At 73.4% G+C, this 56097-nt stretch carries 50 protein-coding genes, 1 pseudogene and 1 riboswitch; of the genes and pseudogenes, 30 read left to right on the top strand and 21 right to left on the bottom strand.

What is annotated here, in order from left to right; all coding sequences use genetic code 11:
• Positions 1-118: 118 nt before the first annotated feature.
• Positions 119-409, top strand: a complete 291-nt coding sequence (locus AC3EQ1_RS08655) for a DUF2530 domain-containing protein (RefSeq protein WP_432093705.1) — start codon at positions 119-121, stop codon at positions 407-409.
• 92 nt (positions 410-501) lie between these two features.
• Positions 502-2979, top strand: coding sequence for a cation-translocating P-type ATPase (locus AC3EQ1_RS08650; RefSeq protein ID WP_432093704.1), 2478 nt, complete (start codon positions 502-504; stop codon positions 2977-2979).
• Between the two features lie 140 nt (positions 2980-3119).
• Here AC3EQ1_RS08650 and AC3EQ1_RS08645 read toward each other — a convergent pair whose 3' ends face one another.
• Both AC3EQ1_RS08645 and AC3EQ1_RS08640 read right to left on the bottom strand, forming a co-directional pair.
• Positions 3120-6479 (bottom strand): sacsin N-terminal ATP-binding-like domain-containing protein, encoded by a 3360-nt coding sequence (locus tag AC3EQ1_RS08645; RefSeq protein WP_432093812.1) that lies wholly within the window; start codon positions 6477-6479, stop codon positions 3120-3122.
• A 614-nt stretch (positions 6480-7093) separates the two neighbouring features.
• Complete coding sequence (locus tag AC3EQ1_RS08640) at positions 7094-8017, bottom strand: DUF3027 domain-containing protein (RefSeq protein WP_432093811.1); 924 nt, start codon at positions 8015-8017, stop codon at positions 7094-7096.
• A gap of 534 nt (positions 8018-8551) precedes the next feature.
• Between AC3EQ1_RS08640 and AC3EQ1_RS08635 the strand changes: the two genes are divergently transcribed.
• The 4 genes from AC3EQ1_RS08635 to AC3EQ1_RS08620 are packed head-to-tail and all read left to right on the top strand — an operon-like array spanning position 8552 to position 12258.
• Entirely contained in the window at positions 8552-10024 is a 1473-nt protein-coding gene (locus AC3EQ1_RS08635; RefSeq protein WP_432093703.1) for an MFS transporter, read from the top strand.
• A 26-nt stretch (positions 10025-10050) separates the two neighbouring features.
• Entirely contained in the window at positions 10051-10575 is a 525-nt protein-coding gene (locus AC3EQ1_RS08630) for a hypothetical protein (protein WP_432093702.1), read from the top strand.
• Positions 10576-10609: 34 nt separating this feature from the next.
• A complete protein-coding gene (locus AC3EQ1_RS08625) occupies positions 10610-11374 on the top strand; it encodes a futalosine hydrolase (RefSeq protein WP_432093701.1) in 765 nt (254 codons plus the stop codon).
• Positions 11371-12258 carry a 1,4-dihydroxy-6-naphtoate synthase gene (locus tag AC3EQ1_RS08620; protein WP_432093700.1) on the top strand — a complete coding sequence of 296 codons (888 nt, stop codon included), beginning with the start codon at positions 11371-11373 and terminating at the stop codon, positions 12256-12258. The genes AC3EQ1_RS08625 and AC3EQ1_RS08620 overlap by 4 nt, the downstream gene beginning before the upstream one ends.
• 117 nt (positions 12259-12375) lie before the next feature.
• On the opposite strand, the gene AC3EQ1_RS08615 is transcribed toward AC3EQ1_RS08620, so the two are convergent.
• The gene (locus AC3EQ1_RS08615) at positions 12376-12759 is read right to left on the bottom strand and encodes a cold-shock protein (RefSeq protein ID WP_351513270.1); all 384 of its coding nucleotides are present in this window, start codon (positions 12757-12759) and stop codon (positions 12376-12378) included.
• 168 nt (positions 12760-12927) lie between these two features.
• On the opposite strand from AC3EQ1_RS08615, the gene AC3EQ1_RS08610 reads away from it, so the two are divergent.
• Positions 12928-13164, top strand: a complete 237-nt coding sequence (locus AC3EQ1_RS08610) for a hypothetical protein (protein ID WP_432093699.1) — start codon at positions 12928-12930, stop codon at positions 13162-13164.
• Here the strand turns inward: AC3EQ1_RS08610 and AC3EQ1_RS08605 are convergent.
• On the bottom strand, positions 13143-13775 hold the full coding sequence (locus tag AC3EQ1_RS08605) for an HAD family hydrolase (protein WP_432093698.1): 633 nt from the start codon (positions 13773-13775) through the stop codon (positions 13143-13145). The two genes, AC3EQ1_RS08610 and AC3EQ1_RS08605, sit on opposite strands and share 22 nt — an antisense overlap.
• A 96-nt stretch (positions 13776-13871) precedes the next feature.
• On the opposite strand from AC3EQ1_RS08605, the gene AC3EQ1_RS08600 reads away from it, so the two are divergent.
• Genes AC3EQ1_RS08600 through AC3EQ1_RS08585 form a run of 4 tightly spaced genes read left to right on the top strand, consistent with a single transcriptional unit; the run spans position 13872 to position 17728 of the window.
• Complete coding sequence (locus AC3EQ1_RS08600) at positions 13872-14900, top strand: FecCD family ABC transporter permease (protein WP_432093697.1); 1029 nt, start codon at positions 13872-13874, stop codon at positions 14898-14900.
• Entirely contained in the window at positions 14897-15961 is a 1065-nt protein-coding gene (locus AC3EQ1_RS08595) for a FecCD family ABC transporter permease (protein WP_432093696.1), read from the top strand. The genes AC3EQ1_RS08600 and AC3EQ1_RS08595 overlap by 4 nt, the downstream gene beginning before the upstream one ends.
• A complete protein-coding gene (locus AC3EQ1_RS08590) occupies positions 15958-16776 on the top strand; it encodes an ABC transporter ATP-binding protein (protein ID WP_432093695.1) in 819 nt (272 codons plus the stop codon). Before AC3EQ1_RS08595 ends, AC3EQ1_RS08590 begins: the two co-directional genes overlap by 4 nt.
• Before the next feature lie 10 nt (positions 16777-16786).
• The gene (locus AC3EQ1_RS08585; RefSeq protein ID WP_432093694.1) at positions 16787-17728 is read left to right on the top strand and encodes an ABC transporter substrate-binding protein; all 942 of its coding nucleotides are present in this window, start codon (positions 16787-16789) and stop codon (positions 17726-17728) included.
• Here the strand turns inward: AC3EQ1_RS08585 and AC3EQ1_RS08580 are convergent.
• Entirely contained in the window at positions 17725-18645 is a 921-nt protein-coding gene (locus AC3EQ1_RS08580; protein WP_432093810.1) for a hypothetical protein, read from the bottom strand. The two genes, AC3EQ1_RS08585 and AC3EQ1_RS08580, sit on opposite strands and share 4 nt — an antisense overlap.
• Before the next feature lie 782 nt (positions 18646-19427).
• On the opposite strand from AC3EQ1_RS08580, the gene AC3EQ1_RS08575 reads away from it, so the two are divergent.
• Entirely contained in the window at positions 19428-22661 is a 3234-nt protein-coding gene (locus AC3EQ1_RS08575; RefSeq protein ID WP_432093693.1) for a helicase-associated domain-containing protein, read from the top strand.
• A 21-nt stretch (positions 22662-22682) separates the two neighbouring features.
• On the opposite strand, the gene AC3EQ1_RS08570 is transcribed toward AC3EQ1_RS08575, so the two are convergent.
• Together AC3EQ1_RS08570 and AC3EQ1_RS08565 are read right to left on the bottom strand one after the other, a co-directional pair.
• Positions 22683-23357, bottom strand: a complete 675-nt coding sequence (locus AC3EQ1_RS08570; RefSeq protein ID WP_432093809.1) for an RloB family protein — start codon at positions 23355-23357, stop codon at positions 22683-22685.
• Entirely contained in the window at positions 23278-24744 is a 1467-nt protein-coding gene (locus AC3EQ1_RS08565) for an AAA family ATPase (protein ID WP_432093692.1), read from the bottom strand. Before AC3EQ1_RS08565 ends, AC3EQ1_RS08570 begins: the two co-directional genes overlap by 80 nt.
• Before the next feature lie 231 nt (positions 24745-24975).
• Here AC3EQ1_RS08565 and AC3EQ1_RS08560 point away from each other — a divergent pair, with 231 nt between their 5' ends.
• Positions 24976-26625 carry a DNA repair helicase XPB gene (locus AC3EQ1_RS08560; RefSeq protein ID WP_432093691.1) on the top strand — a complete coding sequence of 550 codons (1650 nt, stop codon included), beginning with the start codon at positions 24976-24978 and terminating at the stop codon, positions 26623-26625.
• Positions 26626-26850: 225 nt separating this feature from the next.
• Here AC3EQ1_RS08560 and AC3EQ1_RS08555 read toward each other — a convergent pair whose 3' ends face one another.
• Entirely contained in the window at positions 26851-27048 is a 198-nt protein-coding gene (locus tag AC3EQ1_RS08555; RefSeq protein ID WP_351514964.1) for a hypothetical protein, read from the bottom strand.
• A 414-nt stretch (positions 27049-27462) separates the two neighbouring features.
• On the opposite strand from AC3EQ1_RS08555, the gene AC3EQ1_RS08550 reads away from it, so the two are divergent.
• A complete protein-coding gene (locus AC3EQ1_RS08550; RefSeq protein WP_432093690.1) occupies positions 27463-29757 on the top strand; it encodes a HelD family protein in 2295 nt (764 codons plus the stop codon).
• A 36-nt stretch (positions 29758-29793) separates the two neighbouring features.
• Here the strand turns inward: AC3EQ1_RS08550 and AC3EQ1_RS08545 are convergent, their stop codons facing one another.
• On the bottom strand, positions 29794-30474 hold the full coding sequence (locus AC3EQ1_RS08545) for a copper homeostasis protein CutC (RefSeq protein WP_432093689.1): 681 nt from the start codon (positions 30472-30474) through the stop codon (positions 29794-29796).
• 245 nt (positions 30475-30719) lie between these two features.
• Between AC3EQ1_RS08545 and AC3EQ1_RS08540 the strand changes: the two genes are divergently transcribed.
• The 3 genes from AC3EQ1_RS08540 to AC3EQ1_RS08530 all read left to right on the top strand — a co-directional run bounded on the left by AC3EQ1_RS08540 (position 30720) and on the right by AC3EQ1_RS08530 (position 33514).
• Positions 30720-31373: an HD domain-containing protein gene (locus AC3EQ1_RS08540; protein WP_432093688.1), complete on the top strand. Its 654-nt coding sequence runs from the start codon at positions 30720-30722 to the stop codon at positions 31371-31373.
• Between the two features lie 301 nt (positions 31374-31674).
• Complete coding sequence (locus AC3EQ1_RS08535) at positions 31675-32250, top strand: hypothetical protein (RefSeq protein WP_488187150.1); 576 nt, start codon at positions 31675-31677, stop codon at positions 32248-32250.
• 175 nt (positions 32251-32425) lie between these two features.
• On the top strand, positions 32426-33514 hold the full coding sequence (locus AC3EQ1_RS08530) for a hypothetical protein (protein ID WP_432093686.1): 1089 nt from the start codon (positions 32426-32428) through the stop codon (positions 33512-33514).
• Positions 33515-33589: 75 nt separating this feature from the next.
• Here the strand turns inward: AC3EQ1_RS08530 and AC3EQ1_RS08525 are convergent, their stop codons facing one another.
• Positions 33590-33859, bottom strand: coding sequence for a DUF4031 domain-containing protein (locus AC3EQ1_RS08525; protein WP_432093685.1), 270 nt, complete (start codon positions 33857-33859; stop codon positions 33590-33592).
• Positions 33860-33862: 3 nt separating this feature from the next.
• Positions 33863-34225: a hypothetical protein gene (locus tag AC3EQ1_RS08520; protein WP_432093684.1), complete on the bottom strand. Its 363-nt coding sequence runs from the start codon at positions 34223-34225 to the stop codon at positions 33863-33865.
• 79 nt (positions 34226-34304) lie between these two features.
• On the opposite strand from AC3EQ1_RS08520, the gene AC3EQ1_RS08515 reads away from it, so the two are divergent.
• The 5 genes from AC3EQ1_RS08515 (at position 34305) to AC3EQ1_RS08495 (ending at position 39825) form a co-directional block, all read left to right on the top strand.
• Complete coding sequence (locus AC3EQ1_RS08515) at positions 34305-35369, top strand: MurR/RpiR family transcriptional regulator (RefSeq protein ID WP_432093808.1); 1065 nt, start codon at positions 34305-34307, stop codon at positions 35367-35369.
• Between the two features lie 31 nt (positions 35370-35400).
• Positions 35401-36342: an N-acetylmuramic acid 6-phosphate etherase gene (gene murQ, locus AC3EQ1_RS08510; protein WP_432093683.1), complete on the top strand. Its 942-nt coding sequence runs from the start codon at positions 35401-35403 to the stop codon at positions 36340-36342.
• Positions 36343-36791: 449 nt separating this feature from the next.
• The gene (locus AC3EQ1_RS08505) at positions 36792-38417 is read left to right on the top strand and encodes a PTS transporter subunit EIIC (protein WP_432093682.1); all 1626 of its coding nucleotides are present in this window, start codon (positions 36792-36794) and stop codon (positions 38415-38417) included.
• Positions 38418-38737: 320 nt separating this feature from the next.
• Positions 38738-39085: a PadR family transcriptional regulator gene (locus AC3EQ1_RS08500; protein WP_432093681.1), complete on the top strand. Its 348-nt coding sequence runs from the start codon at positions 38738-38740 to the stop codon at positions 39083-39085.
• Complete coding sequence (locus AC3EQ1_RS08495) at positions 39082-39825, top strand: hypothetical protein (RefSeq protein ID WP_432093680.1); 744 nt, start codon at positions 39082-39084, stop codon at positions 39823-39825. The genes AC3EQ1_RS08500 and AC3EQ1_RS08495 overlap by 4 nt, the downstream gene beginning before the upstream one ends.
• 114 nt (positions 39826-39939) lie before the next feature.
• Here the strand turns inward: AC3EQ1_RS08495 and AC3EQ1_RS08490 are convergent, their stop codons facing one another.
• From AC3EQ1_RS08490 to AC3EQ1_RS08480, 3 genes are read right to left on the bottom strand one after another with little or no spacing between them, the layout of a single operon-like run.
• Positions 39940-40197 carry a DUF7848 domain-containing protein gene (locus tag AC3EQ1_RS08490; RefSeq protein WP_432093679.1) on the bottom strand — a complete coding sequence of 86 codons (258 nt, stop codon included), beginning with the start codon at positions 40195-40197 and terminating at the stop codon, positions 39940-39942.
• The gene (locus AC3EQ1_RS08485; RefSeq protein ID WP_432093678.1) at positions 40194-40403 is read right to left on the bottom strand and encodes a hypothetical protein; all 210 of its coding nucleotides are present in this window, start codon (positions 40401-40403) and stop codon (positions 40194-40196) included. Before AC3EQ1_RS08485 ends, AC3EQ1_RS08490 begins: the two co-directional genes overlap by 4 nt.
• Entirely contained in the window at positions 40400-40630 is a 231-nt protein-coding gene (locus AC3EQ1_RS08480; RefSeq protein WP_432093677.1) for a hypothetical protein, read from the bottom strand. The genes AC3EQ1_RS08485 and AC3EQ1_RS08480 overlap by 4 nt, the downstream gene beginning before the upstream one ends.
• Before the next feature lie 117 nt (positions 40631-40747).
• Here AC3EQ1_RS08480 and AC3EQ1_RS08475 point away from each other — a divergent pair.
• From AC3EQ1_RS08475 to AC3EQ1_RS08455, 5 genes and pseudogenes are all read left to right on the top strand, one after another.
• A pseudogene (locus AC3EQ1_RS08475) lies at positions 40748-41079 on the top strand (helix-turn-helix domain-containing protein); the annotation flags it as partial.
• A gap of 40 nt (positions 41080-41119) precedes the next feature.
• Positions 41120-41185, top strand: coding sequence for a hypothetical protein (locus AC3EQ1_RS08470; protein WP_488187151.1), 66 nt, complete (start codon positions 41120-41122; stop codon positions 41183-41185).
• A gap of 236 nt (positions 41186-41421) precedes the next feature.
• Positions 41422-42597: a MarR family transcriptional regulator gene (locus tag AC3EQ1_RS08465; RefSeq protein WP_432093676.1), complete on the top strand. Its 1176-nt coding sequence runs from the start codon at positions 41422-41424 to the stop codon at positions 42595-42597.
• 55 nt (positions 42598-42652) lie between these two features.
• Positions 42653-43237, top strand: a complete 585-nt coding sequence (locus AC3EQ1_RS08460) for a Uma2 family endonuclease (protein WP_432093675.1) — start codon at positions 42653-42655, stop codon at positions 43235-43237.
• Between the two features lie 171 nt (positions 43238-43408).
• Positions 43409-44191 (top strand): VOC family protein, encoded by a 783-nt coding sequence (locus AC3EQ1_RS08455; protein ID WP_432093674.1) that lies wholly within the window; start codon positions 43409-43411, stop codon positions 44189-44191.
• Between the two features lie 182 nt (positions 44192-44373).
• On the opposite strand, the gene groL is transcribed toward AC3EQ1_RS08455, so the two are convergent.
• From groL to thrC, 4 genes are all read right to left on the bottom strand, one after another.
• Complete coding sequence (groL, locus tag AC3EQ1_RS08450) at positions 44374-45996, bottom strand: chaperonin GroEL (protein ID WP_351514937.1); 1623 nt, start codon at positions 45994-45996, stop codon at positions 44374-44376.
• A 507-nt stretch (positions 45997-46503) separates the two neighbouring features.
• A complete protein-coding gene (locus AC3EQ1_RS08445) occupies positions 46504-46707 on the bottom strand; it encodes a cold-shock protein (protein ID WP_003986833.1) in 204 nt (67 codons plus the stop codon).
• 414 nt (positions 46708-47121) lie between these two features.
• Positions 47122-47400: a MoaD/ThiS family protein gene (locus tag AC3EQ1_RS08440; RefSeq protein WP_351514935.1), complete on the bottom strand. Its 279-nt coding sequence runs from the start codon at positions 47398-47400 to the stop codon at positions 47122-47124.
• Positions 47397-48713: a threonine synthase gene (gene thrC, locus AC3EQ1_RS08435; RefSeq protein WP_432093673.1), complete on the bottom strand. Its 1317-nt coding sequence runs from the start codon at positions 48711-48713 to the stop codon at positions 47397-47399. Before thrC ends, AC3EQ1_RS08440 begins: the two co-directional genes overlap by 4 nt.
• Before the next feature lie 17 nt (positions 48714-48730).
• A riboswitch (SAM riboswitch) is annotated at positions 48731-48872 on the bottom strand.
• Positions 48873-49069: 197 nt separating this feature from the next.
• Between thrC and AC3EQ1_RS08430 the strand changes: the two genes are divergently transcribed.
• Both AC3EQ1_RS08430 and AC3EQ1_RS08425 read left to right on the top strand, forming a co-directional pair.
• Positions 49070-50053 carry a glucosyl-3-phosphoglycerate synthase gene (locus tag AC3EQ1_RS08430; protein ID WP_432093672.1) on the top strand — a complete coding sequence of 328 codons (984 nt, stop codon included), beginning with the start codon at positions 49070-49072 and terminating at the stop codon, positions 50051-50053.
• 204 nt (positions 50054-50257) lie between these two features.
• Positions 50258-51733, top strand: a complete 1476-nt coding sequence (locus AC3EQ1_RS08425; protein ID WP_432093671.1) for an alpha,alpha-trehalose-phosphate synthase (UDP-forming) — start codon at positions 50258-50260, stop codon at positions 51731-51733.
• A gap of 430 nt (positions 51734-52163) precedes the next feature.
• Here AC3EQ1_RS08425 and otsB read toward each other — a convergent pair whose 3' ends face one another.
• From otsB to AC3EQ1_RS08410, 3 genes are read right to left on the bottom strand one after another with little or no spacing between them, the layout of a single operon-like run.
• Positions 52164-53024, bottom strand: coding sequence for a trehalose-phosphatase (gene otsB, locus AC3EQ1_RS08420; protein ID WP_432093670.1), 861 nt, complete (start codon positions 53022-53024; stop codon positions 52164-52166).
• A gap of 35 nt (positions 53025-53059) precedes the next feature.
• Positions 53060-53293, bottom strand: a complete 234-nt coding sequence (locus AC3EQ1_RS08415; RefSeq protein WP_351514928.1) for a DUF3263 domain-containing protein — start codon at positions 53291-53293, stop codon at positions 53060-53062.
• 19 nt (positions 53294-53312) lie between these two features.
• Entirely contained in the window at positions 53313-54536 is a 1224-nt protein-coding gene (locus AC3EQ1_RS08410) for an ABC transporter substrate-binding protein (RefSeq protein ID WP_432093669.1), read from the bottom strand.
• Positions 54537-54787: 251 nt separating this feature from the next.
• Here AC3EQ1_RS08410 and AC3EQ1_RS08405 point away from each other — a divergent pair, with 251 nt between their 5' ends.
• Positions 54788-55714 (top strand): SIS domain-containing protein, encoded by a 927-nt coding sequence (locus tag AC3EQ1_RS08405; RefSeq protein WP_432093668.1) that lies wholly within the window; start codon positions 54788-54790, stop codon positions 55712-55714.
• The last annotated feature ends 383 nt before the right edge of the window (positions 55715-56097 follow it).

The following is a 56097-nucleotide window of genomic DNA, read 5'->3' as shown; positions in this document are numbered from 1 at the left end:
AAGTCGAACCCTGGACCGGGTCAGTATGAATGCATAACCCAAAGATCACCATCTCCGCGCGTAGACCCAAGGGCCACGTGCCGTCGGGGCCCGCGGCAGGGGCCCGTAAGCTGTGCGCATGACGAAGTGGAGACCCAGGCACGAGGCCCCGGAGCCGCTCGAGGGCAACGTCGTCGGGACCGTTCTGGGCGGCACCGTCCTGTGGTTCGTCCTCTTCCTCGTCCAGCTCCCGTTCTACGGCTGGTTCGACGCACACGGGCATCTGTGGTGGCTGTGGACCTGCCTGGCCGGTGCCGGGCTGGGCCTCATCGGCCTCTGGTACGTGCGTCGGCGGGAGGCCGCCATCCAGCGGGCGGAGTCCGAGCGGGCCGGACAGGACCCGGGCCCGGACGGCACCACGACGGCCTGAACCGTTCGCCGGGCCGCGGCCCGGCCCGACGCGGCGCCCCTCCACCGCTCTCCGAAGGGTGAACGGCCCGATCCCCCCGTACGGTCGTAACCATGACCGAGCGGTCGCCGACCGGCAGCGCGCGGCCGGAGCCGTCCGGGGGCCCGGGGACGCGGCAGGCCATCGACGCGGGGCCGGAACTCGACCCCGTCCACCCCGTCTCCCCGCCCGGCCCCGGGCGCCCCGCCGGCTCCGCGCGCGGACTGACCGCCGCCGAGGTCGCCGAACGGGTGGCGCGCGGCGAGGTCAACGACGTCCCGCTGCGTTCCTCCCGGTCCGCCACGGAGATCGTCCGCGCCAATGTGTTCACCCGCTTCAACGCGATCATCGGCACGCTGTTCCTGATCATCCTGGTGGTGGGCCCGATCCAGGACGGCCTCTTCGGCTTCGTCATCGTGGCCAACACGGCGATCGGCATCGTCCAGGAGCTGCGCGCCAAGCGGACCCTGGACCACCTGGCCGTCATCGGCGAGGCCCGGCCCGTCGTCCGCCGGGACGGCGCCTCCACCCCCGTTCCCACCGCGGCCATCGTGCTCGGGGACCTCGTCGAGCTCGGGCCCGGCGACAAGGCGGTCGTCGACGGCGTGGTGGCCGAGGCCGACGGTCTGGAGATCGACGAGTCGCTGCTCACCGGTGAGGCCGACCCCGTGCTCAAGCACCCCGGGGACCGGGTGATGTCGGGCAGTTTCGTGGTCGCGGGCGGCGGGGCGTTCACCGCCACCCGGGTCGGCCGCGAGGCCTACGCCGCGCAGCTCGCCGAGGAGGCGTCCCGCTTCACCCTGGTCTCCTCGGAGCTGCGCAGCGGCATCAACCGGATCCTCACCTACGTCACCTGGATGATGGTGCCGGCCGCGATCGGCCTGATCATCAGCCAGAGCGTCGTCCAGGACCACGACTGGCGGGAGGCCGTGCGCCGGATGGTGGCGGGCATCGTCCCGATGGTCCCGGAGGGTCTGGTGCTGCTCACCTCGGTGGCGTTCGCGATCGGGGTGGTCCGGCTGGGGCGGAAGCAGTGCCTGGTCCAGGAGCTGCCCGCGATCGAGGGGCTGGCCCGGGTCGACGTGGTCTGCCTGGACAAGACCGGCACCCTCACCGAGGGCGGGATGGACGTCGCGGCGCTCCGGCCGCTGGGCGGCGCCGACGAGGGGTACCTGCGGCGGGCGCTCGGCGCGCTCGGAGCCTCCGACCCACGGCCCAACGCCAGCCTCCGGGCCATCGCCGAGGCCTACCCGGACGGGCAGGGCTGGCGGTGCACCGGGGCGCTGCCGTTCTCCTCCGCCCGCAAGTACAGCGCCGCCCGCTTCCGCGAGGAGAACGGGCGGGCCGGCACCTGGCTGCTGGGGGCGCCCGATGTGCTGCTGCCCGCCGGTGACCCGGTGCTCGCCGAGACCGGGCGGCTGGACGCCCAGGGCCTGCGGGTGCTGCTACTGGCCCGCTCCGCGCGGGAGCCGGACGACCCGGAGGCCACCCGGGACGTGGTGCCCGGCGCGCTGGTCGTCCTGGAGCAGCGGCTGCGGCCCGACGCCGGGGACACCCTGCGCTACTTCGCCGAGCAGCGGGTCGACGCGAAGGTGATCTCCGGGGACAACGCGGTGTCGGTCGGCGCGGTGGCCGGGAAGCTGGGCCTGCCCGGTGCCGACGCCCCGGTGGACGCCCGCGAACTGCCCGGGGAGACGGACCGGATGGCCGGGGCGCTCGACGACGGCACCGTCTTCGGCCGGGTCACCCCGCAGCAGAAACGGGACATGGTGGGCGCGCTCCAGTCCCACGGGCACACCGTGGCGATGACCGGCGACGGGGTGAACGACGTGCTGGCCCTGAAGGACGCCGACATCGGGGTGTCCATGGGCTCCGGCTCCGAGGCCACCCGGGCGGTCGCGCAGATCGTGCTGCTGAACAACAGCTTCGCGACCCTGCCGTCGGTGGTGGCCGAGGGCCGCCGGGTGATCGGCAACATCACCCGGGTCGCGACCCTGTTCCTCACCAAGACCGTGTACTCGGTGCTGCTGGCGATCCTGGTGATCTGCTCCCAGGTGCCGTACCCGTTCCTCCCCCGGCACCTGACGCTGCTGTCCACGCTCACCATCGGCGTCCCGGCGTTCTTCCTGGCCCTCGCCCCGAACCGGGAGCGGGCGAAGCCGCACTTCGTCCGGCGGGTGATGCGGTACGCGGTGCCGGCGGGCCTGATCGCCGGGGCGGCCACCTTCGCCACGTATCTGCTGGCCCGGCACTACTACAGCGGCCCGGACACCCTGCCCGCCGAGACCAGCACCGCGACGCTGACCCTGTTCCTGATCGCGCTGTGGGTGCTGGTGATCATCGCCCGGCCGTACACCTGGTGGCGGGTGGTTCTGGTGCTCGCGATGGCGGCGGGCTTCCTGGTCGTCATCATCACGCCGTGGCTGCAGACGTTCTTCCAGCTGAAGCTGGTCGGCACGGCGATGCCCTGGACCGCCGTCGGCATCGCGGCGCTGGCGGCGGTGGCCCTGGAGGCGGCCTGGTGGGAGGTCCGGCGCAAGCTTCCGGAGTGAGCCGGGCGGCGGGCGGCCGTCGCCCGCCACGCCCGCGCGGCTCGGCGCCGCCGGCGACACTCACGCCGCTCACCGTGAGCGCGGTCGCCGCGCCCGCGGCGTGGCGGCCGTCGCTCGCCCCGCCGCCCCCGCGGCCTCGGCTACCGGTCGAACCAGCGGTCCCGCGCCAGTTCCTCCGTCCGCGACGGGTCCTCCAGCAGCGCCGCCACCTCGAACCGGCGCGGCCACTCGCCCGCCGCCCAGGCCAGCCCCGCCGCCACGCCCTCCAGCGTCGCCGCGTGCAGCACCCCGTCCGGGGTGTGCCGCCAGTCCGTCTCCACGCCGTCGACGAGCAGTTCCTCGTGCTCGACGTAGCTCTCGGGAGCCGCCGGGCCGAGCAGGGTGCGCACCGCCTCGGGCACCTCGTGGGTCTCCCCTTCCCCGGAGCCGACCCGGCCCTCGTACGCCTCGCTGAGCCGCGAGACCTGCAACAGCTCCGCCAGGTCCGCCGCCCGGGTCGGCCGGACCGGCACCAGCGCCCGGCCGGCGGCGAGCGGCAGCAGGTCGGGGGCGTCGGCGATCAGCGCGTCGGCCGCGTCCACGACCCGCACCTCTCCGTCCACCACGGCCCGCAGCTCGTCCGGGAGCGTGACCTGCTCCGGGTCGAGGCCGGCGAGCGCGCTGTACAGGGCGTGCAGCCGGGCGGCGGTCACCGGGCGGTCCGGGTCGGCGAGCCGGGCGAGGAGTTCGGCGGCGCCGCCCGGCTCGTCGAGCAGCGCCGCGACGGAGGTGCGGACGCCCAGGGCGCGCAGCACCTGCTCGTCCTCGAAGCCGTGCGCGTCGGCCGCCTCGTAGAGCCCGGCGAGCAGCGGGTCCCCGCCCGCGGCCCGGAGCCCGGCCGGACGGCGGCCGTCCAGCACCGGGTGGCCGCGGAGCCACCAGGCGGTGTACGGGCGGACGGACTCGGTCGTGCCGTCCGGCAGCAGCACCCGCACGGGCGCGGTCAGCGCGTCCCGCAGCGGCGGCTGCGCGAGCAGGGCGAGCGCCTGCGGCCAGGCGTCGTCGTCGACCAGGTCGAGGTCGCGGACGGCGACGATCTCGGTGGCGACCGGCGGCACCGGGGTGTCCGGCAGCCGGTCGAGCACGTCCTCGCACCAGACGTCCACGGAGTCCAGCAGCCCGGCGTCGTCGGGCTCGGCGAAGTCGCCGTCGCGGGGGTCCAGTTCGTCCGGGTCGAGCACCACGTCCGTGGCCCTGACCAGGGCGAAGTTCGCCAGCACCCCGACGGCCGTGAGCGGCTGCTCGCCCCAGCGCTCGGCCAGCTCCGCATCGCAGGCCGCCAGCTCCCCCTCCCGGATGATCTGCTCGAACGGGCTGCCGGGGAGGACGAGTTCACCGGCCGGGGCCGGCTCGCCCTCGTCGTCGGGGAGCGCGAGCGCCGCCAGCCAGGGCTCGTCGCCCGGTTCGAGCCGGGCGTCCCGGACGAGCCCGAGCACGGCCTCGGCCAGCTCCTCGGCGTCCAGGGCGTCCTCGTCCCAGATCTCCCCGCTGTCGAGCGACCCGGCGACGGCGGCCCGCACCTGGGCGGTGGTGAGCACGGCCCGCGGGGTGGCCGGGGTGGCGCCCAGCTTCTCCAGGAGCGGGTGGGCGGCGTCGGGGTGAGCGACCTTCAGGCCGAGCCGGGCGAGGGTGGCCGCGCTGGTCGGCCCGGCGGAGGAGGCGTCGGCCGGGGTGCCGGAGGCGGGGATCCGGGTCGCGCCGACCACCACGTCGGCGAGGTCCGGACGGTGCTGTTCCGCGGCGCTGTCGTCGGCGCCCGGCAGCGGCAGCAGCACCTGCCGGGGGCCGATGGTGGTCCGGCCGTCGGCCAGCGGCACGGGCAGGCCGCTGAGCCGGTCCGGGTCGGTGCCGGCGAGGCTGTCGTAGAGCCGCCGCCACCAGGCGGGGGCGCGCTCGACGCCGGCCAGCCGGTCGATGGCCTCGCCCAGCGGCACCCGGGCGACCCCGAGCGCCCGCAGTTCGGGGCGCCGTTCCAGACCGGCGGGCAGCAGGCTGGGGAACAGCTCGGCGAGGACGCGCACCGTGGCGTCCCCGGCGCCCTCGACGATCTCGGCATCGGTGGCGCGCAGCGCGTGCGCCGCGGCGCGCGGGCCGCCGGGCACCTCCCCGTCCCAGTCGGCGTGCCGGACGCCGCGCTCCTCGGGCCGCAGGTCGGCGGCGTCCCAGGCACCGCCGGGACCGTCCTCCTCCGCGTCCGCGGCGGGCGGCGCCGCGCTGGGCAGGAACGGGACACTCGGCAGCAGCCGCAGCACCGAGTCGCGGAGCCGGCTGTCGAGCTCGCCGCGGCCGAGCGGGCCCGGCACCAGGTCGATGGTGCCGGTGCCGACGGGGTGCCAGTCCCGCAGCAGTTCCGCGTACGCCTCGGCGGCCCGCTCCACCAGGAAGTCGGTGAGCGGTCCGGGCGCGGCGTGCCGGCGGGTCGGCTCCAGCGGCAGGGAGGCGATCAGCAGGGCGGGCAGGCCGAGGGGCTCGTCGGTGGGGGTGGGCGCGTGCACCACGGGGGCGGTGCCGGGCCGGGCCGGTGCGCCGTCCGCCGCGTCGTCGACCGGCACCGCCCAGGTCACGGACCAGGCGGGGCGCAGTCGTTCCTCCAGGGGCCGGTCGGCGAGGAGCTTCTCGTCCAGCCGGCCGCCGGCGGCGGCGGTGCGCCACCGCGTGGTCCGCGCGGCCCCGGAACCGGAGCTGTCCTCGATCACCACGTACGGGCCGTCCCGACGGCTCGTCAGTGTCCGTACCCCGTCGGGGGTTTCCGTGACGATCTCGGACAGGCCGGGCAGGGTGAGCAGGGTCGCGTCGTCGATCCCGGCGAGCAGCCGGGCCGCGAGGTCGGCGGCGGCGCCGTCGCGCAGCGGCAGGACCACGGCCGTGTCGTAGCCGACGGGCGCGCTCCCCTCCGCGGGCATCGGCAGCCGCAGCAGCGGCACATGGCCGTCGCGGCGGCGCAGTTCGTCGCCGAGGCCGGGCCCGGCGGCCGCGGCCCGCGCCGCGAATTCCCGCGCCTCGGCGAGGGACCAGCGCACGCCTCCGGTCCGGCCGACGACGGCCGGCTCGTCGCTGACCGCGAGCACCGCCGAGAAGCCGACGCCGAACCGGCCGACGGAGCGCGCCGGGTCGTCCGTGTCCCGCTTGGCCGAGGCCCGCAGGGTGGACAGCGACTCCACGCCGGCGGCGTCGAGCGGTGCGCCGGTGTTGGCGGCGGCGAGCACGGCGGGCGCGTCGCCCTCGGCGGGGCGGAGCGTCAGCCGGAGCCGGCCGGACACCCCGGCGCGGGCGGCGGCGTCGGCGGCGTTCTGGGCCAGTTCGACGACCAGCCGGTCGCGGTAGCCGCCGAGGACCAGGTCCTCCTCGGCATTGGCGTCCTCCCGGAACCGGGCGGGCGAGGCGGCCCACGCGTCCAGCACACCGCGTCGCAGCCGCGCCGTCCCGAACGGGTCCGCCCCGTCGTCCGTCGCCTGCACCATCGCCGTGCCGCCCACGTGTCGCTCCCTCTCCCGGACCACCGACTGTCAGCGCCGAACGTACCGCTATCCGGGCCGGAAGGGCGTCCGCGCCCCCTGCCGGTCATCCCGGACGCGCCACGGCGGCCGGAAGCGGCGGCTCGGGGTGGTGGCCGTACGGCCGGGGGCGGCACGGCCGTGGTGGCATGGCCGGTGGTGGGCTCGACCGCTGGTGGCACGGGTCGGTGCCCCGGCCTGGGCGCACCAGCGAGCGACCGATGGCGGACGTGACCGACGGCACAGTGTCCGGGGCGCGCCGGGCAGCCCGGGAGCAGCCGCGGAAGGGGCCGGTCACCGGCCCTGAATGGATTGCGGAGGCGGCCGCAGGGAACCGGCCGGGCCACCCCGACCAGCCTCCGGGGCCTCTGGAGACGAAGACAACCTGCCGGACCTCCGGGAGGGAACCCACCACTCGGGAGGCAACCCACCACTCGGGAGACAACCTGCCACTCAGGAGGCGACCCACCGGACGTCAGGAGGAACCACCGGCCCTCAGGGCAACCCGCCGGACCTCACCAGCCGGCCGCCCGCCCCTCAGGACACGACCCACCGGTCCTCGGAAGAACCCCCCGCGCCCCTCAGGAGTGGCCGAGTTCTTCCTCCGGAGTGGTCTCCTCCACCGAGCCGCCCGCCTGTCCCGGATGCAGCGGCATCGGGTCGACCTTCGTCTCGTCGATCACCGGCGCCGCGGGGCGCGACGGCTGCGGCATCACCGCGGCCTCCGAGTGGGCGCCGCAGCCGTACGAGAGGGAGACCACCCGGCCGTCGGCGGGCGCGAACTCGTTGGCGCACACCCCGAACGCCTGCCGCAGCGAACCGGCGAGCGGCACCAGGAACGCGCAGGTCGAACAGGAGGCGGGCGCGGCCTGCGCCATGGGCGTCCGGGCGCCGTACGCCTCGTCCCAGCGGTCCGCCGCGGTGTGCAGCCCGTAGCGGGAGAGGACCCGTGCCCGCCGCATACCGAGCTCCTCGGCGACGGCCGAGATGCTGCCCCGGGCGGGCGGGACGGCCGGCGGCGCCGCGGTGGCCGCCGCCTCGTCGGCCGCGGCCGCTTCCGGTGCGGCGGGCTCGGCCGCCTCGCGCGCCTGCTCCTCGGAGACCACGGAGTTGGGCGGCGGGGCGTCCTCGCCGGAGAAGCCGGGCTCCAGCCGCAGATCCTCCGCCTCGGTCGGCAGCAGGTCGCCGGGGCCCAGGTCGCCGGGCCGGAGCCGCTCGCTCCACGGCACCCACTCGGGTGCCAGCAGGGCGTCGGAGCCGGGCAGCAGCACCGTTTCGTCGAGCGTGACGGACTTGGCGCGCGAGGCGCGGGCGACCGTCACCGCCCAGCGCCAGCCCCGGTACGCCCGTTCCCGGCAGGCGAAGAAGTGCGTGACCACGCGGTCGCCGTCCGCGACGACACCGAGGTGCTCGCCCACGGAGTCCTCTCCGGCGGCCTCCACGGCCGCGGCAAGGGCGAGGTCGACCGCCTCGGCGCACAGGCGGTCTGGGGTACGGCTTCGCATCGTCGCAGCACTCACAAGAATCGATTCTCTCCTACGCCGTCTGACGAGTGCGCCGGACGGACCGGCCGCGGAACCGAGGGGCACGGGCGGAGCGGACCGGAGGACCGCGTCGACGTCCGCGCCCGATCGGCCTGGGCGCACCTGTTCTCCCCATTCTGCGGGATCGCGGACAGGCGCGCGGCCAAGAACGACCGCCGTTGGCGCGCTGATGCTGTGACCGGGAAGGTCTACCGGGATCTCACGGCGTCCGGGCACCTCCCGGCCCGGAGGCCGGGGAGTACCGGGGCGAACCCCCTCGTACCGGGCGAAGCGAGCGACGCCGGGACGCGGTCAGGTGTCGTAGCGGACGCCGCGAGCCGGTGAACCTTCCCGGTCACAGCACTGCGCACGCTACCCCCATCGGGCGCTCCGGTCCCACCCTCCCCCGGCTTCGTCTCCCGAGGAGTCCGCGTCCGCGCCGCCGTCCGGCGGAAAGACCCGGCGGTGTCCGGGCACCGGCGGTCTGGGAACGCCGACTCGGGGCAGTATGACGGAGTGGCAGCCGACTGGTCGTCCGACGGCAGGGGTCCGCTCCGCCGCGTGGGCGCGGCGGTCGGCCGGGCCCTGCATCTGCCGTTCACGGCCACGGCCCGCGGCATCCGGCGCGCCACCCATGCGCACGGCGCGGGCGAGTCGGGCCTCGGCAAGCTGATCGAACTGCACGCGGTGAACGCCGCCGGGGACATGATGATCACCGTCGCCCTGGCGTCCACCGTCTTCTTCTCGGTCCCCACCGACGAGGCGCGGGGGCGGGTCGCGCTCTATCTCGCCGTCACCATGGCCCCGTTCGTGCTGCTGGCCCCGGTCGTCGGCCCGCTGCTCGACCGGCTGCCGCACGGCCGCCGCGCCGCGATGGCCGGCTCGATGCTGACCCGGGCGGTGCTCGCGCTCACCATGTCCGGCGCCGTCGCGACCGGCGGCCTGGAGCTGTATCCGGCGGCGCTCGGGGTGCTGGTGGCGTCCAAGGCGTACGGCGTGGTGCGCAGCGCCGTGGTGCCGCGGCTGCTGCCGCCCCGGTTCGCGCTGGTCAAGGCGAACTCCCGGGTCACGCTGGCGGGCCTGCTGGCCACCGGGGTCGCGGCGCCCATCGGCGCCGGGCTCCAGGCGATCGGCCCCACCTGGCCGTTGTACGGGGCCTGCGCGGTGTTCTCGCTGGGCGCCTTCCTGGCGTTCACGCTGCCGCACAAGGTGGACTCGGCGAAGGGCGAGGCGAAGGCCCAATTCCTCACCCACGCCCACGGGCGCGCCCCGGGCGCCGTCGAGGACCACGAGCCGGGGGTGGTGGGCGCGGGGGCGACCCGGGTCCGCCACGGCCCGCTCGCTCTGGCCCGGCTGCGCCGCGGCCGGGGTGCCGAGCCGAGGCCCCGGCGACCGGGACTGCGCACCGTCGGGCCGTCCGTGCTGCACGGTCTGCAGGCGAACGCCACCCACCGGGCGCTCTCCGGGTTCCTGATCTTCTTCCTGGCGTTCCTGCTCCGCGAGCACCCGCTGGGCGGACTGAGCGCCGCCTTCTCGCTGGGGCTGGTGGGCGTCGCGGCGGGCACCGGAAACGCCCTGGGCACCGCCGTCGGTGCGTGGCTCAAGGCCCGCGGACCGGAAGTGATCATCGCGACGGTGCTGGGGCTGGCGCTGGGCGCCACCGTCACCGCCGCCGTGTTCTTCAACCCCGTGACGCTGGCCGTGGTCACCGCGACGGCGGGCTTCACCCAGGCGCTGTCCAAGCTGTCGCTGGACGCGCTGATCCAGCGGGACGTGCCGGAGGAGGTGCGGACCTCGGCGTTCGCCCGCTCCGAGACGCTGCTCCAGATGTCCTGGGTGGTGGGCGGCGCGATCGGCATCTCGTTGCCGCTGAACGGCGTGTTCGGGATGGCCGTGGCGTCCGCGATGGTCGCCGCGGGGGTGATCGTCGCCGTCCGGGGGCTGCTCGCGGCCGCGCGGCGCGGCACGCCGCACCCCCGCGTGGCGTGAGGAGAGCGGCCCGATAGCCTTCGCGCATGAGCATTGCCACGCGGCGGAGCCGCCTTTCGATGCAGACCACGGGCCGGACCGTGCGCACCGTCGCCGCCGTCGGCGCCGCGGCCTTCGGGCTCGTGGCCCTCTCCGCCTGCGAGAAGCCGACCCCGCTCGCCACCGTCACGGTGGGCTCGGAGTCGGTGCACAGCGAAGCCGCCTGCTACAACGACGGCAAGGCGCTCTCCCCGAAGGACCTGCGCCACTGCATCAGCGCCAAGTCCGACAAGAAGCTCACGGTCGGCGAGGGCCAGCGGATCAGCGTCGGTGTCGACCCGGACGTCGCCGAGTCCGGCTGGGCCATGGTGGTCAACGGCCAGGGCACGATGTCCGAGGCCAGCAAGGACACCTACCGGAGCTTCGACTTCGACCAGATCTTCGCCCCGCAGCAGAGCCCCACGGGCGCCGCGGCGGCTCCGAAGACCGCGCAGGTCGCGATCATCGAGGTGGGCAAGGGCGGCAAGGCCAAGGGCGCCTGGCAGTTCACCCTGAACCGGAAGTCCTCCTGACGGACGCTCCTCCCCGGCCGAAGGGCACAGCCTGATGCGCGTCCTCGTCGTCACCGCCGTACCGGCGGAGTCCGAGGCCGTCACGGCCGGCCTCCGCGCGGCGCACCCCGCGCCGGACAGCTCCGGCGCCCCCGAGTCGGTGCCGCTGCCGGGCCGCGCCCTGCTGCGGGTGCCGTGCCCGGCGTCGGACGGCAGCGCTCCGGCACTCGTGGTGGACGTCCTCGCGGGCGGGGTCGGCCCGGGCGCGTCCGCCGCCGCGACGGCCGGCGCCGTCATGGCCGGTGCGCTGCACCGCCGCCCCTACGACCTGGTGGTCTCCGCCGGGATCGGGGGCGGATTCGCCGGTACCGCGCCCGTCGGCTCGGTGGTGGTGGCCGACACGATCGTCGCCGCCGACCTCGGGGCCGAGACCCCGGAGGGCTTCCTGCCCGTCACCGAGCTGGGCTTCGGCACCGGCGCCCACCGGCCGCCCGCCGCGCTCTCCCGCGCCCTGGCCGCCGCGGCGTCCGCCGCGTCCGGCCCGGTGCTGACCGTGTCGACCGTCACCGGCAGCGCCGCGCGCGCCGCCGAGCTGGCCGCCCGGCATCCCGGTGCCGCGGCGGAGGCGATGGAGGGCTTCGGGGTCGCCGAGGCCGCCGCCGCGCAGGGCCTGCCGGTCCTGGAGCTCCGGGCCGTCTCCAACCCGGTGGGTCCGCGGGACCGCGCCGCCTGGCGGATCGGCCCGGCGCTGAGCGCGCTCTCCGGCGCCTGCGGCGCCCTCGTGTCCGTACTCCACGCCTGGGAGGGGCCCGTCTCATGAGCGAAGCACTGCGGATCGCGTACTCGCCGTGCCCGAACGACACCTTCGTCTTCCACGCCTGGGCCCACGGCCTCGTCCCCGGGGCGCCCGAGCTGGACGTGACCTTCGCCGACATCGACATCACCAACGGCATGGCCGAGCGCGGCGAACTGGACGTGCTCAAGGTGTCGTACGCGGTCCTGCCGTGGATCCTCGACGACTACGCGCTGCTGCCGTGCGGCGGCGCGCTCGGCCGGGGCTGCGGACCGCTGGTGCTGACCCGGGCCCCGGACGGCGAAGACGGGGGCGCGGTCGGGCCGGCGGCGCTCGCGGGCCGGACGGTCGCCGTGCCGAGCGAGCGGTCCACCGCCTATCTGCTGTTCCGGCTGTGGGCGGCAACGGAGGTGCCCGGCGGGGTCGGTGACGTCGTCGTCCTGCCGTTCCACGAGATCATGCCCGCCGTGCGGGACGGCAAGGTCGACGCCGGACTCGTCATCCACGAGGCGCGTTTCACCTACCCCGACTACGGGCTGCACCGGCTCGCCGACATGGGCGAGCACTGGGAGGCCACGACCGGGCTGCCGATCCCGCTCGGCGCCATCGTCGCCAGGCGGTCGCTGGGCGAGGAGCGGCTGCGCGAACTGGCCGAGGCCGCGCGGGCCTCGGTACGGATGGCGTGGGCCGATCCGGAGGCCTCCCGCGGTTACGTCCTGGAGCACGCCCAGGAGATGGACCCGTCCGTGGCCGACCGGCACATCGGGCTGTACGTCAACGAGTTCACCGCCGGTCTCGGCGAGGACGGCTACGCCGCCGTGCGCGGGCTGCTCACCCGCGCGGCGGCCGAGGGGCTGGTGCCGCCGCTCGGCCCGGACGCGCTGGCCTTCGCCCGCCCGTCCGCCGGCTGACCCCCTCCCGGCAGCCGGGCAGCCGCCGGGCGACGACGCCGGGAAAGACGGCCGGAGAGCGCAGTGGACCGGCCCCCACGGGACCGGTCCACGCACATCACGTCGTCGTCGGGGCGCTCAGACGTCCAGCTGATCGGCGACCGCCCGGAGCATGCCGGCGATCTTGTTGCCGTGCGCCTTGTCCGGGTAGCGGCCCCGCTCCAGCTGCTGGGAGACGCTCTCCAGCAGGGTGGTCAGATCCTGGACGATCGAGGCAAGTTCGTCCGGTTTGCGGCGCTGTGCGGCGGCGATGGAGGGCGCCGGGTCGAGCACGCTCACCGACAGCGCCTGATCCCCGCGGTTGCCCGCCACCACGCCGAACTCGACGCGCTGTCCCGGCTTGAGGGTGTCCACACCGGGCGGGAGCACGGAGGAGTGCACGAAGACGTCGCCGCCGTCGTCGCGGGAGAGAAAGCCGAAGCCCTTCTCACTGTTGAACCACTTGACCTTGCCGGTAGGCACGTCCGTCCTCGTCCTCGTACTCGTCGGGGAAACACACAAAAACAGCTCTGGATAGCACTAGAGCGGGCCGTGAGACCCGCCACGTCCAAGGCTAATGGTCCCGTGCCTGGTGACAAGATGTCGCCGGGTGGTTCCTCAGCGCTCCTGACGCCGATCTACCCTGGTCCCATGAGCGGTACTCCTTCCTCCGCGGGTGACCGGCTGGTCCGGGTCGGCGCGATCGTGTTCCTCGTCGGCGCCCTCGCCACCGTCGCCACCATGGCTCCGCTGTTCCTGGGCGCGGATCCGCTGCCCGCGCCCGCGTACTTCGTGTGCATGCTGATGGGCGCCGGCTTCGTGATCGCCGGCGCCGGGGTGCTGCGGTCGATCGCCGCCGGGCGCCGTCAGGCGCGCTCGGCCCGGTAGCCCTCCAGCCACGCCGGGAACGCGGTGAGGTCCGGCAGGACCACGTCCGCGCCGGCGGCGCGGAGTTCGTCCTCCCCGAACGGGCCGGTGGCGACGGCCACGGACAGCGCGCCCGCGGCCCGGGCGCCCCGGATGTCGCCGGTGTGGTCCCCGACGTAGACGGCCGCGCCGTGCTCGCGCAGCGCCTCCGCCTTGGCCTCCGCCCACAGCCACCCGATGACCGCGTCGGCACCGATGCCGAGGTGCTTCAGGTGCAGTTCGGCGTTGGGCTGGTGCTTGGCGGTGACCACGATCGCCCGGCCGCCCCCGCCGCGCACGGCGGCTATCGCGTCCCCCGCGCCGGACAGCGCGAGGGTCGGGGCGATCGCGTGGTCCGGGTAGATCTCGCGGTACCGGACCGCCATGGCCGGGATCCGGTCGTCCGGGAACCAGTTCGCCAGCTCCTCCTCCAGCGGCGGACCGAGCCGGGTGATCGCGAGGTCGGCGTCGATGTGCGTCCCGGTCTCGGCGGCCAGCGCGAGGTAGGCGGCCTTGATACCGGGGCGGGAGTCGATGAGGGTCATGTCGAGGTCGAAGCCGACCGTCAAGGGATGCGTGGGCATGGCAGCCATTGTGCCGTCACCCTTGCGGAGCACCCCCTAGACTTAGGCTCCCCTAACCTGACAGGCGGTCCGCCGCGCCGGGCCCGCCGGATCCGAGAGGAACCGATGCCCGCCGCCCCGCCCGGTCAGCCCGGACGCACCCCGGCCGGACGCCGTATCGGGTGGCTGGCCGCGGCCACGGCCGCCCTGCTGCTGTCGGTCCTGCTCAGCCTGTCCGTCGGCGCCCGGCCCCTCGCCCCGTCGGCCGTCCTGGACGCGCTGCTGCACGGCGGCTCCGGCGACGCCGCCGAGGTCGTACGGTCCCTGCGATTACCGCGCACCGTCACCGGGGTGCTGGTCGGCGCGGCGCTCGCCCTCGCCGGCACGGTGCTCCAGGGCCTCACCCGCAATCCGATCGCCGACCCGGGCATCCTCGGCATCAGCCAGGGCGCCTCCGCGAGCGTGGTGCTGGCCATCGCGTTCGCCGGAGTGCACGGCCCGAGCGGCTACGTGGGGTACGCGTTCCTGGGGGCGGGGCTGGCGGCCGTCGCGATGTACGCGGTCGCGGCCGGCGGACGCGGCGGGGCTACTCCGGTGAAACTCGCCCTGGCCGGGGCGGCGGTGAACGCCCTGCTGGTCTCCGTCATCCACGCGGTGCTGACCACCGACGCCGCCACCCTCGACGAGTACCGGTTCTGGCAGGTCGGTTCGCTCTCCGGCCGCGGCGCCGACGTGATCGGCCAGGTCTGGCCCTTCCTGGTGCTCGGCGTGGTGCTGGTGCTCTCCGTCGCCCGCGGGCTGGACGCCCTCGCCCTCGGCGAGGACCTGGCCCGCGGCCTGGGGCAGAACGTCGCCGCCCTGCGGATCGTCGGCGGGCTCGGCGCGACCGTCCTCACCGGGGTGGGCGTCGCGGCGGCCGGACCGATCGCCTTCATCGGCCTCGCCGTACCGCACCTGGCCCGCGCCGCCGTCGGCACCGCCCACCGCTGGGTGCTGCCGATGGCCGCGCTGACCGGCCCGGTGCTGCTGCTGGTCCCGGACGTCCTCGGCCGGCTGGTCTTCCCGCCCTCCGAGGTCCCCGCCGGGGTGATGACGGCCCTGGCCGGGGTCCCGTTCCTGGTCGTCCTGGTGCGCCGCCGGACGGTGACCGCATGACCGGCACCGCTCATCGCCCGCGCGTCCTCCCGGCCGGTCACACCCTGGTCCGCGCCGGGGCGGCCTCCTTCCTGGTGCACCGGCGGGCGGCCCGCACCGCGGGCGCCCTCACCGTGCTGCTGGCCGCCGTCTGTCTCGCCTCCCTCTGCCTCGGCGAGACGACCGCCACCCCGCTCGGCGCCATGAGAGTGCTGGCCGGGCTGCCCTCCCCGGACGCCTTCGTCGTCGGCACCCTGCGGCTGCCGCGCCTGGTCACCGGGCTGCTCGTCGGCGTCGCGTTCGGCCTCGCCGGGGCGCTCGTCCAGACCGTGGCGCGCAACCCGCTGGCCAGCCCGGACATCATCGGCGTCAGCCAGGGCGCGGGTGCGCTGACGGTCGGCGCGCTGACCTTCGGGGTCACGTCCACCGTCGCCCTGCCCGCCCTGTCGGTGGCGGGCGGCCTCGCCACCGCGGCCCTCGTGTACGCCCTCACCTGGCGCCGCGGACTGCACGCGGGCCGCTTCGTCCTCATCGGCATCGGCTTCGCCATCGCCCTGCGCTCGGTCACCCAGCTCTTCCTCACCAAGGGCGAACCGCTGGTCGCCCAGCAGGCGCAGGTGTGGATGACCGGCTCGCTGGACGGGCGCGGCCGGCCCGAAGCGGCACCGCTGGGCTGCGTCCTGCTGCTCCTGCTGCCCGCGGTGCTGTGGGCGGGGCGCGCCCAGCGGGCGGTGGCCCTGGACGACGACACGGCGACCGCGCTCGGCACCCACCTGGGCCGCACCCGGCTCGGACTGGCCGCGCTCGGCGTCGTCCTCGCCTCCGTCGCCACGGCCGCCGCCGGGCCGGTGGACTTCGTGGCACTGCTCGCCCCGCAGATCGCCCGCCGCGCGGCCCGGACGGACCGGATCCCGCTGGTGTGCGCGGCGCTGACCGGCGCGGTGATCGTGGTCGCGGCCGACCTGGCGGCCCGGACCCTGCTGTCGCCCACCGAACTGCCCGTCGGCGTGCTGACCGCCGCCGTCGGCGCCCCGTATCTGATCCGCCTGATCCTGCGAGGCCGCACCGGAGGAACTTCGTGACCGAGAGCCGCCTGACGGCCCGCGACCTGACCCTCGCCTACGAGCAGCGCACCGTCGTCGACGGACTGGACCTGGACGTTCCCGACGGGCGGGTCACCGTCGTCGTCGGCCCCAACGCCTGCGGCAAGTCCACCCTGCTGCGCGCCCTCGGCCGGCTGCTCAGGCCCGCCCGCGGCGCGGCCCTGCTGGACGGCCGGGACCTCAGCCGCATCCCCACCCGGACCGTCGCCCAGCAGCTCGGCCTGCTGCCGCAGACCCCGGCCGCCCCCGAGGCGATCACGGTCGCCGACCTCGTGGCCCGCGGCCGGCAGCCGCACCAGCGCTGGTGGCAGCAGTGGTCGGCGGAGGACGAACGGGCCGTCGCCGACGCCATGGACCGCACCGCCGTGGCGGACCTCGCCGAGCGTCCCGTGGACGAACTCTCCGGCGGCCAGCGGCAGCGCGTCTGGATCGCCATGGCCCTCGCCCAGGAGACCGGGCTGCTCCTCCTCGACGAGCCCACCACCTATCTGGACATCGCCCATCAGATCGAAGTCCTCGACCTGCTGCGGCAGCTCAACCACCAGCGGGGACGCACCGTCGTCGCCGTCCTCCACGACCTCAACCAGGCCGCCCGCTACGCCGACCACCTCGTCGCCATGAAGGCCGGGCGGATCGTCGCGCAGGGCGGCCCGGCGGAGATCGTCACGGCGGAGCTGGTGCGCGAGGTGTTCGGCCTCGACGCGGTCGTCGTCCCCGACCCCGTCACCGGCAGCCCGCTGGTCGTCCCCGGCCTGCCCTGGCAGGCCCGCACGCCCGTCCCCGACCACCACTGAAAGGTGCGCCATGTCCCGCACCCGCGCGCTCACCACCACCGCCGCCCTCGCCGCCCTCGCTCTCACCGGCTGCGGCACGGGGCAGAACGCCGCCCCCGAGGGCGAGACCCGCACCGTGAACACCGCCATGGGAAAGGTGCGGGTGCCCGTCGCGCCGAAGCGCGTGGTCGTCCTCGACACCGCCGAACTGGACTCCGCGATCACCCTCGGCGTGAAGCCCGTCGGCGCCACCAACGCGGGCACCCGCTCGGGCTTCCTGGGCTACCTGAGCAAGGACCAGGTCTCCGGCATCAAGAACGTCGGCACGATCGGCTCCCCCAACCTGGAGGCCGTCAACGAGCTGAAGCCGGATCTGATCCTCAGCAACAAGGCCCGGGACGCGAAGAACTACACCAGCCTCAAGGCCATCGCCCCGACCGTCCTCACCGAGACCACCGGCTACCCCTGGAAGGAGAACTTCCGGGTGCACGCCGCCGCCCTCGGCAAGAAGCAGGCGGCCGCCAAGGCGGTTGCCGCCTACCGGGCCCACGCCCGAAAGGTCACCGACGCGCTCGGCGGCCCGGACCGGGCGAAGCGGACCGAGGTCAACATCGTCCGCTTCGTCGAGGGCGCGGACACCCGCGTCTACGGCGAGAAGAGCTACATCGCCACCGTCCTGAAGGACGTCGGCCTCGGCCGCCCCGCCGTCGTGCACCGGGCCACCGACGGTTTCTCCTACGACGTCAGCCCCGAGAGGATCGACGACGCCGACGCGGACGCCCTCTTCTACGCCACCTACGGCGACCCGAAGAAGGCCAAGGAGACCCAGATCCTGCGCAGCGGCCTGTGGAAGCGGATGGCCGCCGTCAGGAACGAGCGGTCCTTCCGGATCGACGACGAGACCTGGATCCAGGGCATCGGCTACACCGCCGCCGACACGATCCTCGACGAACTCCAACAGCGGCTGGGCTAGTTGCCGCGCGGCCGTCGCCTCGCCCGCCACACCAGGAACAGCGCCGAGGCGACGGCCGCCGTGCGCAGCGCCACCGGCCAGGTCTCACCGAGCGCCGCGGCCATCCCGTCCTTCGGGACGGGCTCCCCCCAGCGCCCCTCGACCCGCCCCCACAGCCACACGACGGCACTCGCCGCGACCAGCCCGGGCAGCCCGAGCGCCGCGAACTTCGCCTCGATCCGGGACAGTCGGCGCGTGCCGTAAGCGACGACCCACCCCAGCCCCAGCAGCACCAGATTCCCCAGCACGGCCCCCGCCACCAGCAGCCCGGCGGCGATCAGCAGCAGCGGACTGAGCGGCGCCCGCGTCTCCTCCCGGCGCCGCGCGAACACCCGCCGCGCCAGCCCGGCCCCCCGGACCCGTGGGGCCGGCTTCTCCTCCGTCTTGGCGGGCTCCGGGGCGCTCTCCACCGCGGCGCGCTCCGGCGGTTCGAGCATCTCGGGGATCTCGATCCCCCCGCTGAACCCCGGAACGGACGACCCCGGCCCGCCGAACGGCCCCGGCTCGACCCGCCACCAGTCGGTGACCGGCACCCGCGGCCCGAGCTCGTCCTCCCCCGCCAGATGCGGCGGCGCGGCGCCGGACGCCTGCCGCTGCGCGGGCACATGGGGCTTCGCCAACGGCACGGCGGCCTTCGACGGAACGTCGGGCGCACCCCCGGCCGCGCCGCCCACCACCTCGTCCGGCGTGCCCAGCTTCCCCAGGATCCGCTTCACCGCCGCGGGACTGTCGGCCCCGCCGGCCCGCTGCTGCTCGATCTCCGCGCGCAGCCGGGTGACCAGCCGCATCCGGTCCCCGGACGGCATCTGCTGCTGCTGAGCCAGGTCCCCGACCTTGCTCAGATAGTCGAAGACGACCCGATCGCTCTCGATCCCCACCAAATCCCCTGCGGGCGCGCACTGGTTGACGACCTCCTCGACGGTACCGGCTACACCGCCGATTGCCCCCATGGCACACGCCCCGGGACACCCGAGGCCCGGAACAGACCACACCGCACGCCCACCACCGACACCCTGAACGGCATACGCGGGCCCGCAGAACTGGGGCGACCGGGGCGACGGAACCGCCCCGGACGCAGGCAACCAGGCCCGGTAGGCCGGACCGCGGGGCGGCCACCGCACGCAAGGGACGGAGCCGCAAGCGGCCGGGTGGCAGAGCTGGGCGGACGTGACGGCCCGGTGCCACCGGCCGGGTCCGGACATGACGACCGCGGAGGCCACAGCGCCGGGCGAACGCAAGGAGGCGGGGACACGGCGCCACCGGCCCAATCCGAACAAGACAACAGCGGAAGCCACAAGGCCGAGCAAACGCAAGGAGGCGGGGACACGGCGCCACCGGTCCGGACATGACGACAGCGGGGACCACAGGGCCGGGTGGACGTCAGGGGGTGGGGGCGCAGGGGTGGGGGGTTCTGGAAGCTTCCGTGTATTTGTGGCCCCCCAGGGCCAAAAATATACGTTCCAGACCCCCCACCCCGGAGCCCCCACCCCCGAACCCCACGACCACCCGCACCCGAAAACCACGCCCACCCGCGCCCGAAATCCACGACGCCCCGCACCCGAAAACCGCACCCCACCCCCGCTCACCCCCACCGCGCCGCTCGACGAGCCCCCAACGCGCCCCCGTCCCCACCCCCCGCGGAGCGGCTATCGTGGGGCGGATGGCCGACAAGCGGAACCGGGAGGAGCGCGTGCCGACAGACCCCCGCCGCCGCAGTACGGGCGCCGCCACGGGCAGCTCCACCAGGACCGGAACCCCCGCCACCGGTACCCCCGACTCCACGGAGGCCCCAGGCACCGCCCCCGGCACCGGCACCGGCACCGGCACCGGCACCCCCAGCGCCACCAGCACCCCCGCCGCACCCGGCACCCCCGACACCACCACCCCCCGAACCCCCCGCACCCTCGCCGAAGAACTCCGCACCCGCCCCGACCCCGCCCTAGCCACCCTCCTCCGCGCGCGCCCCGACCTCCTCTCCCCCGTCCCGGGCGACCTCACCCAGCTCGCCACCCGCGCCGGCACCCGCGCCTCCGTCGTACGGGCCCTGGAACGGCTCGACCGGTTCGCGCTGCAGACCGCCGAGGCGCTGGCGATCGCCCCGGACCCCTGCCCGTACCCCGCCCTCCTCGGCCTGATGGCGGGCGACTCCGGCGACGAGGTCATCGAACGGGAGCTGCCCCGCGCGCTCAGCACGCTGCGCGCCCAGGCCCTGGTCTGGGGCGGGGAGGAGCGGCTGCGCCTCGTCCGCACCGCCCGCGAGGTACTGGCCGGCGGCACCGCGCTCGCCTCGTCCGGCACGGCCGCGCCCACCCTCCCGGGCCGCACCTCCCCCACCGGAGCAGGTCGGCCCCCCACCGGAGCGGGACGGCCCTACGCCGGCGCAGGACGGACCTCCGCCGGCGCGGCACGTCCTCCGGCCGGCCCCGCGCGGACCAGCCCCACCGGCCTGGGCCCGACCGTGGCCGAGGCCGCCACCGGGATGTCCCCCGGGCGGCTCCAGGAGATCATCGCCACGGCGGGGCTGCCCGCCACGCACGACCCGGTCACCGCGGTCGACGCGCTCACCGCCCTGTTCGAGGACCGCACGCGGATGGCGGCGCTGCTCGCCGAGGCCCCGGAGGAGTCCCGGGAGACGCTGGCCCGCCTCGTCTGGGGCCCGCCGTACGGCACGGTCCCGGCGAACCCGTCGCCGCAGGTCCGCTGGCTGACGGCCCGCGGGCTGCTGCTCCCCACCGGCTCCGGCACCGTCGCCCTGCCGCGCGAGGTCGCCCTGCATCTGCGCGACGGCCGGGCCCACCGCACCCCCGAGCCGCTGCCGCCCGCGCTGGAGCCGGTGGCCGAGCACCGGCCGGGCGTGGTGGACGCGACGGCGGCGGGCCAGGCGTTCGCCGCGCTGGGCGTCGTCGAGGACCTGCTCAAGGAGTGGGAGCTCGGCGGCCCCGGGGTCCTGCGGGCCGGGGGCATGAGCGTCCGCGATCTCAAGCGGACCGCGACCGCGCTCGACACCGACGAGCCGACGGCCGCGTTCTGGCTCGAACTCGCCTTCGCCGCCGGGCTCCTGGCCTCGGACGGCGAGGCCGACGAACGGTTCGCGGCCACCCCGGCGTACGACGAGTGGCAGCGCCGGCCCGCGGAACAGCGCTGGTCCGCGCTGGCCGCGGCCTGGCTGACCGCGACCCGTACGGCGGGCCTGGTCGGCGGCCAGGACGCCAAGGGCCGCACCCTCTCCGCGCTCGGCCCGGGGCTGGACCGTTCACCGGCCCCGCACTTCCGCCGCCGCACCCTCGAACTGCTCGCCACGCTCCCGGACGGCGGGGCGCCGCAGCCGGACGCGGTCCTGGCGCGCCTCCGTTGGGAGCACGGCGCCCCGGCCCGCCCGAGCGAGGCCCCGGGCCAGGGGGCAGGCCCCGGCCCGGCCGGGCACCCGTACCCGTACCCGCACCCGCACCCGCACCCCGACGACCTCCGCTCCCGGATCGCACGCTGGACCCTGGCCGAGGCCGAACGCCTCGGGGTCACCGGCCGCGGCGCGCTCTCCACCCACGGCCGGGCCCTCCTGGGCACACCGACGGCACCGGGCGAGCCGGCACCGGAAGCATCGGTTCTGGGAGAGCCCGCCCCAGGCCGGCTCGCTCCAGGTCACCCCGCCCCGGGCAGCCCCGCCCCGGAGCCGACGGCCACCGGCGCACCCGCCACGGCCGCCCCCGCCGCGGCGAGCCCCACCACGATCGTCACCGGCACACTCCCGGCGCCCGGCGCGGACGGCACAGCGGCCACCGCCCCCACCCCGGGCGACTCCGACGGCCGCATCCCACCCCAGCCGACCACCGCGAGCACCCCGGACACCGGCCCCACCACCCGGGACAACGGCACCGGCCCCGGCGCACCCCCGGCCACCGAGACGCACCCCGCCGAAGTACACGCCGCCGCGGCCATCGCCGCCGCCCTGCTCGCCCCCAAGCTCCCCGAACCGCTCGACCACGTCCTCCTCCAGGCGGATCTGACGGCCGTGGCGCCGGGCCCGCTGGAGCGGCCGCTCGCCGAGATGCTCGGGGTGCTCGCCGACGTCGAGTCCAAGGGCGGCGCGACGGTCTACCGGTTCACCCCGGGCTCCGTCCGCCGCGCCCTGGACGCCGGACAGACCGCCTCCGACCTGCACGCCTTCCTCGCCGAGCACTCCCGGACGCCCGTCCCGCAGCCGCTCAGCTACCTGATCGACGACGTGGCCCGCAAGCACGGGCACCTGCGCGTCGGAGCGGCGTCGGCGTACATCCGCTGCGACGACGACGCCCTGCTGGCCGAGATCCTCGCCGACCGGCGGTCCTCGGGGCTGCGCCTGCGCCGCCTCGCCCCCACGGTGCTGGCCACCCAGGCACCGCCCGACCAACTCCTGGAGTGCCTGCGGGACATGGGCTACGCCCCGGCCGCCGAGTCGGCCGAGGGCGACGTGGTGATCACCCGGGCCGACGCGCACCGCACCCCGCCGCGCACCGCGCCCGCCCCCGTCCAGGGCGGCCCGCCCGTCCCCGACGCCACGCTGCTCACAGCCGCGGTCAAGGCGATCCGCGCGGGCGACCTCGCCGCCACGGCCGTGCGCAGGCCGGCCGCGGCGCAGGCGCCGGAGGCACGGGAAGGCGCCCCGTCCGACGGCGGCCGGCTGCCCCGCACCACCTCCGCCGAGACGCTCGCCACGGTGCAGGCGGCGGCTCTCACCAGCAGCGCGGTGTGGATCGGCTACGTGAACGCCGACGGCGCGGCCAGCCAGCGAGTCATCGCCCCGGTACGGGTGGAGGGCGGCTTCGTCACGGCCTACGACCACACGGCCGACGAGATCCGCACCTACCCCCTGCACCGCATCACGGGCGTCGCGGAACTCGCCGACGACCCGACCTGACCTCCGGCCCGGGGGCCCGGATCACCGCTTCCCGGCTCTCCCGTTCCGAGCGTCCCGCAGGGCCTCGACCAGGACGTCGACATCGGTCCAGGGGTTGACCGTCCGGGGGTTCACCGCCCTCGGATTGCCCTCGCTCTCCGCCTCCGCACGGGACCGCAGACGCTGGGCCCTGGACTGCGCCACGCCGTGGAGCGCCCGGAGCGACTCGTAGTCCAGATGCTTGCGGGCCGTCGAATACCCGGCGCAGCCCGGTTCGTTCTCCAGCAGTCGCTGCGCCTGTCCGGACGTGAGGTAGGCGGTGATGTCCTTGAAGTGCAGCAGGATCCATATCTCGAAGCAGGGGTTGCTGAGCGCGACATTGACCGCGCCGCCCCGGGCGAGCCGTAGCGCATCCGCCAGTCCGGGGTGCGGCACCGGTGCCTCGACGTCCACGACGCACCACACCTCGTCGTACGCGGTGCAGCGGTCCTTGGCACTCCTGGGCGCTCTCGCCTGGTGCTCGATGGCGGCCTGCACCAGGGACTTCGGCTCACCATGCACTCCGCCCATGCAGAGCTCCACCGGCAGGGCCCGTAACTCCGCTTTCAGCCCCTTGAAGTACTGGGTCTCCGTGCACTCACCTTCGCAGTAGATCAGGAATCTCCGCTGTTCCGGACGGTTCCCCTGCTTCCGGCCGAGAGGCTTCCCCCGTCGCACCGTCACCCCCGCTTCCCTTCCCACTCGCCGCGGGCCCTTCGCTCGCCGCGGCTCCTTCGCTCCCCGCGGGCCCTTCATTCGCCGCGGCCCCCTCACTCGCCGCGGCAAGGCCCGCCAGCAGATCGCTGTCGAAGTGCGGAACCGCTCCGTACCGGCCCCCCAGATACCGCTTCTCCAGGTTCTCGATCGAGTCCCGCACCGAGAACTCCGTCAGCGGGAAGAGCCGGGTCGCGCCGGTGTCGTAGTCCTTCTCCGTGAACCACAGCTGATCCCGGAACAGTTCGGTGCGGGAGTTCCTCCCCAGGAGTGACGACTCATGGGTGCTGAAGATCAGTTGTGCGCCGCGGCGGTTGGTCTCCGGCGACTGGAACATCCCGACCAGGGCGTCCGTGAGGTGGGGGTGGAGCCGTGCGTCGAGCTCGTCCACGCACAGCACCGCGCCGCGGATCAGCGCCGTGACGACCGGGCCGAGCAGCCCGATCCAGGTGCGGGTGCCGCTGGACTCCTCGCCGAGCCGGAGCGTGAACGTCCCGTCGGCGGTCCGGTGCTCCACCCGTACGCGGTCCCCGAGCGGCGCCTCCACCTTCACCCGGTCGCCGAGCGCCTCGCGCAGCGCCGCGAGCACGCGCTCCTGCTCGTCCGCGACCTCTTCGCCGAGCTCACGGATCTCCAGCCCCCCGACGCCCAGGTCGGCGAAGCGCAACAGGTCCATGAGCGGCGCCCGGCCGCCCCGCTCCCGCTCGGCCAGGCACAGGCTGACCGTGTGGTCCAGCCGGTGCTGGAAGTCGCTGTCGGTGGCGACCGTCAGATCGTTCCGGAACCACGCGTAGATCGTGCGCAGCAGTTCGTGCCCCTGGGCCGCCGCGACCGAGAGATAGAGACTGTTCGGCCGCAGGAGGTCGGCGATGACCTTCCGTCGTCCGGTGAGCCCGCGGCCGAAGCTGACGGGCTCGCCCCCGCGCCGTTCGTAGAGCCGTCGCGGCTTGCCCTCGGGGTAGGCGTAGAGCCACTCCTCCAGTACCCGGTCGTCGTCCACGGTGAAGCCGAAGGCGTAGCGGACGCCGTCCAGCACGAATTCGACCTCGTAGCCGCTCGGCGGGATCGAGGCGCCGCTCCGGAGAGCGAAGGGGCGCCGGGGCACTCCGCCGGACGGGTCCCAGCGCTGGAACGACGACAGGACGGCGGTGCGCATCCACACCAGGGCGTCGATGACATTCGACTTCCCCGAGGCGTTCTGCCCGTAGATCGCCGCCACCGGCACGACCCGGTGGCGGCTGCGGGGCACCTCCTGCTCGGCCCGCTCGTCGTGCCGGTCGTCCGCGACCAGGGTGAGCTCCTGCTCCTCACGGAGCGACGCATGGTTCGTCACCTGGAAGCGCAACAGCATGCCGGCCTCCCCGGGGCTCGATGGAACGTGTCGTTTTGCTGTCTGTATCGTCAAGTCTTGACGATACAGACAGCAAAACGACTTGTCTGTGCGCATTCACTCGATCGTGGACGACCGGCACGCCCCCGCTCGGCCCGCCCCACCCGCGCCCCTTCCACACTCGGCTCCGCACTTCGGGCGATGAGGGACACTGGAGGCTTGTCCCCCGGAGACGCACGAAAGGCGCCAGGCGTGAGTGGACCGCTGATTGTCCAAAGTGACAAAACACTGCTCCTGGAAGTCGGCCACGAGCAGGCCGACGCGTGCCGCCGCGCCATCGCCCCGTTCGCGGAGCTGGAGCGCGCCCCCGAGCACATCCACACCTACCGGGTGACCCCGCTCGGGCTGTGGAACGCCCGGGCCGCCGGGCACGACGCGGAGCAGGTCGTCGACGCGCTCGTCGAGTTCTCCCGGTACCCGGTGCCGCACGCCCTGCTCGTCGACGTCGCCGAGACCATGGCCCGCTACGGCCGGCTGCGGCTGCTCAAGCACCCCACCCACGGTCTCGTCCTGGAGTCCACCGACCGCCCGGTCCTGGAGGAGATCCTCCGCTCCAAGAAGATCCAGCCGCTGGTCGGGAACCGCATCGACCCGGACACCGTGGCCGTGCACCCCTCCGAGCGCGGGCAGATCAAGCAGACCCTGCTGAAGCTCGGCTGGCCCGCCGAGGACCTCGCGGGCTACGTCGACGGCGAGGCGCACCCGATCGAGCTGCACGAGGACGGCTGGGCGCTGCGGCCCTACCAGCAGCAGGCCGTCGAGGGCTTCTGGCACGGCGGCTCCGGCGTCGTGGTCCTGCCCTGCGGCGCGGGCAAGACGCTGGTCGGGGCGGGCGCGATGGCGACCGCGAAGTCGACCACCCTGATCCTGGTCACCAACACGGTCTCCGCCCGTCAGTGGAAGCACGAGCTGGTGAAGCGGACGTCCCTCACCGAGGAGGAGATCGGCGAGTACAGCGGCACCCGCAAGGAGATCCGGCCGGTCACCATCGCCACGTACCAGGTCCTCACCACCAAGCGGAAGGGCGTCTACCCGCACCTGGAGCTGTTCGACTCCCGCGACTGGGGGCTGATCGTCTACGACGAGGTGCATCTGCTCCCGGCGCCGGTCTTCAAGTTCACCGCCGACCTCCAGGCCCGTCGCCGGCTCGGGCTCACCGCCACCCTCGTCCGGGAGGACGGCCGCGAGTCCGACGTCTTCTCCCTGATCGGCCCGAAGCGCTTCGACGCGCCCTGGAAGGAGATCGAGGCGCAGGGCTACATCGCTCCGGCGGACTGTGTCGAGGTGCGGGTCAATCTGACCGAGACCGAGCGTCTCGCCTATGCGACCGCCGAGACCGAGGAGAAGTACCGCTACTGCGCCACCACCGCGTCCAAACAGCGGGTCACCGAGGCGCTGGTGGAGCGGCACCGGGGGCAGCAGACGCTGGTCATCGGGCAGTACATCGACCAGCTCGACGAGCTCGGCGAGCACCTGGGCGCCCCGGTCATCAAGGGCGAGACGACCAATGCCCAGCGCGAGAAGCTCTTCGACGCGTTCCGGCAGGGCGAGCTCGGGGTCCTCGTGGTGTCCAAGGTGGCGAACTTCTCGATCGACCTGCCCGAGGCGACGGTGGCGATCCAGGTGTCCGGCACGTTCGGCTCCCGGCAGGAGGAGGCGCAGCGCCTCGGCCGGGTGCTGCGGCCCAAGGCGGACGGCCACCCGGCCGTCTTCTACTCGGTGGTGGCCCGGGACACGATCGACCAGGACTTCGCGGCGCACCGGCAGCGGTTCCTCGCGGAGCAGGGGTACGCGTACCGGATCGTGGACGCGGACGATCTGCTGGCGTCGGACGAGGCGTAGGCGGCGCGGGGGCGAGGCGTGAGCGCACGGGGCGGGGCGGCGGCGCCCGGGGCGTAAGCGGCGCTGGACGTGGGCGCGCGGGGCGTAGGCGGCGCGCGGACGAGGCGCAGGCGCGCAGGTCAGGGACGTGGGCGCGGGACGAGGCCTACAGGCGCCCGGCCCCGGCGCAGGGCCCGTGCGGCGCCGGGCGCGTGCGCCGCACGGCCGCAGGCGGCGGCGTGCGGCTCAGCGGCGGCGGGTCACCAGCGCCGGCTCGTCGAACTCGCCCAGGACGGTCACCCGGAACGCGGTGTCCGCATACACGCGGATCGCGCGCAGGACGTTGCCCAGCAGGTGCCGTGGGTGCGGGGGAGCCGCGATACCGAGGGCCGTGCTGCCCCGGACGGGAGACGCGGGGACCGGAGTGAAGGATGCGGCGTTCATGTCCCCATGATGCGTTTCATCCGTTTGGAGCACATCAGTCCAGCGACTGAGGCCGTCGGCCCCACCCCTCACCCCTACGGCGCACCCGCCGCCCTCCCCGGGGCGGAGCCGGCCAGGAAACGGCTTCCCGAGCCAAGTCCAGCCACCACCACCATCGGGGGTGGTGCACGCGAAACGCCTGGGAAACCAAGGCCCGCCACCCCCGCACGGGCAGGACCCGCAGGCCGGATGTGATCGACACCGATGACCGAAACAAACCGTTCGACCGGCCTCGCCCCGCTCACTACAATCGCCCGTCTGCCGCCTCCCGACCTGCCCCGAGCAGGAGCGCCTCCGCGGGCGCCCGGGGAGCCACCGTCCGGACGGCAACCGGCCGGTTTCTCTCATTCACCCGATCACCCCGGAGGCAACGTCGTGCCCGCGCAGTCGCGCCCATCCCCCAGTCGCGCCCGCACCGAGGACGCCACGGGCCCCTCACCGGAACCGGACAGCAACGGTCCGCTCGCCCGCGAGCGCGCCCACCTCGCCGGGTCCCGCGCCGCACTGCGCGCCATGCGCACCGATGTCGAAGCGCTCGACATCTCCAACGTCACCGCGAACTGGGTGAACGCCACGGTCCTCCAGTCCCAGATCGACTCCCGCATCAAGGCGCTCGCGGATCACGCCCACACGCCGCTGTTCTTCGGCCGTCTCGACTATCAGCACGCGGGCACGCAGTACGGGGATGCCCGGCACGGGGACGCTCCCCGCCCCGGCCCGAGCGGTCCGGGCGCGGCGGTCCCGGGCAGCCCCGGAGACGAAGCAGCCGGCACCGGACCGAACGGGGCCACCGGCACCGGGCCGGACGGGACCACCGACGCCGGACCGAACGGGGCCACCAACGCCGACGGCGGGACCGAGGAGCCCGGCGACCGCTGGTACATCGGCCGGCGCCACGTCCACGACGCGCACGGCGACCCGATGGTCGTCGACTGGCGCGCCCCCGTCTCCCAGCCGTTCTACCGGGCGTCCAAGAAGGCGCCGATGGACGTCCGGCTGCGCCGCCGCTTCGGCTACACCGGCGGTGAGCTGACGGCCTACGAGGACGAGCACCTCACCGATCCCGACGAGGCCGCGGTCGGCACCGCCAGCAAGCTGCTCCAGGCCGAGATCGAGCGCCCCCGCGTCGGCCCCATGCGGGACATCGTCGCGACGATCCAGCCCGAGCAGGACGAGATCGTCCGGTCCGGCCTCGACCGGACGGTCTGCGTCCAGGGCGGACCCGGCACCGGGAAGACCGCGGTCGGCCTGCACCGGGTGGCGTATCTGCTCTACGCGCACCGGGAGCGGCTGGCGCGGACCGGGACCCTGGTCATCGGGCCGAACCGTTCCTTCCTCCACTACATCGAGCAAGTCCTGCCCACCCTGGGCGAGCTGGAGGTCCGGCAGGCGACCGTGGACGACCTCCTTTCGCACGTCGAGGTACGGGGCGACGACACCGCCCGCGCGGCCCGCATCAAGGGCGACGCGCGGATGGCCCAGGTGCTCCGGCGCGCGGTCCGGTCCGGGGTGACGACGCCGACGGAGCCGGTGGTCGTGGTCCGCGGTTCGCGCCGCTGGCGCGTCCCGGCGTACGAAGTGGCGGAGATGGTCACGGAGTTGCTCGCCCGGGACATCCGGTACGGCGCCGCCCGGGAGGCGCTGCCGCAGCGGATCGCGCACGCCGTCCTGACCCGGATGGAGGCGGCGGGCGAGGCCCCGGACGACCGGGTGCAGAACGCGGTGGCCCGCTCCGCCCCCGTCAAGGCCGTGGTCAAGGAGGTGTGGCCGCCGGTGGATCCGGCGAGGCTCGTCCTCCGGCTGCTGTCCGACCCGGAGTTCCTCGCCGCGAACGCGGACGGTGTGCTCACCGCCGACGAGCAGAAGGAGGTCCTCTGGGCGAAGCCCGCCCGGGGCGTGAAGTCGGCCCCCTGGTCCCCGGCCGACGCGGTGCTCGTCGACGAGGCGTCCGACCTGGTCGAACGCACCCACTCGCTGGGGCATGTCGTCCTCGACGAGGCCCAGGACCTCTCCCCCATGCAGTACCGGGCGGTCGGCCGCCGCTGCTCGACGGGTTCGGCGACGGTGCTGGGCGACCTCGCCCAGGGCACCACCCCGTGGGCCACCGGCACCTGGGCGGAGGCGCTGGGTCACCTGGGCAAGGGCGACGACGCGCGGGTGGAGGAGCTGACGGCCGGTTTCCGCGTGCCGCGCGAGATCATCGCGTACGCCTCGCGGCTGCTGCCGCGGATCGCGCCGGACCTCGCGGAGTCCACCTCGGTCCGGGAGGCGCCGGGCTCGCTCGTCGTCCGGCCCGTGACGACTCCGGCGGAGCTGGACGCGACGGTCCTGGAAGCGTGCCGGGAGGCGCTGACGCGCGAGGGGTCGGTCGGCCTGATCGCGGCGGACGCCCGCCTTCCGGCCCTGACCTCGGCCCTGTCGGCCGCGGGGATCGCCCATCTGCCGCCCGGCGAGGAGACGTCGGCCGAGGTGCGGCTGACCCTGGTCCCGGCGTCGCTCGCCAAGGGGCTGGAGTACGACTACGTGGTCCTGGACGAGCCGGCCGCCGTGGTCGACGGCGAGCCGGACGAGCGCACCGGCCTGCGCCGCCTGTACGTGTCGCTGACCCGTCCGGTCTCGGGCCTCACGGTCGTCCACGCGGCACCGCTGCCGGCTGCTCTGGCGGACTGACGCCGAGGGAGCGAACCGCCCCTCGCCGCCGACCCGTCAGAGCGCCGCGCGCCACTCCTCCACCGCTGCCGCCGACACCGGCGCGGCCCACCCCTCCGGCCGGGCCGCGCTGCCGATGTGGAAGGCATCGATCCCGGCGGCGCGCAGCGTCGGGAGGTGGTCGAGGCGGAGGCCGCCGCCGGCCATGATCCGGGGTTCGTACCCCGGCTCGCCGGAGCGCGCCGCCTCGGCCAGGAGGGTCGGCAGGCCGTCGTCGACGCCCGCCGGCGATCCGGCGGTGAGGAAGGTGTCCACGCCCGGCAGTGCGGCGATCTGTGTGCGCAGCGCGTGCCGGTCGGCCGCCCGGTCGATCGCCCGGTGGAAGGTCCACGGGCAGCCGTCGATGACGGCCATCAGCATTTCGACGGCCACCAGGTCCGGGTGGCCCTCGTGGTCCAGGAAGCCGAGGACGAACGCGTCGGCCCCCTCCTCCCGCAGCTCCGCCGCCGTGCGGCACAGCCGGCGGACGTCCGCGACGCCGAACCCGGCCTGTGGGCGGAGCATCACCCGCAGCGGGAGGTCGACCGCGGCCCGGATCTCCGCGAACGCCTCCCGGGACGGGGTGAGCCCGTCGGACGCCATATCGGTGACCACTTCGAGCCGGTCCGCACCCCCGGACCGCGCGGCGACCGCGTCCTCGGCGGTGAGGGCGATGACCTCGAGAATTGGTCTAGACATATATCCAAGGTTGCCACAGGAGAACCCCCGCCGGAAGCAGCCGCGCACGCCCGGGGCGGGGCCACGCCGTCCATGGCCGGGACAGAACACAGCGCCCGACCGGGAGGGACCACAGCGCCTGCCCGGGACGGACCGCAACACCCGCCCGGACGGACGACGGCTCGGCAAGGGCGGGAGGGCAGGAAGGGACAGGGCAGGGCAGGGCAGGGAGGGCCCGTCCGGCGCCCGTGGCCCACAATTGATCCATGGCCTCCACCGCCGTTCACGACATACTCCTCGCCCGCTGGTCCGAGCTGTTGCGCAGGTGCCAGGAAGAGGCGTCCCCGGACCCCGCCCCCTACGGCGAGAACCTGCTCGACCGCTGGGCGGAGCCGCAGCGCCGCTATCACACCACCGACCACCTGCTGGCGGTCCTCGACCGCATCGAGGAGCTGGTCCACCACTGCGACGACCCCGACGCGGTACGGCTCGCGGCCTGGTTCCACGACGCGGTCTACCGCCCGGACCGCTCGGAGAACGAGGAGCGCAGCGCCCAGCTCGCCGAACGCGCCCTGCCCGAGGCCGGGGTGTCCGCCGCGCGGACCGCCGAGGTCGCCCGCCTCGTCCGCCTCACCGTCACCCACGACCCGGCGCCCGGGGACACCGACGGCGAGGTGCTGTGCGACGCGGACCTGGCCGTGCTCGCCGGGCCCCCGCAGGCGTACGCGGCGTACGCGGCCGCCGTCCGCCAGGAGTACGGCTTCGTCCCGCACGACGCGTTCCGCGAGGGCCGGGCCGCCGTGCTGCGCCAACTGCTCGACCTGCCCCGGCTGTTCCGTACGGAGACCGGGCACGACCGCTGGGAGCGGACGGCGCGCCACAACATGGCCACCGAACTGGAACTCCTCACCTCCACCTGACGGGTGCGCAGGGCCGGGGCCGCGCGACGACCGCCGAACCCGGCCCGGCCTCCGCACGTCCGCCCCTGTCCGCCCACGCCATCCGCCCCGTCCCCTCCCCCGTCACGCCCCGAAAAACAGTGGTCGGGCCCGGTCACGAATGACACAGTCACCGTCGTGCCCCTGCTGGATCTGCTCATCGACTTCGCGCGCACCGGCTCCTCGGTCTCCCCGCTTCCCGGTCGGGACGATCCGGTGCCGAACCACGAGCGGCACTGCCTGCGATCCATGAACACCCACCGGACTCCCACGGAGCCGGTTGATGCGGCGCGTGGATGAAGCGATGACATTGCGTTCCGATGTGGCCGAGTTGCTGGCGGGAGCCGGCATCCTCGACGTGGACGTCGACGATGCCGTCGCGGACGAGCACGTCCGGTCGTCCGCGTACCAACGCGTCGTCTCGGTGACCGCTTCCTCGCGGAGCCGCGACCGGGACCGCGCGATGGTGGCCACGATCCTGCGCGACCCCATCGAGATGGTGTCCAAGACGGCGGTGGTCGCCCTCGTGGACAGGATTGCGATGGAGGTGACCGGTCCTGCCGAATTCCGGCAGTGGTCGTCCGAACTACTGCCAGAGATCGACCGGTTCACAGCGGAAGGGAACCGCGAGTTCCTTCGCCGCCGCATCCACGACTGGCTGTTCCACCTGTCCGTCAAGGACGGTCATGTGCCGACGCCGGCCGAGTTGGCGGAGGTCACGTACTGGATGCAGCGCTTCCTCGCCACGGGGTCGACGTCGCCGGCGGTACTCGCCCTGCTCGCCGAGTTCGGCAGCAGCAAGAAGATACGGAACATCGCGAAGGACCGAGCCGGAAACCGCAAACTGAGAACGCAATGAGTCATCCCCGGCGTGAATGCCGGGGCTTTGCCCAAGAATCCCGGTAAAGGCTCGATCCGTGCCCACTGCGCGTCAGCCAACGGCACCCCACCAACGATCCGATGATCGGAACGAAACGCCCTAGGCTGATCCATGAGGCCACTTCAGGGGGACAGCGGTCACGTCAGGGGGAGACATGACAACGGAGAACGAGCGACGACCACTGACCACCAGGGCAAAGGTCGCCGCCGTGGCGGGGGTTCTGGCCTCGCTGGCGCTCCTGGGCTATGCCACCAAGCCGCAGTGGCAGCCCTGGTGGTTCGCGGAGACCGTCTGCGGCGGCCACCTGTCGGCCGCCGACCTCGACGCGATCCTTCCGGCCGAGCGGCTCCAGCCCGACGAGGAGGTGTCCGGCCCCGACGAGGTGTCGTGCGGGCTGAACACCGAGGACGACCACTTCGTCCTGAACGTCCACGCCTCCACCGACCCGGACGACGTGCGGGAGGAACTCGAGTCGCACTTCAGGATCCCGTTCACCGACTCCCTCCCCTTCCCCAGGGGAATCCCGGGGTTCGAGGTCGACGGGCAGCTGGTCGTCCTGCAGGAGTGTCCGGACCTCCCCCGGGACGGCCAGGGACGCAAGCGCCGGATGCTCACCCGGGCCATGGGGTCGTGGCCGGACCGCCCGACCGGCGCCGCCCTGCGGACCGCCGTGGCGATGGCCAACGCCTCCTCCGCCGAACTGGGCTGCGGCGCCGAGCGGTTGCCGATGCCGGAGAAGCCGGCCCCGGCCGATCCCGCCGGGGTTCCGCCCCGGCAGGCGAAGGGCGCCCTGTGCGGCTGGCTCGCCGACGCCCCGGCGCTGCCGGGGAACCGGTACGGCCGCCCGTGGAAGGCAGCCGCCCTGACGGGCCGGACCGCCCCGATCACCAGCTGCCGCCTGACCTCGGACGGGGAGAAGCCGGTGACGGTGGAGTTCGGCGGCTGGTACGGGGACTGGACCGACGAGCCCTTCCACACCCTCACCGTCTCCGGCGTCGACCTCCCCGACGGCGGCCCCCGCTCCACGGATCCGGTGATGAGCGAACGCCTCGGACGGGCCACCGCGCGCTGCTCGGGCGAGTCCGCGAACTACCGGGTGTACGCCTCCCCGTCCGACCCGAAGCAGCACCTTCCGGCGCAGCGCCTGCGCGAGCTCCTGGTGGCGTTCGCCGAGGATCAGGCGGAGCGGCACGGCTGCACGGATCTCGAACTGCCCGGGAAGACCATCCACCCGGAGCGCTGACACGCTGCTCCCGCCGTTCGGCGGCAGGCCGTCACACGGCCCGGAAACGCCGGGCTGCGGACGGGCCCCGTCGGCTCAGCTCCGCTCCGCGCTCTTCCGCCGCCGCAGCCCCGCCTCCGTCAGCCGCCGCACCAGCTCCTTGCTGCCGACCTCGATCGCCCCCGCCCCGACCGCGTCCGCGTAGCGGTGGCTCGGGACGTCGTAGTGGTCACGCTCGAACGCCCGTTCCGGCGCGCCGATCCGGGCCGCGAACGCGTGCAGCTCCGCGTAGGAGACGTCACTGACCAGGTGCGACCACATCCGGCCGTGTCCCGGCCAGGTCGGCGGGTCGATGTAGACCGCCACGGTTCAGCGCCCCAGAGCGGTGTCCAGCCGCCCCACGGCGGCGACGACCACGCCCGCCTTGCCGCAGACCCAGTGCGGGTCGGTGCCCAGGGCGGGTTCGATGTCCAGCGCGTGCGGGTCGCCGCCCTCGGTGCACACCGGGCAGAGCGGCCACCGCCCGTACCGTTCGAGCAGCGCGTCCTGGACGTCCTGGGCGATGAGCCCGACCACGTAGGCCACGCCGTCGGGCCACTGCTCGACCCACCACCTCCGGTGCACCACCGAGTCCTCGACGAGGGAGACGACATCGGCTTGGGCTACACCCCCCGCGGTGAGATCGGCGATGACGAGGGCGCGCGCGGCGTGCAGGGCGGACTCGAGCTCCATGGGGCCATTGTCACGCCCCTGGACACGAGGGGTTGACTGCACCCTGGGCTGAAAATACCTTCCAATAGTGAGCAGCAACATGAAGGAAACTTTCAGGAACGGTGCAGCCGACAGGAGCAGTGCAGTCGGCGGGAGCAGTGCGGTCGGCAGGAACGGTGCAGTCGGCACGCCGCGGACCGCCGCCGCGGACAGGACGGCCGGCCCGTCCTCCGCTTCCGGACCGCAGCGCCCGTCCGCCTCGCACAGCGTGCCCCGTACTCCCGCCCCGCCCGCGCCCGCGGCCCTCGCCGCCAAGGTCCGGACGCTCGTGCCGTCGATGACCCGCTCCATGCAGCGGGTCGCCGAGACCGTGGCCGACGACCCGGCCGGCTGCGCGGCGCTCACCGTCACCGCCCTGGCGGAGCGCACCGGCACCAGCGAGGCGACCGTGGTGCGCACGGCCCGCGGCCTCGGCTACCCCGGCTACCGCGATCTGCGGCTGGCGCTGGCCGGGCTCGCCGCCCAGCAGCAGTCCGGCGCCGCGCCCGCCGTCACCGCCGACATAGCGGTCGACGACCCGATCTCCTCCGTGGTCGACAAGCTCGCCCAGGAGGAGCGGCAGTGTCTCGCCGACACCGCCGCCGGACTCGACACCGCCCAGCTGGAGGCAGCCGTCGCCGCGCTCTCCGGCGCGCGCCGCATCGACGTCTACGGCATAGGCGCGTCCAACCTGGTGGCACAGGACCTGGTGCAGAAGCTGCTGCGCATCGGCCTCATAGCCCACGCGCACGCCGACCCGCACCTGGCCGTCACCAACGCCGTGCAGCTGCGCGCCGGTGACGTCGCCATCGCCATCACCCACTCCGGCGGCACCACCGACGTCATCGAGCCGCTGCGGGCCGCGTTCGACCACGGCGCCACGACCGTCGCGATCACGGGCCGCCCGGACGCGCCGGTGGCGCAGTACGCGGACCACGTCCTCACCACGTCCACCGCCCGCGAGAGCGAGCTGCGGCCCGCGGCGATGTCCAGCCGGACGAGCCAGCTGCTGGTCGTGGACTGCCTGTTCGTGGGGGTCGCCCAGCGGACGTACGAGTCGGCGGCGCCCGCCCTGTCCGCCTCCTACGAGGCCCTGGCCCACCGCCACAACCCCAAACACCCGTGAATCACTCTCACTTCCGGGAGAGAGCCACCCCATGACCTCGACCGCCGACTCCGCCCGGCTCAGAGCCGAGCTGGACAGCCTGACCACCGAGGCGTTCCGCAGCGAACTGGCCGACATCGACCGGCTGCCCACCCTCGACATCGCGAAGATCATGAACGGTGAGGACGTCACCGTCCCGGCCGCCGTCGCCGAACAGCTCCCCCGGATCGCCGCCGCGATCGACGCCGTCGCCGCCCGGATGGCCCAGGGCGGACGGCTGATCTACGCGGGCGCGGGCACCGCCGGACGGCTCGGGGTGCTCGACGCGAGCGAGTGCCCGCCGACGTTCAACACCGCTCCCACCCAGGTCCTCGGGCTGATCGCGGGCGGACCGGCCGCCCTGGTCACCTCCTCGGAGGGCGCGGAGGACGACGCGGAGCTGGCGGCCACGGACCTGGACTCCCTCGCGCTGGACCGGCTGGACACGGTCGTCGGCGTCTCCGCCTCCGGCCGCACCCCGTACGCCGTCGGCGCCGTCGGCTATGCCCGCTCCTGCGGCGCGCTGACGGTCGGGCTGGCCTGCAACACCGGTTCGCCGCTCGCCGACGCGGCGGACCACCCCATCGAGGTCGTCGTCGGCCCGGAGCTGGTCACCGGTTCGACGCGGCTCAAGGCCGGCACGGCGCAGAAGCTCGTGCTCAACATGATCTCGACGATCACCATGATCCGGCTGGGCAAGACCTACGGGAACCTGATGGTCGACGTCCGGGCCTCCAACGAGAAGCTGCGCGCCCGGTCCCGCCGGATCGTTTCTCTGGCCACCGGCGCGACCGAGGCAGAGATCGAGGCGGCGCTCACGGCGACCGACGGCGAGGTCAAGAACGCCATCCTCACCCTCCTCGGCGGCGTGGACGGCCCGGCCGCGGCCCGGCTGCTCCGGGAGGCCGACGGCCACCTCCGGACGGCCCTGCACGCGGCCCGGGGGACGGAGTGACCCCGGCCCGGGCCCCGCACCACCGGCCCCGGCCCCGCACCACCGGTCCGGGGCCGGCCACCGGGCCGGGACCCGTCCGGCACCCCGAACCCGCCACGCCCCGGACACCCGAACACCCAACCGCCTGAGCGCCTGAGCACCTGAGCACCTGACCGCGGCCACCTGACAGCGTGACAGCGTGACAGCGGTGGATCGTCCCCCAGGGCACCCGCCTTCCCCCGGGCCCCGCCCCAGATGCGACGGCCCGTCACACCCCGACGGCCCATCACACCCGCCCCACCGGCTCCACCACCCGCTCCACCACCGGCTCCCTCACCGAACCCACGGACACGTCACCACCCGTCGCACGGCACCCGCCCCGACCGCCGTGGACACCCAACCCCCCGCGAACCCCACCCTCCTGCCCGGCACTGCCCCCACAGCACTGCCCCGCACAGCAAGGCACCCACATGGCACCAGACCCGGACCAGTACCGCGCCATCGCCGCCGCGATCCTTCCGCTCGTCGGCGGTGCCCGGAACGTCACCTCCGTCGCCCACTGCATGACCCGGCTCCGCCTCGGGCTGGCCGACCGCACCCTCGTCGACGACGAGGCGCTCAGAGCCCTCCCCGGCGTCCTGGGCGTCGTCGAGGACGACACGTACCAGATCGTGCTCGGCCCGGGTGTGGTTGCCCGGGTGACACCGGTGTTCGAACAGCTCGTCGAAACCGGACGCAACGCCGACGCCGTGCGCACCGCCTGGACCGGCCAGGGCGGTGACCCCGGAGACCCACAGCCCGCCGCCCCGGGCCACGGCCCGGTCACCGCCGGAGAACTCGCCGACCGGGGCGCCGCGATGCGCGCGGACCGCAAACAGCGCAACGCCACCCCGGTCAAGCTGTTCCTGCGGCGCATCGCCAACATCTTCGTCCCGCTGATCCCCGCCCTCATCGGCTGCGGCATCGTCGCGGGCATCAACGGCCTGCTGACCAACCTCGTCAGCACCGGCCACGCCGCCTGGGCCACCTCCCTGGTGCCCGCGCTCGCCGTCATCGCCTCCGGCTTCATGTCGCTGATCGCGGTCTTCGTCGGCCTCAACACGGCCAAGGAGTTCGGCGGCACGCCCGTGCTCGGCGGCGCCGTCGCCGCGATCATCGTCTTCCCGGGCGTGGCGAACGTCAGCGCGTTCGGCCAGAAGCTGGCCCCCGGTCAGGGCGGGGTCCTGGGCGCCCTGGGCGCGGCGCTGCTCGCCGTCCAGGTGGAGAAGTGGTGCCGCCGCTGGGTGCCCGGGACGCTGGACGTGCTGATCACCCCGACCATTACCGTCCTGCTCTCCGGCCTCGTCACCCTCTTCGGGCTGATGTACCTGGCGGGCGAGGTGTCGACGGCGATCGGCTCCTTCGCCGGCCGGCTGCTGGGCGCGGGCGGCGGCGTCGCCGGGTTCGTCCTCGGCGGGCTCTTCCTGCCGCTGGTCATGCTCGGCCTGCACCAGGCGCTGATCCCGATCCACACGACCCTGATCCAGGAGCAGGGCTACACCGTGCTGCTCCCGGTCCTCGCCATGGCGGGCGCGGGCCAGGTCGGCGCCGCGGCCGCGGTCTACCTGCGGCTCCGCCGCAACACCTCGATCCGCACCACCATCCGCTCCGCCCTCCCCGCGGGCCTCCTCGGCGTGGGCGAGCCTCTGATCTACGGCGTCTCGCTGCCGCTCGGCCGCCCCTTCATCACCGCCTGCGTGGGCGGCGCGTTCGGCGGTGCCTTCGTCGGCGCGCTCAACCAGCTCGGCAACACGGTCGGCTCGACCGCCATCGGCCCCTCCGGCTGGGCCCTCTTCCCTCTCCTGGACGGCAACGGAGGCGCCGTGACAACCGTGGCCATCTACGCGGGCGGACTGCTCGTCGGCTATCTCGCCGGTTTCCTGATCACCTACTTCTTCGGCTTCAGCACCCAGATGCTGGACGAACTGAACGCCGACCCGGCGCAGCCGAAGCCCCTCGCCACCACCAACGACCCGGCCACCCCGCCCCCGGCCCCGGCCACCGCACGGCCCGCGTCCGACGACGGCCACGACGACTCACAGCGCCTGCGGACCTGACACCGCGTCCCCTGGCCCGCCGCAGTACCCAGCACAGCCGACCACGCGGCGGAGAAGTGCCGGGCCGCCGTCCGTCAGCAGTTGGCCGCCGCCCGGGCCCCGTCACGGCGCCCGACGACGAGAGAGCAACCCAGTCGTTGGGCGCCGGAGGGCCGGGGCGGGCCTTCGACGGCCGCTGCCACACGGTGACGAACCGGCCGACCTGCGTCGCGGCGCTCCCGGCTGCCCGGAACCGTCGGAAACCGCACCGGCTCCCACCGCATTACCTTGCACCGCACTAGCTTGCACCGCATGACTCGTGCTGTGTAAGGTACTGAGCCATGGAGGAGACATCCACTCCGCGCGCCCAGTGGCTGCGAGGGGTGCTGGACATGTGCCTGCTGGCCTTGATGGCGGAGGCCCCGGTCTACGGCTACGAGATGACCGTCCGGCTCGCCAAGGCCGGGCTCGATGTCGCGGACGGCTCGATCTACCCGGCGCTGGCGCGTCTGCGGAAGCGCGAGCTGGTCGAGATCGAGCGCCGCAGCGGGGACGGGGGGCCCGCCCGCACCTACTACCGGCCCAGCGAAGCAGGCCTGCGGATGCTCCAGTCGTGGAGCCGCGACTGGAGCGAATTCGCCACGAGCATCGGCTCCATCATCAGCCGAACCACGCGGGAGGAATCATGACGCTGACAGTTGAGGACGCGATACACCAGGCCACGGAGACGTGGAACCGCCTCGGAATCGAACAGGACGCGGCCGATGAAATGGCCGAAGAGCTGGCAGCCGACCTGACCGCCGCCGCCCTCGACGGCCGGTCGGTCACCGACTGCATCGGCGGTGACATCGACGCCATGGCCACCTCCTGGGCGGTCGAACGCGGTCTGCTGCCCACGCGCCCCCACCTGAAGGAGACCGCCACCGCGGCAGCCAAGGGCGCCGCCATCCCTGCGGTTGCCGCCATCATCCTCTGGCTGGCAGGAACACAGGGTGGCTTCCTCGACCGTGACAGCGAAGTAATGACCACGCAGCTGAACGGGCCCCCGGTGTGGGAGGTGCACCACTACCCCAATCCCGGCACTCCTTTGATGTGGGTGGGCTGGGGGGTGTGCCTGGTCGCCGCCTTCTTCCTGACCCGGCGCGCCGTGGCCGCAACGCTCCGGCGCCGACACGACCTCGCCCTGGACGAGACCATGCGGGCCATGACCAAGGCCCTTCCCCTCATCCTCGTGGCAGCGGCCCTGCTGGGCACCGCGATCAACTTCCTGGGCCTCTACGCGTTCGAGTATTTCCAGGGCATCGTCACCGTCGCGATCGGGCCGGTCGCCATGGTCGGCGCTGTCGCGGCCGGCGCCGCCTGGGTCCGAGACCGCACCTGCCCGCCCCTGAACGGGTCCCGGGTGAAGTACCGGACGCCGGGCGCCTGACAGCCGCTCGCACGCCGCGGCTCCCAACGATCGAGGGGTGCGGTCGCAAGCTCGGCCGACACCGTTCCTGAGCATCGCAAACGCCGTGCTCAGGTTCGGTACGCCAACAACCGCTCAGGCCCGTGGAGGCGACCGATCGGCCTCCATCCAGGCCCGCCAGGGCCGGGTGATCAGCTCCCGGTAGGAGCAGTGCGACGGATGGCGGCCCGCGTGCCGCAGCGACCAGTCCTGCGCCTCGGTGACTTCCTCACCCGTCAGCGACCGCTCACCGCACACCGCGCACTCCATCGCGAAGGTGAACGGCTCGGCGTCCGGTTCACGGTCGGGGGCCAGCGTCCACCGCTCCCGCCGGATCACGGTGTGCGCGCTCACGGGAACCTGCTCTCGCGGTTCAGCTCGGCGACCCGCGCCCGCAGCATGTCCGTGGGCCCCGCGGGCCGCAGCTCCTCGGGCGGACAGTCCCACTCCAGCCCGCCCCCGGGCGGCCTGAGCTGCACATACGGACCCTCGTGCCCCATGACCCGGCCGATCCGGTCCTCGCGCACGTCCACGACGTACGCGCCGGGTTCCGGGATCATGACCGCCGCTCCCGCAGTGCGGCCACCAGCTGCCGGGCCGTGGCGAGGTTGCAGCGCCCCAGGTCCACCAGCGGCGGAACGTCCCGCGCGGCCCACGAGACGGGGTCGACCCGCAGCGACGGCAGGACGACGCCCGCCTCACCCAGCTCGGCCCGCAGTTCTCCCAGCGTCTCTTCGACCATGTGTACGCCCTCGGTCGCCGCACACGGTTCTTCGTCTGCCGTCATCGATTCCCCTTCCACGCTGAGTATTGGTGTTCTCTACAAAGCGTGTTCATGCACGATTAGCCTGAACAGGGGTGAAAGCCCAACAAGTCCCTGTGCTTGACGAGGAGTCGAGTCATCATGCCCCCACGGAAGAAGCTGGATCCGTGCTCCTCCCCCCGCGCTCTCCTCGGCGCCGAGCTGCGCCACCAGCGCGAGAGGGCCGGTCTCACCCAGGATGAGCTGGGCAGACCGCTGTTCGTGAGCGGCTCTCGTTCATCGGCCGGCTCGAATCCGGGACCCGCCGCATGCACCCCGAGTACGCCCGGCAGATAGACGACCTCCTGAAGACGGACGGCTTCTTCGAACGCAACTGCGAGGCCGCGACGAAATCCCGCTATCCGGACCACTTCGCCGAGGCGGCGGAGGCGGAAGCGGTGGCGCAGACCATCAAGGAATACGCGCCCCCGCTCGCCCGTCCGGGACCCCAAGAACCCGGACGGCCCGGCGCTCGTGTTCCGGGCCGAAGCCTGGACCTCGTTCGTCCGAGCCGTGAAGGACGGGGAACTCCCCGCCTGAGCCCCGGGCTTCGGACTCCGGGCCTCGGAGTCCGAGCTCTCTTCCAGTGGAACGGGAGGGTGGATTACCACCCACCCTCCCTCCCAATCACCGCGCATACCAGGCGAGATCACGACTGGTGACCGGTTTGCCACGAACGGTTGCAACGCTCTAGCGTTCCCGCATCAAGAAACAACCCCCGCCGGTGTTACCAGCACCGAACGGGGGTCTGACCACAAGATCGAGAGACCGATCTCATGGCTATCGAGCACTTTAATGCGCCCCTGCCCACCCCCGCACACCCCACGGCCAACCGCGGCTATGGAAAGCGGGACGCGCCCGAACAACGCCCGCCCCGTGCGAACGACTTCGCACACCTGCCCAGGCGCGAGGCATCCGTGGCGGCATACCTCGACCGGCTCCCCGAAGGCGCGGACATCTCCGTCAAGACCCTGGCCAAGGTCCTGCCCGACCACGGCCAATGCGCCCTCCGAACCGTCCTGCGCCGCCTGTCGGAGGCCGGACACCTGCGCCGCGTCAACGAGCACGTCATCGGCGAGAACGGCAGCCCGCACTGGGTGACCCGCACCTACTTCTCCCGCACCCCGAGGGACGACACCTGGTGGGCGGCCTTCCGAACCGGAGAAGTCCCCCGGGAACAGCCCCACTCAGAGCAGCCACCGTGCCCGTCCACCCCGCACGCACCCCCGCACACGCCCCCTCCGCGCCCCCGTCAGCAGTCCCCCGAACCATCCTCGCCACCCTCCCGACAGGCGCAACCCGCACCGCCGTCGCCACCCTCCCGACAGCCGCCACCCGAACCACCACCGCCGCCCTCCGGCCAGCGGTTACCCGCACCTCCGCCACAGCCCACCCGCCAGCCCGCACCCGCACCCGCACCCGCACCCGCACCCGCACCCGCACCCGCACCCGCACCACAACGACCGCCCCGCAGCCGCGCGTACGACGCCCTGGCCACACTCGGCCGCACCGATCCGCGCCTGACCCTCTCGGCCGCCGACTGCGCGGCCCTCGAACCCCTGGCCACCGAGTGGCTGACCCGCGACCCGGACGAGTCCCGGCTCGTCAGCGCGTTGACGGCGGGGCTCCCACCACAGGTCCACAGCCCCGGCGCGTTCCTCCGCCGCCGCCTCACCGACAAGCTCCCACCCGAGCGCCCCGAGCCGCTCGGCCCCGCGCCCGACAACGCGCCGGGGAGCGCCCAGGCCCCTCGCCGCGCCCCCCTCCGCATCCTGGAATGCACGGTCTGCCGCGCCCCCGGCCACCCGGACGCCCTCCCCGGCGGCCTCTGCGCCACCTGCCGCGGCGAGGACCACCCACGCCACCCGCCCGGCCTGCCCCCCGACGAAGTCCACACCCACGTCCAACGCCTCCGCGCAGCCACCCGAACCCCGGAGAGGACCCGACGGTGACGGCACTCTCCGCCCCGGGCACCAGCGCACCTCGTCCTGCCCGGAAGGGAACGCCATGACATCGGAGAACACCGGAACCGACCGCGCACAGCTATCCGTCGAGGACTTCGAACAGCTCGCCCGGTCAGCCCCTGAGCCGACTGCCCTCGAATTCCTGGGCGGCAGACCGGTGACCAAACCCGGTCGCGACGGCACCCACGGATGCATCCTCATGTGGCTGCTCAAGCAGTGCCTGCAACAACGCCCCGGCCTGGCCCTCTACCCGGAGCAAGGCCTCAAGACGGAGCAGCACCGCAAGGGCCGCGCCCGCCCGGCCGGCTCACTGGCCCCGGAAGGCCACTTCGCGGGACAGGGAGAGTGGTCCGAACCCGAGGGGGTGCTCATGGCCGTCGATGTAACACCACATGCCCCCGAAACCGACCCCCGCTACCGGTCGGAAAAGCGCGACGGGTACGCCGCAGCCGACATCCCCGTCCACCTCCTGATCGACCGCGACGCCTGCACGGTCGCCGTCCACAGCGAGCCGGAAGGCGGAAAGTACCGCGGTCGGATGTCCTATCCGTACGGCGCCACCGTGGAAATCCCGGCACCGGTCGGGATCACCCTGGAGACCGAAAAACTCAAGGACTACACCCACTGACGGGACCCGAAAGACCACGTCGGCGCACCGTCTGCCACCCCCGCCCGGGTTCGCGCCGACGCCCCGGCGGCGTGCCGAGTGGCGTCCCGGGCCGTGCGTAGGGAGGGTGGCCGAGGGGGCTGCTTGCCCACCGGCCGCCCCGGGGCGACCGGTCTCTACCAGGAGGCACCGATGTCCGAAGTCACCGCCCCGTACCAGCCCGGCACCCCGTGCTGGATCGATCTCGTGGTCCCCGACCAGCAGGCCGCGCTGGACTTCTACGGCGAGTTGTTCGGCTGGGCCGGGGAGGTCGGCCCGGCCGAGACCGGCGGGTACGCCGTCTGCACCCTGCGCGGGAATCCGGTCGCCGGGATCATGTCCGCGCAGGCCATGGGCGACCAGCCCGCGCCGCCCCCGGTGTGGACCACCTACATCGCCTCGGCCGACGCCGACGCCACCGAGCGGGCCATCGGCTCCGGCGGCGGCAATGTCATGGTCCCCGCCATGGACGTGATGGACCTGGGCCGCATGCTGGTCGCGGCCGACCCGACGGGAGCCGTCTTCGGCGTCTGGGAGCCGAAGGAGTTCTTCGGTGCGGCCATCGTCAACGAGCCGGGCTCACTGATCTGGAACGAGCTCAACACCAGCGACGTCCAGGCGTCCACCGCCTTCCTCTCCAGCGCCCTCGGCATCGAGACCACACAGATGGAGGGCGCGGAGAGCTACTACGCGATCTCCGCCCAGGGACGTACCGTCGGCGGGCTCCAGCCGCTGAGCGACCAAATGCCGTCCGGCACGCCCTCGCACTGGCTCGCCTACTTCTCGGTGGAGGACGTGGACGGGACGGTGTCCAAGCTGTCCGCCGCCGGAGGCACAGTGCTCAAAGCGCCGTTCGACATGGTCGCCGGCCGGATGGCCGTCGTCGCCGACCCGCAGTCGGCGGCGTTCGCGGTCATCGCCCCGAAGCCGATGTGAGCCCCGAGCCCAGGCGAGCTGTGAAGCCCATGTGAGCCGGTGAAGCCCGGACGCTCCCGGAGAACGCGCTCCCCGAGGCTCCCCGAAACCGAGAACTGCCCGAGAAACGCCCGAGGGCGGCACCCGTGATGGGTGCCGCCCTCGGTCCGTACAGCTGTGAACAGCCGATCCGTCGAGACGGATCAGAAGTCCATGTCACCGCCCGGCATGCCGCCCGGAGCGGCCGCGGCGGCCTTCTCCGGCTTGTCGGCGATGACGGCCTCGGTGGTGAGGAAGAGCGCCGCGATGGAGGCGGCGTTCTGCAGCGCGGAGCGCGTGACCTTGGCCGGGTCGATGATGCCCTCGGCGACCAGGTCGACGTACTCGCCGGTCGCGGCGTTGAGGCCGTGACCCGGGGTCAGGTTGCGCACCTTCTCCACGACGACGCCGCCCTCGAGGCCGGCGTTGACCGCGATCTGCTTCAGCGGGGCCTCGAGCGCGAGCTTGACGGCCTGCGCACCGGTGGCCTCGTCGCCCTCGAGCTCGAGCTTCTCGAACACGGAGACGGTCTGCAGCAGGGCCACGCCACCACCGGCGACGATGCCCTCCTCGACGGCGGCCTTGGCGTTGCGCACCGCGTCCTCGATGCGGTGCTTGCGCTCCTTGAGCTCGACCTCGGTCGCGGCGCCGGCCTTGATGACGGCCACGCCGCCGGCCAGCTTCGCGAGGCGCTCCTGGAGCTTCTCGCGGTCGTAGTCCGAGTCCGAGTTCTCGATCTCGGCACGGATCTGGTTCACGCGGCCCTGGACCTGCTCGCTGTCACCGGCACCGTCGACGATGGTGGTCTCGTCCTTGGTGATGACGACCTTGCGGGCGCGGCCCAGCAGGTCGAGACCGGCGTTCTCCAGCTTGAGGCCGACCTCCTCGGAGATGACGGTGCCACCGGTGAGGATGGCGATGTCGCCGAGCATGGCCTTGCGGCGGTCACCGAAGCCCGGAGCCTTGACGGCGACGGACTTGAAGGTGCCACGGATCTTGTTGACGACCAGGGTGGACAGCGCCTCGCCCTCGACGTCCTCCGCGATGATCAGCAGCGGCTTGCCCGACTGCATGACCTTCTCCAGCAGCGGAAGGAGGTCCTTCACCGCGGAGATCTTGGAGTTGACGATCAGGATGTACGGGTCGTCGAGCGACGCCTCCATACGCTCCATGTCGGTGGCGAAGTAGGCGGAGATGTAGCCCTTGTCGAAGCGCATGCCCTCGGTGAGCTCGAGCTCGAGCCCGAAGGTCTGCGACTCCTCGACGGTGATGACGCCTTCCTTGCCGACCTTGTCCATCGCCTCGGCGATGAGCTCGCCGATCTGGGTGTCGGCGGCGGAGATGGAGGCGGTCGAAGCGATCTGCTCCTTGGTCTCCACGTCCTTGGCCTGCTCGAGCAGCTGGGCGGAGACGGCCTCGACGGCCTTCTCGATGCCGCGCTTGAGGGCCATCGGGTTGGCGCCCGCGGCAACGTTGCGGAGGCCCTCGCGGACCAGCGCCTGGGCGAGGACGGTCGCGGTCGTCGTGCCGTCACCGGCGACGTCGTCCGTCTTCTTCGCGACCTCCTTGACCAGCTCGGCGCCGATCTTCTCGTACGCGTCCTCGAGCTCGATCTCCTTGGCGATGGAGACACCATCGTTGGTGATCGTGGGGGCGCCCCACTTCTTCTCGAGGACGACGTTCCGGCCCTTGGGGCCGAGGGTCACCTTGACGGCGTCGGCGAGCTGGTTCATCCCGCGCTCGAGGCCGCGCCGCGCTTCCTCGTCGAACGCGATGATCTTGGCCATGTGAAGTGGTCCTCCCGGACGTCGGGGGTCCCTGGCACAGGGTGCAAGGGGCGGATTGCTCCGGACCGCGCTGGCGCCCGCGACGGACGACCTGCACACCTGGTGGTTTCCTTGTCCCACCCGGCCTGCGGGCCTCACCGACCCGGTCCTTCTGTCACTCTCAACGTCAGAGTGCTAACGCCAATGATTAGCACTCGACCCCCTCGAGTGCAAGCGCCCCAGAGGGCTCGATGGGGGGTGGCGGCCGGGCGACGGGTGGGCGCAAGCGCCCGCAGGGCTTCCATAAGGGGCGGCGGTCGGGCGACGGGTGGGCGCAAGCGCCCCGAAGGGGCTCGTGGAGGGCAATGGTCGGGTGACGGGCGGAAGCAGGCCCCGCAACAGCCCCCGGCGCGCCGCATCCCACACGGGGCGCCCCACCCCACAGAGGAAGCGCACCCGGCCCCACAACAGAAGCGGGCCCGCTCCCCGGGGGGAAGCGGGCCCTGCGCTGCAGTCAGTCGGCGCGTATCAGCCGGCTACACGGACCATGTCCGCCTGCGGCCCCTTCTGGCCCTGCGAGATCTCGAACTCGACCCGCTGGCCCTCCTCGAGGGTGCGGTAGCCGTCCATCTGAATCGCGCTGTAGTGCACGAAGACGTCCGCACCACCGTCGACCGCGATGAAGCCGTAGCCCTTCTCCGCGTTGAACCACTTGACGGTGCCCTGAGCCATCCCTAACTCCCCTATTACTGGCCCTTGCACAGGACCGCACTCCGCGGACCCGGGTCAGACCTCACCTCCCGACAGGTAGGAGGTGTGCGCCGTAACGCGTCGACCGCGGCTGAATGTATCCGCACAGATGCCCTCTGCAACAGGTCAAACGGACGAGAATTCTGAGCGGGGCCGCAGGGAGCTATCCCCTGAATCACCGTGAAGTCAGGACAACTTGGGTCAGACAAACGGGTGTCAACGCGACAAATCGCGCGCACACTTCGGGCACATCTTGTCGCGTTCTCATATGCGTTCGGCAGAGCTGCCGGTGGGGGATCGCTCAACTGTACCGCGATCAACCACACAGAATGGCCCCCTCCGTTTCTCTTACGGAAGGGGCCATTCCTATTTACGCAAGGTTCCTGCGTTTATGGTTCAGCAGCCGCCGGCGACCGCCGGAATGATCGAAACACCCGCGCCGTCCGGCGTGGCCGTCTCCAGGCCCTCGCTGAAACGCACGTCGTCGTCATTCACATAGACATTCACGAATCGACGCAGCTTGCCGGTGTCGTCGAGCACCCGGGCACCGATGCCCTGGTGGTTCTTCTCCAGGTCCGCGAGCACCTCGCCGAGAGTCGCGCCCTCGGCGGGCACCTCGGCCCGGCCGCCGGTGTACGTACGCAGGATCGTGGGGATTCGAACGTTGACGCTCATGCGAGGCCTGCCTCTCGGAACGAGTCAAGGGTGGGGCGGATGGTCGCGGACGGGCCCGTCGTCGGAGCCACGGCGTCCAGGGTCTTGAGGCCGTCACCGGTGTTCAGCACCACGGTCTCCTCGGCCGGGTCGATCCGCCCGGCCTCGATCAGCTTCCGCAGCACGCCCACCGTCACACCGCCCGCGGTCTCCGCGAAGATGCCCTCGGTGCGCGCCAGCAGCTTGATCGCGTCGACGACCTGCTCGTCGTTCACGTCCTCCACGGCGCCGCCGGTGCGGCGGCAGATGTCGAGCACGTACGGGCCGTCGGCCGGGTTGCCGATGGCGAGCGACTTGGCGATCGTGTCCGGCTTCACCGGGCGGACCACGTCGTGGCCGTCCTTGAAGGCCCGGGAGACCGGGGAGCAGCCCTCGGCCTGGGCGCCGAAGATCTTGTACGGCTTGTCCTCCACCAGACCGATGGCGATGAGCTCCTTCAGCGCCTTGTCGATCTTGGTGAGCTGGGAGCCGGAGGCGATCGGGATCACGATGTTGTCCGGGATCCGCCAGCCGAGCTGCTCGCAGATCTCGTACGCCAGCGTCTTCGAGCCCTCGCCGTAGTACGGGCGCAGGTTGACGTTGACGAAGCCCCAGCCCTCGCCGATCGGGTCGCCGATCAGCTCGCTGCAGAAGCGGTTGACGTCGTCGTACGTGCCCTCGATGCCGACCAGGTCGCCGCCGTAGACCGCGGCCATGACGACCTTGCCCGCCTCCAGGTCGTGCGGGATGAACACGCACGACCGGAAGCCGGAGCGGGCCGCCGCGGCGCCGACTGCGCCGGCCAGGTTGCCGGTGGAGGAGCAGGACAGTGTGGTGAAGCCGAAGGTGCGGGCCGCCTCCACCGCGATGGCGACCACCCGGTCCTTGAAGGAGTGCGTCGGGTTGCCCGAGTCGTCCTTCACGTGCAGACCGCCGGTGACGCCCAGCTCACGGGCGAGGTTGTCGGCCTGGACCAGCTTGGTGAAGCCCGGGTTCAGGTTCGGCTTGTCGGCGACGTCGGCGGGCACCGGCAGCAGCGGCGCGTAGCGCCAGATGTTGTCCGGACCGGCCTCGATGCGCTTCCGCAGGCCCTCGGGGTCGCCGCTCGGCAGGTCGTACGCGACCTCGAGCGGCCCGAAACACACCTCGCACGCGAAGATCGGGCCGAGGGCGAAACGCTCACCGCACTCGCGGCAGGACAGCGCGACGGCGGGGCCGAGAGCGACGGGGGCGGAACCGGAGGTGGCGTCCGGGGAATCCGCGGACGAAGTGGCGGTAGCAGCTTGCACAGCCATGGAGGCGAGGCCCTTTCTCCTCATCTTCCTCGCGACGGACTTCGCCACGAGACGGAATTGGCACCTTCCCGAGCCGGGAGCCTCGCGTCATGAGACGAGACCGGCCGGAGGGTTGCCGGGGCTTCAACGGGCCGTTCCCTCTGCCCCTCTGGATGAGCGGTATGGCGCCGGGCGGGGCCCGGTGCGTTTGTCCGCGGCAGGCCACCCCGACATGAAGTGGACTTCCGCGTTGTTCAAGACTGTAACCGACGGCCCCCACAGTTGAGATAGTCGTCCGAACCGCGAGACGGATCACACCGGGCCATCGCCCGCTCACCCGCGGGCCGCCCCGCGAACACACCAGGGAGACGAAACACGTGCTGGAAGAGGTGGAGCGCTGGCTGGAGCACCGCTCCTGGTCGGCCGCCGACCGGCCGCTGAGCCGGCTCCTCGCCGCGAAGCAGGCGGCAGGCCCGTCCGGAACGGTCAGCGTGGTGCTCCCCGCCCTCGACGAGGAGGCCACCATCGGGCCGATCGTCGAGACGGTCCGGCGCGAGCTGATGAGCCCGGAGGTCCCGCTCGTCGACGAGCTGGTCGTGATCGACTCCGGCTCCGCCGACCGTACCGCCGCGGTCGCCGCCGCCGCCGGAGCCCGCGTCGTCCACCGCGACACGGTGCTGCCCCGGCTGCCCGCCCTGCCCGGCAAGGGCGAGGTGCTGTGGCGCTCGCTGCTGGTCACCCGCGGCGAGATCGTCTGCTTCGTCGACGCCGACCTGCGCGACTTCTCGGCCCGCTTCGTCTCCGGCATCGTCGGGCCGCTGCTCACCGACCCGGGCCTGCACCTGGTCAAGGCCATGTACGACCGGCCGCTGGGCGACACCGGCGACCGCGGCGGCCGGGTCACCGAACTCGTCGCCCGCCCCCTGCTCAACCTGCACTGGCCGCGGCTCGCCGGCTTCGTGCAGCCCCTCGGCGGGGAGTACGCGGCCCGCCGCTCCCTGCTGGAGCAGCTGCCCTTCCCCGTCGGGTACGGGATCGAGCTGGGCATGCTGGTGGACGCGCTGGACCTCGCCGGGCTCGACGCGCTGGCCCAGGTCGACGTCGGCGTGCGGCGCCACCGCCACCAGGACGGGCAGGCGCTCGGCCGGATGGCCGCCACGATCTACCGCACGGCCCAGGCCCGGCTGGCCCGCGGCCACCTCGTACGGCCCGTGCTCACCCAGTTCGACCGGGGTGCGGAGGGCGGGTTCACACCGTCCGTGCACGAGGTGGCCGCCGAGGAACGCCCGCCGATGATCACCGTTCCGGAGTACCGGGAGGTGCGCGCCCGGGAGGCCGCGGGGCGGGGGCGGGTGGCCTGACCGGCGCGGCTCCCCGGGTCCGCGCTCCCGCGGGCCCTCGTGCGCTCCACAGGCGCACCGGAGCGCCTCCGGACGGGCGCTGTCGATGAGCGCTCCGTACATCCCCCCGCAACGCTCCGTACCTGCCTCCGGTGGGCTCCTCCGGGTGACAAACCGCCCCTGTCCGCACGTTTGAGCGGATCTTTCGCGGGCTAGGCTCGCGACATGGTCGCAGAGCAGGCTGCCGAGGTACTCGTCGCGTCCAACCGCGGCCCCGTCGCGTACACCCTCGCCGAGGACGGCTCCCTGACCGCCAAGCGCGGCGGCGGCGGGCTGGTCTCGGGGCTGAGCGCGATCGGATCCGAAACCGACGCGCTCTGGGTCTGCGCCGCCCTCGGCGACGGCGACCGCGAGGCGGTGCACCGCGCCGCGGGCGAGCTCGACCCGGCCGACTCCGGCGGCCGGCGGGTACGGATGCTCGACATCGACCCGGAGACCTTCGCCGCGGCGTACAACGGCATCGCGAACTCGGTGCTCTGGTTCGTCCACCACATGCTCTACCAGACCCCGCTGGAACCGGCCTTCGACGCCGAGTTCCGCGCCCAGTGGGCCGCCTACGAGCGCTACAACGAAGCGTTCGCCGAGGCGCTGGCCTCGGCGGCCGCCGAGGGCGCCGCCGTCCTCGTGCAGGACTACCACCTGTGCCTGGTCCCCGGCATGCTCCGGGAACGCCGCCCCGACCTGCGGATCGGCCACTTCTCCCACACGCCCTGGGCGCCCGTGGACTACTTCCGGCTGCTCCCCGACGACATCGCCGCCCAGCTGCTGCGCGGCATCCTCGGCGCCGACCGGGCCGCGTTCCTGACCCGCCGCTGGGCCCGCGCGTTCTCGGTGAGCTGCGCCGAGGTCCTGACCGGCAGCACCGTCGAGCCCGGCGGCCCGTCCGACGTCTCGGCGGTCGTGCACGACGGCCGGACCACCCGGCTCGGGGTGCACGGGCTCGGCGCCGACGCGGACTTCCTGCTGGAGCGCTCGCACCGCCCCGACGTGGAGGAACGGCTCGCCGGCCTGCGCGAACAGATCGGCCGGAGCGACGGCGAGGCCCGCAAGGTGATCGTCCGGGTCGACCGCACCGAGCTGTCCAAGAACATCGTCCGCGGACTGCACGCGTACCGCCGGCTCCTCGACGACCACCCCGAGTGGCACGGCCGGGTCGTGCACCTCGCCTTCGCCTACCCCTCCCGGCAGGACCTCGCCGTCTACCGCGACTACACCGCCGAGGTGCGGCGGGTCGCCGACGGGATCAACGCCGGCTTCGGCACGAAGGGCTGGCAGCCGGTCGTCCTCCACGTGAAGGACGACTTCGCCCGCTCCCTGGCCGCGTACCGGCTGGCCGACGTCGCCCTGGTCAACCCGATCCGCGACGGCATGAACCTGGTGGCCAAGGAGGTGCCGGTCGTCTCCGACGAGGGCTGCGCGCTGGTGCTGTCGCGGGAGGCGGGGGCGTACGAGGAGCTGGGCGAGGCGGCGACGGTGGTGAATCCGTACGACGTGACGGGGACGGCGCGGGCGCTGCACCGGGCGCTGTCGATGCCGCGGGGGGAGCGGGCGGAGCGGACGAAGCGGCTGGCTGCCGCGGCTACGGCGTTGCCGCCGGAGCGGTGGTTCCTGGATCAGTTGGCGGCGTTGCGGGAGGGGTGAGGGGCGGGTCGGGGCCGAACACTGGCGTTGGCGGGGGTGCGGGGTGCGGGGTGCCTTGCCAGGCGGGGGTTCGGGCGCGGGTGCTACGTGCGCGGGCGGGTGCCGGGGCCTCCGGGGTGGGGGGTTCCGGAACGTATATTTACGGCCCTGGGGGCCACAAATACACGGAAGTTTCCGGAACCCCCCACCCCTGCGGCCCCGTCACCCTCACATCTCGTCGGCGGCTGACCGACATCCGTGCCTGGGCAGGAGGCATCGCCATCCAGAGGGTGGGCGGGCGGCCCCGTCACCCTCACGTCTCGTCCACGGCTGACCGACATCCGTGCCTGGGCAAGGAGCGTCCAGACGGTGGGCGGGTCCGTCGGCTTCACCTTCGTTGACGGTCGATGTTTGTCGATGAATGACCGAGCCTGCGAAGACCGGGGGCTGTTCACCGGTTCCGGATGGTGTTTGCCAGGGTGGTCATCAGGGTGACCACGCCCGCGGGGCCGTCGACTACGAGGTCCGCGCGTTGGGCCAGTTCGTCGGCGCCCTCGCCCGAGGTGGCGGCGCTGCAGACCAGGAGGCCGGGGAGGCCCTCGGAGCGGAGTTTTTCCACGGCGCCGAAGGCCGCGAGGTCGCCCAGGTCGTCGCCGGCGTAGAGGACCGCGCCGGCGCCGGACCGGCGCAGGTACTCCTCCAGGGCCACGCCCTTGTCCATGCCCGGCGGGCGGAGTTCCAGGACCAGACGGCCCGGTTCGACGACCAGGCCGTGCCGCTCGGCCAGGGCGTACAGGGGCTCGCGCAGGGATTCGAACGCTCCCTGCGGGTCCGCGGCGCGGCGGGTGTGGACCGCGATGGCGCGGCCCTTGTCCTCCACGAAGGTGCCGGGCCAGCCGCCGTTGCGGTCGAGTACGCCCGGGAGTTCCGCCTGGACGGCGGCGACTCCGGGGTGCGGGGCGGGGGCGTGGACCTGGCCGGTCACCGCGTCCCAGCGTTCGGCGCCGTAGTGGCCGAGCACCACCAGGTGCTCCAGACCCGGCACGCCCGCGAAGCCGCCGTGCCGTACGGCGACCCCGGCCGGGCGGCCGGTGATCACTACGGCCGACTGGAGCAGCGGTGCCAGGTGGGAGAGGGCGGGGACGGCGTCCGGGTGGGCGCGGGCCCGGTCCGGGTCGGGCACGATCGGCGCCAGCGTGCCGTCGAAATCGAGTGCCACCACAGCCCGTTCGGGCCGCTCGAGCAGCGCGGCGAGGCCGTCGCGTCCGGCGGGGGTGGCAGGGGTCGGCAGGGAATCCGGGATGCTGCCCATGGGCCCGACCCTACCGGGGCCGGGCCCTGTGCGGGTCAGCGATTGCGGCGACGGGACTCGCGGACCCGGCGCAGCCGGTTGACCGTCACCGGGTCGTGCGCGAGGGCCCGCGGGTCGTCCAGCAGGGCGTTCAGGAGCTGGTAGTAGCGGGTCGGGGACATCCCCAGCTGCTCCCGCACCGCGCGCTCCTTGGCACCCGGGCCCGGCCAGGTCCTGCGCTCCATGGCCAGGACGGCACGGTCCCGGTCGGACAGGCTCTGCTCCTCCATGGCCCCAATCTAACCGGGGCTACTCGGAGGCGTTCTCCATCGTGTCGGCGTCGCGCTGGAGCGCGCCGAGCACGCTGGACGGATTGCCGTTCGGCTCGACGACGGTGCCGATGGAGCCCTTGAGCCGCTTGACGACCGGACCCCAGGACCGCTTGCTCACCGGGTAGAACTCGGCGGTGGGCAGCTGGTCGAGGAACTCCCAGAGGTCCTTGTTCTTCCGGTCGGCGCGCATCGCCTCGGACGCCGAGGTGGTGACCGGCAGCAGGTCGTAGCGGTCCGCGAACTTCAGGACGTTGTCCTGGCTGTAGGCGAAGTCGAGGAACTTGCCGACCGGCTCGCGGTGGCCCTTCTGCTTGAACGCCATCATCCAGTCGGCCACGCCGGTGGTCGCCTCGGACTCGCCGTTCTTGCCGGGCAGCGGCGCCATGCCGTACTTCACGTGCTTGGCCCGGGCCTGCTGCATCAGCGTGGGGTGGCCGTTGAGCATGCCGACCTCGCCGCGGGTGAAGCCGTTGAAGACCTCCTGGCGGTTGGTCCGGCCGGGGTCGGCGTTGGTCAGGCCCTTGCCGACCATCTCGTCGCGCAGCCACGCGAACGTGCTGATGTTCTCGGGCGAACCGATCGTGTAGTTGCCGATGTTGTCGGTGTAGCCACCGCCACCGCTCAGCATCCAGTTGAGCGTCTCGGCCTGCGGCTCCTCCTTGCCCAGCGGCAGCCCGTACGGGGACTCGACCCCGGCCCGCTTCAGCGCCTGGGCGTCCTGCTGGAGCTGGCTCCAGGTCTTCGGCGGTGCGGTGATACCGGCCTTGGCGAACAGCTTCTTGTTGTAGAAGAGCACCCGCGTGCTGGAGACGAACGGCAGCCCGTACTGCACCCGGTGGAGCTCGCCCGCCTTCGAGAGACCGGGCAGGAAGTCGGCCTGGGTGGGGATGGAGAGCAGCTGGTCCGCGCTGTACAGCTTGCCCTGGGCCGCGTAGTCCGCGTACGCGCCGATCTGGGCGATGTCCGGGGCGTCGCCCCGCTTGACCATCTCGGCGACCTTGCGGTCCACGTCGTTCCAGCTGTAGACCTCGACGTCGACCTCGACCTCGTCGTGCTTGGCCTCGAACTCGCGGGCCAGCTCGTCCCAGTACTTCTTGGAGCTGTTGGCCGACGAGTCCCCGTAGTCGGCCGCGACGAGCTTGATCGTCACATCGTCGCCGACCGCGCTCTCGCCTCCGCAGCCCGAAAGCGTGAGGGCCATGGCCATCGTGGTGCCTGTCGCTATGAGGCCCAAATACCGCCGCTGCACTGCGGATACCACCTTTGTTCCTGAATCTTTCGTACCGCGGGGCTCCCCCGGCCCGGCGCGGGGCGCGGATCTCCGTCGGCGCGCCCCCCACAAGGTCTACACCACCGGATGTTCCGCTTCCGCAGCGCCCTTCCCTCTGTCAGCTCAGGACTGCTATCCACGAGGCGGACCCGAGTTCACTCCGCTTCGAAGGAGCACCGACCATGCCCGCAGCAGAGGAGTCCCGCACCGCGGCCGAGACGGCCACCCAACCCGCCTGCTGGCGCCGAGCGGTGCCGGCCGCGGCGAGGGCGGAGGGCCTGCCACGCCCGGGGGAACGGGTCGCGGTGACCGGCTGCGGCACGTCGTGGTTCATGGCGCAGGCCTACGCGGCGCTGCGCGAACAGGCGGGCCAGGGCGAGACGGACGCCTTCGCCTCCTCCGAATTCCCGGCGGACCGCCGCTACGACCGGGTCGTGGCGATCACCCGTTCGGGCACCACGACCGAGGTCCTGACCCTGCTGTCGGCCCTCCGCGGCCGCACCCCCACCACCGCCCTCACGGCCGACCCGAAGACTCCGGTCATGGACAGCGCCGACGCCGTCACCGTCCTGGACTGGGCGGACGAGGAGTCGGTCGTCCAGACCCGCTTCGCCACCACGGCGCTGGCCTTCCTCCGGGCCGGCCTGGAAGGTCACGGCCTGCCCCCCGGCGTGAAGCCCGTCACCGAGGCCGCCGCGGACGCGGAGCTCGCCATCACCCAGCCCCTGCCGGCCGCGGTGCTCGGCGCCGAGCAGTGGACCTTCCTGGGTCGCGGCTGGACGTACGGCCTGGCCCAGGAGGCCGCCCTCAAGATGCGCGAGGCGGCCCGGGCCTGGACCGAGGCGTACCCGGCGATGGAGTACCGGCACGGCCCCATCTCCATCACCGGCCCCAACCGGGTGGCCTGGATCTTCGGCGAACTCCCCGAGGGCCTCTCCGGCGAGGTGGGCCGGATCGGCGGCACCCTGATCGCCGACTCGGACGGCGGTCTCGACCCGATGGCGGACCTGATCCGCGCCCAGCGCCTGGCGGTCGCGGTGGCGGAGTCCAAGGGCCACAACCCGGACCACCCCCGCAACCTCACGCGCAGCGTGATCCTCACCGACTGACCCGAACGAGGACGGCCGCCACTACGCCACATGGTCGGGCCCGGAAGAGGCCGCAGGACAGCTCCGCACGCCGAGCGGCTAACAGCGCGGGGCCACGAGGCAAGGGACGGGCTGGGCCGCGAGGCGACTGCGAACGCAAAGAGTGGGGCCACGGAAGCTCGGCGGGTGCGAGGGCGCGGGTGCCACCGGCTCGACCTGCACGTCAGGTCCACCGGGCCAGGCAAGGACGGCGGCGCAACACAACGGACCGGTGGTCCGGACGCAAGGGGGTGGGGCACACGGCTGGGTGAACGCAAGGTACGGCCGCAGGCGCTGGGTGAACGCAACGGGGCGGGGCCGCAGGGCCGGGTGAGCGCAAGGGGGTGGGGGCGCAGGGGTGGGGG

The organism is Streptomyces sp. bgisy100 (genome assembly GCF_057709105.1).
This window is presented reverse-complemented; position numbering and strand designations above follow the sequence as displayed.

What these genes read in the sequence shown, in the direction of transcription:
- AC3EQ1_RS08575 (WP_432093693.1), top strand. Translation starts at nt 19,428, where the DNA reads ATGGCCGACAAGCGGAACCGGGAGGAGCGCGTGCCGACAGACCCCCGC.
- AC3EQ1_RS08620 (WP_432093700.1), top strand. Translation starts at nt 11,371, where the DNA reads ATGAGCGAAGCACTGCGGATCGCGTACTCGCCGTGCCCGAACGACACC.
- AC3EQ1_RS08555 (WP_351514964.1), bottom strand. Translation starts at nt 27,048, where the DNA reads ATGAACGCCGCATCCTTCACTCCGGTCCCCGCGTCTCCCGTCCGGGGC.
- AC3EQ1_RS08645 (WP_432093812.1), bottom strand. Translation starts at nt 6,479, where the DNA reads ATGGTGCAGGCGACGGACGACGGGGCGGACCCGTTCGGGACGGCGCGG.
- AC3EQ1_RS08565 (WP_432093692.1), bottom strand. Translation starts at nt 24,744, where the DNA reads ATGCTGTTGCGCTTCCAGGTGACGAACCATGCGTCGCTCCGTGAGGAG.
- AC3EQ1_RS08410 (WP_432093669.1), bottom strand. Translation starts at nt 54,536, where the DNA reads ATGGCCCTCACGCTTTCGGGCTGCGGAGGCGAGAGCGCGGTCGGCGAC.
- AC3EQ1_RS08445 (WP_003986833.1), bottom strand. Translation starts at nt 46,707, where the DNA reads ATGGCTCAGGGCACCGTCAAGTGGTTCAACGCGGAGAAGGGCTACGGC.
- AC3EQ1_RS08460 (WP_432093675.1), top strand. Translation starts at nt 42,653, where the DNA reads ATGACATCGGAGAACACCGGAACCGACCGCGCACAGCTATCCGTCGAG.
- AC3EQ1_RS08415 (WP_351514928.1), bottom strand. Translation starts at nt 53,293, where the DNA reads ATGGAGGAGCAGAGCCTGTCCGACCGGGACCGTGCCGTCCTGGCCATG.
- AC3EQ1_RS08505 (WP_432093682.1), top strand. Translation starts at nt 36,792, where the DNA reads ATGGCACCAGACCCGGACCAGTACCGCGCCATCGCCGCCGCGATCCTT.
- AC3EQ1_RS08600 (WP_432093697.1), top strand. Translation starts at nt 13,872, where the DNA reads ATGCCCGCCGCCCCGCCCGGTCAGCCCGGACGCACCCCGGCCGGACGC.
- murQ (WP_432093683.1), top strand. Translation starts at nt 35,401, where the DNA reads ATGACCTCGACCGCCGACTCCGCCCGGCTCAGAGCCGAGCTGGACAGC.
- AC3EQ1_RS08480 (WP_432093677.1), bottom strand. Translation starts at nt 40,630, where the DNA reads ATGACGGCAGACGAAGAACCGTGTGCGGCGACCGAGGGCGTACACATG.
- AC3EQ1_RS08465 (WP_432093676.1), top strand. Translation starts at nt 41,422, where the DNA reads ATGGCTATCGAGCACTTTAATGCGCCCCTGCCCACCCCCGCACACCCC.
- AC3EQ1_RS08640 (WP_432093811.1), bottom strand. Translation starts at nt 8,017, where the DNA reads ATGCGAAGCCGTACCCCAGACCGCCTGTGCGCCGAGGCGGTCGACCTC.
- AC3EQ1_RS08440 (WP_351514935.1), bottom strand. Translation starts at nt 47,400, where the DNA reads ATGAGCGTCAACGTTCGAATCCCCACGATCCTGCGTACGTACACCGGC.
- otsB (WP_432093670.1), bottom strand. Translation starts at nt 53,024, where the DNA reads ATGGGCAGCATCCCGGATTCCCTGCCGACCCCTGCCACCCCCGCCGGA.
- AC3EQ1_RS08585 (WP_432093694.1), top strand. Translation starts at nt 16,787, where the DNA reads ATGTCCCGCACCCGCGCGCTCACCACCACCGCCGCCCTCGCCGCCCTC.
- AC3EQ1_RS08610 (WP_432093699.1), top strand. Translation starts at nt 12,928, where the DNA reads ATGAGCGGTACTCCTTCCTCCGCGGGTGACCGGCTGGTCCGGGTCGGC.
- AC3EQ1_RS08545 (WP_432093689.1), bottom strand. Translation starts at nt 30,474, where the DNA reads ATGTCTAGACCAATTCTCGAGGTCATCGCCCTCACCGCCGAGGACGCG.
- AC3EQ1_RS08520 (WP_432093684.1), bottom strand. Translation starts at nt 34,225, where the DNA reads ATGGAGCTCGAGTCCGCCCTGCACGCCGCGCGCGCCCTCGTCATCGCC.
- AC3EQ1_RS08455 (WP_432093674.1), top strand. Translation starts at nt 43,409, where the DNA reads ATGTCCGAAGTCACCGCCCCGTACCAGCCCGGCACCCCGTGCTGGATC.
- AC3EQ1_RS08495 (WP_432093680.1), top strand. Translation starts at nt 39,082, where the DNA reads ATGACGCTGACAGTTGAGGACGCGATACACCAGGCCACGGAGACGTGG.
- AC3EQ1_RS08405 (WP_432093668.1), top strand. Translation starts at nt 54,788, where the DNA reads ATGCCCGCAGCAGAGGAGTCCCGCACCGCGGCCGAGACGGCCACCCAA.
- AC3EQ1_RS08530 (WP_432093686.1), top strand. Translation starts at nt 32,426, where the DNA reads ATGACAACGGAGAACGAGCGACGACCACTGACCACCAGGGCAAAGGTC.
- AC3EQ1_RS08650 (WP_432093704.1), top strand. Translation starts at nt 502, where the DNA reads ATGACCGAGCGGTCGCCGACCGGCAGCGCGCGGCCGGAGCCGTCCGGG.
- AC3EQ1_RS08485 (WP_432093678.1), bottom strand. Translation starts at nt 40,403, where the DNA reads ATGATCCCGGAACCCGGCGCGTACGTCGTGGACGTGCGCGAGGACCGG.
- AC3EQ1_RS08655 (WP_432093705.1), top strand. Translation starts at nt 119, where the DNA reads ATGACGAAGTGGAGACCCAGGCACGAGGCCCCGGAGCCGCTCGAGGGC.
- AC3EQ1_RS08605 (WP_432093698.1), bottom strand. Translation starts at nt 13,775, where the DNA reads ATGGCTGCCATGCCCACGCATCCCTTGACGGTCGGCTTCGACCTCGAC.
- AC3EQ1_RS08595 (WP_432093696.1), top strand. Translation starts at nt 14,897, where the DNA reads ATGACCGGCACCGCTCATCGCCCGCGCGTCCTCCCGGCCGGTCACACC.
- thrC (WP_432093673.1), bottom strand. Translation starts at nt 48,713, where the DNA reads ATGGCTGTGCAAGCTGCTACCGCCACTTCGTCCGCGGATTCCCCGGAC.
- AC3EQ1_RS08515 (WP_432093808.1), top strand. Translation starts at nt 34,305, where the DNA reads ATGAAGGAAACTTTCAGGAACGGTGCAGCCGACAGGAGCAGTGCAGTC.
- AC3EQ1_RS08625 (WP_432093701.1), top strand. Translation starts at nt 10,610, where the DNA reads ATGCGCGTCCTCGTCGTCACCGCCGTACCGGCGGAGTCCGAGGCCGTC.
- groL (WP_351514937.1), bottom strand. Translation starts at nt 45,996, where the DNA reads ATGGCCAAGATCATCGCGTTCGACGAGGAAGCGCGGCGCGGCCTCGAG.
- AC3EQ1_RS08630 (WP_432093702.1), top strand. Translation starts at nt 10,051, where the DNA reads ATGAGCATTGCCACGCGGCGGAGCCGCCTTTCGATGCAGACCACGGGC.
- AC3EQ1_RS08500 (WP_432093681.1), top strand. Translation starts at nt 38,738, where the DNA reads ATGGAGGAGACATCCACTCCGCGCGCCCAGTGGCTGCGAGGGGTGCTG.
- AC3EQ1_RS08535 (WP_488187150.1), top strand. Translation starts at nt 31,675, where the DNA reads ATGCGGCGCGTGGATGAAGCGATGACATTGCGTTCCGATGTGGCCGAG.
- AC3EQ1_RS08425 (WP_432093671.1), top strand. Translation starts at nt 50,258, where the DNA reads ATGGTCGCAGAGCAGGCTGCCGAGGTACTCGTCGCGTCCAACCGCGGC.
- AC3EQ1_RS08540 (WP_432093688.1), top strand. Translation starts at nt 30,720, where the DNA reads ATGGCCTCCACCGCCGTTCACGACATACTCCTCGCCCGCTGGTCCGAG.